Raw genomic sequence first — 57,033 nt, forward strand, 5'->3', positions numbered from 1 at the left:
CGAGGTCGAAGATCTGCGGCTATCCTGCACCTGCCCGGATTCCGCGTATGCCTGCAAGCACATCGTGGCGGTGGGAGATAGGCTCGCCACCCGCGCGGATGCGGATCCCGCCGTGATTTTCAATATGCGCGGGCTGGACTTTGCGCGCTTGGAAAAGGCCGTCATGGAGCAATCGCAGCAGGTCTCTCGAGAAAGCTTTGGAGCTAGCGATTTATCCGCGGAAGAAAAGAACGACGTGTTCTGGAATGGCCGCGAGATGCCTAAACTGCCGCACCCCAAGGTTGCCCCAGCGCTGGAAGATTCCGATCCGGACCTCTTGCGCAAGGCCCTGCGGGCCGTATCGCATACCAATATTGACCTCTTGCGGGCCGTGTCCGATATTGAAGACCTCTACTACCACTTAACGCACTGATTATGATTGCAACGACCTTTATCCACACGTCCGACTTCCAGCTGGGAATGACCCGCTGGTTCTTGAAGGGGGAGGCGCAAGGTCGTTTCAACGATGACCGCGAGTCCGCCATCATGCACCTAGGCCAGCTCGCGGAGGAGGTCGGCGCGCAGTTCATCGTCGTGGCGGGCGATGTATTTGAACACAATGCGCTCTCCCGAGAAATTTTGGCCCGCGCTACCGAGATGTTTAAGCGCTTGCCCGTGCCGGTGTATGTGCTGCCGGGAAACCACGATCCGCTGGTCGCGGACTCGGTATTTTATCGCACCAGCGCGGATAACGTGCACGTCATCGCGGATTCAGAACCCATCGCGGTGGGCAAGGGCGTGGAATTGGTGGGGGCGCCGTACTTGTCCAAACGCGCCAACCACGACTTGGTGCGCCAGGCCTTGGAGCCGCTCGAACCCACGGAGGGAATCCGGATTGCTGTGGGCCATGGACAGGTGGATTCGCGTACTAGCGGGGGAGATGCCGATACCATCGACCTGGAATTCGTAGAGCAGTGCTTGGAGCGTGGGGTGATCAATTACTTGGCGCTGGGCGATACCCACTCGACGGCCAGCCTGGGAAAGACCGGCCGCGTCTGGTTCTCTGGGAGCCCGGAGACCACGGACTTTAAGGAATGCTCCACCGGTGGCGGCGAGGCCGATTCCGGGAACGCGCTGGTGGTAAGGATTGAGGGGGAAGACATAGACATCGATAAGCGCAGCATCGGGCGCTGGACGTTTGAAGCCCTCGATGCCTCCGTCAATTCCACCGAGGATGTCGAGCGCTTCCTGCGCAGCTTGGAAGAGTACCCGGATAAGGTGCGCACGGCGATTAAATACAGCCTGCAAGGGACCCTTGGCATTGCGGCGCACGCCCAGCTGCAGCGCGGGCTGGATGAGTTGGAGGCGGTCTTTGCCTCGCTGCGCCCGCGCGAGCGAACCATGGACCTGTTCTTGGAGCCTAGCGAAGACGAACTAGCCAACCTGGACATTTCCGGCTATGCCGCCGACGCCCTGCAAGAGCTGCTGGAAAACCGCGAGGATCCGGTGGCCCGCGACGCCGCCAACCTGCTATTTCGCTTGGAAGGATAAACCACATGCGCATCCACAGCTTAGAAATTAAAAATGTCCGCGGCATCGAGCATTTAGTGTTGGATGACCTTCCAGAAACCGGGGTGGTGGTCATTCACGGCGAGAACGAGGCCGGTAAATCCACCATCGTGGAGGCCCTCGATGTGGTGCTGACGGAAAAGCACACGGCGCGCCCCAGCGGTATCCGGGATCTGCAGCCGGTGGGCAAGGACGTATCGCCGGAGGTCATTGCGGATATTTCCGTGGGGGAATACCGCTTTCGCATTGCCAAGCGCTGGCTGCAGAAGAAGTACTGTGAGCTGGCCATCTCGTCCCCGCGCCACGCACAATATACAGGCCGCCAGGCCGATGATGAGCTGGAACAGATTTTAAGCGAGAACATGGATCGCCAGCTTCTCGATGTTCTCTTTATGCGCCAGGATGACTCCAATGATGCCATCTCCGCGGTGGGCATTCCCTCGTTAACGCAGGCCCTCGAGCAGAAGTCCGGCCTGGCGGAGGACGAGGTCTCCGGCGATGATTCTCAGCTTTTGGGCAAGGTGGATAAGGAATATAAGCGCTACTACACCGAAAAGACGGGCAAGGCGGCCGGCGAGTATAAGAAGGCCCAAGAAGACGCGGAGCGCACGTCACAGGAGCTGGAGGAGGCGACCGCGGCGGTGCGCGGGCTCGATTCCGTGGTGGAGCGCTATGAGCACCTGGAACGCCAACAAGAAGAGGCCGAAGCGCAGCTTCCCGCGGCCCGCCAGGACCTCGCAGAGAAGCAGTCCGCCGCGGACGAGGCTGTGCAGGCCCAGCACCAGGTGGATGCGCACAAGGCCGAGCTCACCCGTGCCAAGGAAGACTTTCAGCGCGCGAAGGATGCACAAACCCAGCGCCGGGAGATGGTCGAGGCGCTCGAGGCCGCTGGCACCGCAAAGTCGAGCGCCGCGGATAAACTTGCGACCGCCCGCGAGAAGGCCGCGGAGGAAAACGAGAAGAAAGAGGCGGTGGAAAAGAAGCTGGCTACCGCCAAAGAGGACTACGCCACTGCGCGCACAACGCTCAAGCAGGCGCGGGCGTATCAGGACAAGGAGACCTTTAAGCGCCTGGATAAGCGCCTGCTCAAGGTAGAGGAACTGGCACGTGGTGTGGAGAAGGCTCAGGCGGAGATAGCCCAGCGCGGGCGCGAGATGACGGCCGCGGATGTCGAGGAACTCCGCAAGGCGGATGCCGATCTGTCACTGGCCAAGCGCCTACATGATGCCACCGCCGCCAAGGTGGAATTTTCCGGACCCGAGGGCGCGGAGATTGGGGTGGATGGGAAGCTGGTGGACATCGGCAAGCAGCCCGCAATTGAGCTTATCGATGGCCGCGAGATCACCATCGGCGATATCACCGCCCGCTTCGTGGCCGGTGCATATTCTTCCGATAAGACCCAGCGCGAGGTGGATCAGGCTGAGGCGCGTTTGCAGGAGCTTTTCGATGCCACCGGCGTGGAATCCATCGCCGCCGCAGAGAACCTGCACGAGGCGCACAGCGAGCAGAATTCCGGGTTGGATGCGGCCACGCGCAGACTCGAGGGCGAGTTGGGGCCAGATGATTTAGGCGAACTGCGCGCCCAACACGCGGCGCTCAAGGAGAAGGTCGCCGGGCTCGATGATGAACCAGCCATGGACTTATCCGCTGCGGAGGAGACGGAAGAAGAGGCGCGCGAGCTTGTCGATGCCCTCGACCGCGAGCTTATTCCCTTCCGCGATAGCCGCATTGCCCACGACGTGGTGCGCCTAGAAGCCGAGCTCGAGGCCGCCACCGAGAAGGCCGCGCGCGCCGAGCGTGAGCTGGTGGAGGCGCGGGAGAAAACCTCCGATGCCGGCCTGGAAGAAGAGGCAGAGCGCCTAGGTGCGCTGGTGGCCACGCTGCAGGAACAGTTATCTGAGATGGAATCCGTGGATCTGGCTACCGCCCAGGACTTGGTAGAGGGCGCGCAATCGCACCTAGAGTACCTGCAGAATCAGGTACAAGATTCCAAGGTGGAGCTGGGCAAGCTATCGAGCGAGATTAATTATCACTCCGGCGCGGCAGAGCGCGAGCAGCATGCTCAAGCGGAAGCAGAAATGGCGCAGGCGGTGCTAGAGAGCGTGGAAAAGCGCGCGCTGGCGGCGCGCTACCTGCGCGAGCTGCTGCTCAAACACCGCGATGCCGCACGCCAGCGCTATGCCGAGCCCTTCGTGGCGGCGCTCGCCCAACTGGCCCGCCCCATCTACGGCGGGGATATCAGCTTTGAACTGGCAGACGATCTGTCTGTGACCGCCCGCACCCGTGATAATGAAACGGTGGCCATGACCAGCCTGTCTGGCGGCGCGCGCGAGCAGCTGGCCATCCTTACCCGCTTTGCTATCGCGCGCTTGGTGGCAGGGGAGGAAACCGTGCCGGTCATCGTCGATGACGCGCTGGGCTCCACCGACGCCCACCGCCTGCAACTGATGTCCACTTTGTTCTCACAGGTGGGCCGCGAGAACCAGGTTTTGGTCTTTACCTGCATGCCGCAGCGCTATTCCCGAGTGCCTGGGCGCAGCGAGCGCGACATCGCCACGCTGAAGGAGGTAATCTAGTCGTTATGTCTGAACAAACCCGCTGGTTAAACGATGATGAACAGGAGCTATGGCGCCTATTACTGGCCGCGACCCGCAAGATAGATAGGGGCATGGACGAGACACTTAAGGCTGGCGGGGAGATCTCCGTCTCCGAATTCGCGGTCCTGGTATCCCTCTCGGAAGCACCAGATCAGCACCTGCGCCTGCGCGACTTGTGCACGGAGCTCGCCTGGGATCGCTCGCGCGCCTCCCACCAGGTCACCCGCATGGAAAAGCGCGGGCTCTTGGTTAAAGAAAAGACCACCGATGATGGCCGCGGGGTCAACGTGTACATCACGGAGACTGGGCTTCACCATCTCGAGCGCGCGGCCCCCGAACACGTGGAATCCGTCCGCCGCTTGGTCTTCGATCATCTCCACGAGGATGACGTTCCTGCGCTCAAGCGCTTTTTCCATGGGGTATTGCAGGTCAATAATATCCCCGGCTATTCGGGATTCGTCCCGGATTCTTTATTGAATGGAGGAAAATAACACCGCCATGATGGGACAAGAACTTTTCGAGCACCCTAAAAAGCAGCATAAAACGTATGGCTTGACGGCCTTGGGCGAGCTGGGCCAGCGCATTGGTGATCCAGAGGCCTTCGCCGAGGATCGCGCCGATGCCGATCAGATTGCCGCGATGGAAGAAGCCTTGGAAGCCTACCCCGATTCTGCGTTGACCTTTGATGAGGATGCCGATACCTGGATCGTGGGCGCGGAAGAGGACATCGAGAAGATGTTTGCGGACCGCGAGGGATTCCTCGAGGCTCTATTAAATGATGAAGATCCGGGGATCTAATGCCACTGCGGAGACCATAAACTGTTAAGATACTTTTAGTTAATCTTCGGTGAAGCGAGAGGTTTTATCATTATGAACGAGCGCGAGGCTCAAGAACAACGCGAGGCGGCGGCCCGCCAGCAATCCGAGGGCTGGGTTTCCGTTTTTGTCCAGTGGATCCCCTGCATGCTGCTAGCCCTAGTGCTGGTTGGCGCCATGTTCTTTGGCATGTACTACATCGAGCACGGCACCTTGGATATCACCCAGCCGATCACCAACGAATTCATCGTTGAGTAATTCTGCGCAATAGAAAAATCCGGCCTCCCCTTAGAAAGTGGGAGGCCGGATTTATTTTTATTTCTTGAGCACCTGGCGCCAAGTCATCTTCTTGCCATTATTCAAGATGGCGCGGCGGTAGATGTGCGCGACAACGACGAGAATAAGCGCGGTAACTACAGCGAGGACCGCATAGCTTCCCGCCAAGCCCAGCCAGCTCATATTGCCGCCAGCAACTTGGAGGGGAGCGACCAACATGGAGACCGGTGGCACCCAGCCCATGACCTGCATCCACGTGGCATCCAAGTTGGTCCAGCCAAACATGGGGACATACATGGTGGCAAAGACGATGAGCAGGATGGGCATCTGCGTCGATTGCAGATCCTCGGTGCGCTGCACCATGGAGCCAGCTGCGGCATAGAGACTGCCGAAGAACAAGAGACCGAGGATTTCCCCGACGAGCAGGGCAGCGATTAGACCATAGTCGAGCTGGATTTCGCTTGCTGCGCCAGTAAATGCCAGGGAAGCCACGCCGCCGGCCAAGATGAGGAAGGTGCCGAGCAGCCCGATAATGGTATTGCCAATGACCTTGCCTGCCAAGAAATCCACCGGGCGCACCGTGGAAAGGATGATTTCGACCACGCGCGAAGACTTCTCTTCTGTAACGCGGCCACCGATGAGCCCTGCGAAGGTCATGATGGAAAAGACCACCACGATGGCGGCGATAAGGACGATGGCAACATTGCCCATCTGTTCTTCGGAGGCCTCATCTGTTTCCAGATCTACCGCGGTCACTTCGGCTGATGGGGTGGCGGCGGCAAGCTCTTGGGGATCAATATTCAGCGTATCTAGTGCCTCTGCCTGCGCCTGCGCCGCAACCACTTGATTGACCGTGGTGGAGATCGTGGTGGAGACGGTGCCGTTGGCCAAAAGCTCCCACCCCTCGTCGTTGGCGGGCACGAGGGCGGCGTCGACGTCGCCGTCATCGATAAGCTGCACCGCGCTATCCCGGTCATCTGCGGCCTGCGTCTCCAGCCCGGAATCAGCGAATGCGTCTGCCTCCATGCCCACCACGGCGACGGAGTCTGGTTCATCGTCACCACCGGACAGCAAGTCAATGATGATGGGGGTGGCGATGGCACCAATGATAAGCAGCAGCATCATGATGACAACGGATTTGGTCTTGAGGGCAACCGCCATTTCGCGCTTGGCGACGGTCCCTATGGTCTTCATTGCCGAATACTGCATGGGCTAGGCCTCCTCGGTGGTGGTGCTGGTGACGACGTCTTGGAAAAGCTCGGTAAGGTCAGGGACCTTGAGGCCGAAGGAGTGGACGGGGCCAGCGGCCATGGCAGCGCGCAAGATGGCTTGGTCATCGGTGCCGGCATCGGCTTCGAGCACAACGCCCTTATCTGTTTCCTCTACCAAGTGGGTGCCCTCCGGGTACCAACCGCGAGCAGGGGTTTCGACTGCATAGCGCGAGGCGCCTTGGGTGCGCAGCTCATCTACCGTGCCTTCTGCCACCATGCGGCCTTGCGTGACGATGCCCACGTGATCGCACAGGCGCTGCACCAAGTCCAGTTGGTGGGAGGAAAAGATGACCGGCACACCGCGGGCGGCGCGCTCGCGCAGCATGTCAGACATGACATTGACCGCAACGGGGTCCAAGCCGGAAAAGGGCTCATCCAGGATCAACATATCGGGGTCATGGATGAGGGAGGCGGCCAGCTGCACGCGCTGCTGGTTGCCCAAGGACAAGTCATCCAGCTTGTCTTTCTGGCGTTCACCTAGCCCTAGCTGCTCCAGTAGCTCCGTGCCGGATTTCTGGGCGGCCTGCTTGCTCATGCCGTGCAGGGTGCCCAGGAACGTCAGCTGGCTAAGCAGCGGTTCCTTGCCGTAGAGTCCGCGCTCTTCGGGCATATAGCCAATGCGGCGGCGGTTATCGTCATTAATGGGGGAGCCATCGAAATAAACTTCGCCGGAGTCTTTCGCGAGCACTCCCAGCGCGATGCGCATGGTGGTGGACTTGCCCGCACCATTGGAACCGACGAAGCCGAAGATTTCGCCCTCCTGCTCGCTAAAGGTCATATCCCGCAGCGCTCGGACACTGCCAAAGGATTTATTGAGATGGTCGATTTCTAAGGTGGGCAAGGGGGATCCTCCATGGCTCGCCTATACTGCATAACTTTCGTGGTTCTAGATACCTTAGTATTTCATAAACCTAACAGTTTGGCTATGGAATCCATTGAAAGCCAGGTTGCATGGGTCAAGCCCCACCGAGTAGGTAGGAATAGAAAGTGCTCTCCACGTGCTGTAGCGTTTAAAACAAGCAGAAAGGAGGTGCACAATGAAGCAATACACTGCTCATCAAATCGCAGAATGGCTCGTAGCTTGGGCTGAAGAAACCGAAGAAGCCGAGCTCACACCGCTGAAAATTCAAAAGCTTCTTTACTACGCAAAGGGCCTTTACATGCGAGCCTCCGGAGGGGTGCCGCTCTTCAATGAACGGATGGAAGCATGGGCCCACGGACCTGTCGTTGTAGACATCTACCGCGAACTTAAAAAGTACGGTAAGAGCCCGATCGACCCCGATACTTTTATTTCTGATGACTTCAATTGGGATGATTATCGGCCTGTAGAAGATACCCTGATTGACGTATGGAATAAGTATGGCCCCTATTCGGCGTGGGCTTTACGTAATAAAACCCATACGGAGTCACCTTGGAAGAAAAACTTCGTTGAAGAAAAACGGGGGCTTGAGATTTCTGATGCCGACCTTAAAGAGTACTTCGACTAGGTATGGCAAAGAAAAGTAAGAGACGTGGCACGCGCCCGGTTTCGAAGAATCACAGTGGTGCAGATACAGGCGTCTTGAGCGCAATACGAGCGGCATCAAACGAATACCCGCTCCTGTCCACTAGGTTTCTGCAGAGCGGATGGGGATTCGGGCAAATGACCGATAGGATGCGCCGCGAATTCCTCGATAAATGGCACAAACGCTCACTAATTTCTTGGACAGATCTCGTTAATCACCACAGGTACGGGCTCGGCTCGGAATTTATCCCAAAAAACGAAATCAAAGCTCAAATACCTAGGCAGTTCCAAGAGCTAACCAAATTCCGCGTGTTCCGGCACCAAGAAAACCTTCCATTCGTTGGCTGGAAAGACGGTGGAATTTTCTACGTTCTATGGATAGAGACTAAGTATGGGGATCTTTACTCACATTAAAGCGGGGGCCCGCGACACCTGCCACGCGCTGGCCCTAGCCCCGTCTCACAATTTTCGCTCGGCTTTTGCGTCCGTGATTCGCGGGCTTATTTTTTCCACACTTTCTTGTAGGTGGCACAGCCAAGTGTAGCCACCGCAACGCCGGTGAGGATGGTGCTGAAGATAGCGAACCCGTTGATGACGTTGATGATCAAAGATATGGCTAGTAGGGCCAGGGCGATGAAGTAGAGAGTTCGTGTGGTCATGGGTTTATCCTTCCGTTTAGAATTGGAGGGGTAGCCCGGAGGTTCAGGATGGTAAGGGCTTCCTGAACCTCCGGTGGCTACTTAATCCGCAAACGGGGCGTATATTGAAACCCTCTCGCTGGAAAAGCGAGAGGGCTAAAAATTTTGTGTCCCCGACAGGGATCGAACCTGCGACCTTCGGTACCGGAAACCGATGCTCTAATCCGCTGAGCTACGGAGACATCGCTGGGAAAATTCCCAACGATGTGATTCTAGCGCATCGGCTGCTGCGAAACTAAATCAGGCCCGGTGCGTCAGCGGTGGTTACCTCACCGGTGCGCAGATAGTGCACGCCAATCTCATCGACGGCCTTATTACCCAGCGCAAAGTGCCCGTGGCCGGGGCCGTGGACGGTGACGACGTGCGATTGCATGGGCTGGGAGAGGGCCGCGTGGTACTGGTACGGGGTCTGCGGATCGCCCGTGCCTTGGATTTGCAGCGGCTTTGTGGCAAGGTGCGACCCATCGAGTGGCGCCCCGCCGGTAACGGGTCCGCGTCCGCCGCACCCGGCGCCAGATCCGTACATGGAATTAACCAGGGAGAAAATATCGCCGGTGACAAAGTTGGACCACAGGTAGGTGGGGAAGAGCCACGGGTTACCAGCGACGGTGTTCTCGTTGCAGACGATGAGATTCTGCATATTCATCATCTGGATTGTTTGCTGTTGCACCGCGCGGGCAAGCTCCGGATCATCGACGACCTCGAGAGGCTTACTGCCGTTTAAGTACTTGGCAAACTCATCCCAGTGCGCGGGCATGGGAACGACCTCGCGGGTCTTGCCTAAGGTCACAGAGGCGCGCTGATCCGCTTGTGGGTTAAGCGCCTTGTCGGCGAGGAATTCTGCCTGCACGCGCAGCTCACCCGTGGCGGTCATGATGTCCGCGCCCGGCTGGCCGGCGAATTCGAGTCCTGGGGGAAGGTCACCGATTTTCGCATCCGGTGGCAAGACCGTAGGGCGGGCGCCGGCTTCCATGGCGACTTTCTGCGACCACTTTTCATAGACCTGGAGTGCAGTAGTGCCCAAATGGTAGGTGGCGTCATTATCCGCGATGAACTGGAAAAGATCGTGCAGCGCATTTTCGTACCCTTGTTGCTGCGAGGTGAAGATGCCGTTCCATGCCAGCTGCGGGCTCATGCCGGAATCGAGCAGCACCTTGCCGGTGTGCTGCGGATACTGGGTGGCGTAGGCGGAGCCAAGATAGGTGCCGTAGGAAATGCCGGCGATGTCAATGACGTCCTCACCCAGCGCCTGGCGCACCATTTCCCAGTCTTGGGCGGTATTGGAGGTGGTCAAAGAGTTGGTATAGCCAGGGGTATTCTGCTCGCAGGCATCGCGGGTGGCCTTGCCGATCTGCGTAGTGGCCTCGATGGGATTGAAATTCGGGGTGGCGGCGCAGTCTACCGGGGTGGAACCGGGCAGCCCGCGCGGTTGGACGCCGATCAGATCCCATTCGTTGCGAATTTCTTCGGGCCATTCGACGGCATCGTTGCCAGCCCAAGAATAGGCGTCACCGCCAGGGCCACCTGGGTTGGTAAAGAGCGCGCCACGGCGTGCGTCTGGTTGTGCCGCAGGTACGCGGACAAAACCAACGCTAATGGTTCCGGCCTCGGGGTTATCGTAGTAGGTAGGTACCTCTATCCGGCCGCACTCGGCGCCATCCAGATTGACCTGTGCGGGGCAATCCTCCCAGGTGATTTCTGGATCCGCCGCGGCGGCGGTGGGGGCTGCCACGCCCAGTGCGAGGGCGCTAGCGCAGACTACGGTAGAAATTTTTCGAGAAAAAGAAAGCATAAGCTAAAGCTCCGACTCCTATAACGTTCGTCAGAGTTAGCTTATGCTTCTTTCAGGTTCGTGGCAGTAATTGCCACGCGGCGGGTGCCCTAACTCGGCACCCTAGCCTCGTTACTTCACAATAATCACGATGAGATCGCGCGGGCCGTGCACACCCTCAACGCGCGAGAGCTCGATATCGGAGGTCGCGGAAGGGCCAGAAATCCACGTTGCGGGCTTATCTGGGTTCATCCGGGAAATGACCTCAGTGATGCCGTAGACAACCTCGTCGCGGCGGACGATACAGATGTGACGGTCCGGTACCAGCGTCAAGGCGCGGCGGCCGCAGCGGGAATCGGACTGCAATACGATGGTGCCGGTCTGCGCAGAAGACACAAGGGACTCGGTGACGACGGCATCGGCATCGTCAAGCTCGCGCGGATCCGCTTCCTCGTCGTCCGGGCGGGCCGGAAGGCCATCAAAAAGATCGGCATTCATGCCCGGGGCGTAGCGGATGTCCTTACAGTTGCGATCGTTGACGATGGAATCCAGCGTCTTTTTGAGATCGCTTTCCTCCGTGACGTGGACTTCCGCCTTGTAGTCCTCGAGGCGATCGACCAGCATCTCGCGCAGTTCATCATCATTCAGCGTGCCTTCGCGCTGGTATTCGCGGGGCACATCGACGTGATCTGGCAGCCCAGCCTGCTTCTGTGCCGAGCGAATGCGGTTTAGGATGTCTTGCTTTGCGCTCACTTGGAGGCCTCCTTACGGGCATTGGACAGCAGCTCTTTGCCTTCTTCGGAGTCGAACCATTGGCGGAAGGATTTCTTTGGCGGAATCGCGGTATCGCGGCCATCGGACCAACCGGACATGAACAGCGGCAGCGACTCGATGGTGCCGTTGAATCCGCCCATCACGCGGCCAAGTGCCACGAGGTGGGTGACCTTATCCCACATCTTCGGGTTGTCCCAGAGCAGCTGCACCGTCTTGAACAGCTTTGGCTCGATCGGCGAGGCAGCATGGGTGACCTTCTGGTGGCGGTTTTCTAAGATGACATCAGAAAGCGGAATCTTCACCGGGCACACGTCGTCGCAGCGCCCGCACAGCGAGCAGGCGTACGGCAAGCTAGCCGATGGATCGTTGTGGTCCTTCATGCCAGTTAGCTGCGGGGTCAGGGAGATACCGATGGGGCCCGGGTACACGGAGCCGTAGGCGTGTCCGCCGGCGCGCTCGTACACGGGGCAGACATTGAGGCAGGCCGAGCAACGGATGCACTTCAGTGCTTGGTGGCCAACGGGCGAAGACAACGCTGCGGTGCGCCCATTATCCAGCAAGACGATGTGGAAGTTCTGCGGGCCATCGCCCTCTGTCACACCGGACCACATGGAGGTATACGGGTTCATGCGCTCCGCGGTGGAGGAACGGGGGAGCAGCTGCAGGAAGACTTCCAGGTCCTGGAAGGTAGGCACGAGCTTTTCGATGCCCATGACGGTAATCAGCGTTTCCGGCAGCGTCAGGCACATGCGGCCATTGCCCTCAGATTCCACGACGTTGACGGTGCCGGTTTCAGCAACGCCGAAGTTGGCGCCGGAAATGGCGACCTTGGCCTTCATGAACTGCTGGCGCAGGAACTGGCGGGATGCCTCGGCCAACTCGGCGGGCTCGGCCTTCAGCGAGTCATCCGTGTTGGGCATCTTATCGACGAAGATATCGCGAATTTCCGCGCGGTTGCGGTGAATTGCGGGCACCAGAATGTGCGATGGCATATCGTCACCAAGCTGGACGATGAGCTCTGCCAAGTCGGTTTCCTGGGCGTGGATTCCGGCCTCTTCGAGGTGCTCGTTTAAGCCGATTTCTTGGGTAGCCATGGATTTCACCTTGACCACGTCGGTTTCACCCGTTTCGCGGATGAGACCTTCAATGATCTCGTTGGCTTCCTTGGCATCGCGGGCCCAGTGGACGATGCCGCCGCGGTCAGACACTGCCTTTTCAAATTGCTCGAGCAATTCCGGCATGCGGGCGGTGACGTCCTCTTTGAGGGCAGACCCGGCGTTGCGGAGCTGCTGCCAGTCATCTACTTCCTGCACGGTGTTGGCGCGCTTTTGGCGGATGGTGGTGGTCGCGTGCTGCAGGTTGTGACGCTGGGTAGCGTTATTCAGCCCGACGTGCGCGAGCGGGACGAAGGCCTTGCTGCCACGCAGGTTGCCGTAGCCTTCAGGGGCGCGTGGTGGGGTGGTGTCGAGGAAAGAGGTCATTAGAGCATCGTCTCCTTGGAGTAAGCGGCGGAGTCTGGCTGCCACGGGTGTTCCTTCGTGGAGGCCAAAATCTCTGCCATATGTAGGGCGCGAATGCCGGAGCGCTGGCGGTGCAGGGCGCCGCCGATATTCATCAGGCAGGAGGAGTCACCGGCGGTCACGTACTCAGCCTTGGTGTCTTTAATGTGGCGAGTCTTATCGGAGACCATGGCCTGTGAGACCTCCGCATTCTTCAGGGCAAAGGTGCCACCGAAGCCGCAGCACTCTTCGCTATTGGCTAGCGGTGCCAAGTCGATGCCCTCGACTTCTTGCAAAAGCTTGTAGGGGCGGTCTTCCAGCTTGAGGAAGCGCAGGCCGTGGCAAGCGGAGTGGTAAGTCACGCGGTGTGGGAAGAAAGCGCCGACGTTGGTCACGCCTTCAATATCGACCAAAAATTCGGTGAGATCGTAGGTCTTTTGTGCGGTCTTTTGCGCGCCATCGACATCGGCGGACGTGCCGAAGCGGTCAGCAATGCTTTCGTGGCGGTCGCGAACCGCTGCCACGCAGGAACCGGAGGCTGCCACGACGTAGTCAATGGAAGGATCTGCGAAGGCATCCGCATAAGAGCGGATCATCCCCAGCGTTTCCTTTTGATAGCCGGTGTTGATGTGCATCTGGCCGCAGCAGGTTTGCTCCTCCGGAAGGACAACTTCGTGACCTAACCGGGAGAGAACCAATGCCGTCGCCTTTTGGACGTCCGGGAAAAGGGTGTCACCAATGCAAGTAGAAAAAAGCGCAATGCGCATACGGTGCTCCTTATTAGTTTTTAAGTCATGGAGGTGTAACTAACCCTACACATTCATCACGTGAAATGTAGTGTGAATCACGTTCTACCAGCATATATTTTGTAATATATATCGCAATATAGGTTTGCCTAAGAGGTCTAGAAAATGAGTAAATTTTGCCCTCTGAAATGTTAGCCAGTGCTTCTTTTCGCACGTGTCGGGGCAGTGAACTAGACTCTTGCCACATGACTCCAGCTGATTTGGCCACCTTAGTTAAAGAATCCGCCACCGAGGTCATGGCAGAACATGACCTAGACGCGTCCGTATTGCCGGAATCTGTCACGGTAGAGCGACCCCGCAACCCAGAACACGGTGACTACGCCACCAACCTTGCACTGCAGGTGGCCAAGAAGGCCGGCGCGAATCCGCGCGAATTTGGTGGCTGGTTAGCACAAAAATTGGCCCAGCACGATGCTATCGCGGAGGCCGATATTGCCGGTCCTGGCTTTATTAATATCCGCTTGGCCGCCGCTGCCCAGGGCGAGATTGTTGCCCAGATTCTGCAGGCAGGCGCGGACTACGGTTCCAATGATTCCTTTGCGGGCAAGAAGATTAACCTGGAATTCGTATCTGCCAATCCCACCGGCCCGATTCACTTGGGCGGTACGCGCTGGGCCGCGGTCGGCGATTCGCTGGGTAGGGTGCTCACGGCTTCCGGTGCAGAGGTCACCCGCGAGTACTACTTCAACGACCACGGCGGCCAGATTGACCGCTTCTCCCGCTCCCTTGTTGCTGCGGCAAAGGGCGAGCCCACGCCGGAGGACGGCTACGGCGGAGATTATATCCACGACATCGCAAACGCGGTTGTGGAAAAGAATCCAAGCGCGCTCGAGGGCGATGCTGCGCAGGTACAAGAGGCCTTCCGCGCCGATGGCGTGGAGATGATGTTTGCGCAGATTAAGCAGTCCCTGCATGAATTCGGCGTGGATTTTGATGTCTACTTCCACGAAAATTCGCTTTTTGAATCTGGGGCGGTAGACAAGGCGCTTGAGACCCTGAAGTCTGAAGGCCACCTCTATGAGGCGGACAATGCGTGGTGGCTAAAGTCCACCGATTATGGCGATTCTAAGGATCGCGTCGTGGTGAAATCGGACGGTAATGCGGCCTATATCGCCGGCGATATCGCCTACGTGGCCGATAAATTCGACCGCGGTCACGATCTCAATATCTACATGCTGGGCGCTGACCACCACGGTTATGTCCCGCGCCTGAAGGCTGCGGCAGCCGCCTTGGGCTATGACGCCGATGGCGTCGAAGTGCTCATTGGCCAGATGGTCAACCTGCTGCGCGATGGCAAGCCGGTGCGCATGTCCAAGCGCGCGGGCACCGTGATCACCATCGAGGATTTGGTTGCCGCCATCGGTGTTGATGCATCGCGGTATTCGCTGGTGCGCTCGTCGGTGGATCAGTCCATCGATATCGACTTGGGCCTGTGGGAGTCGCAGTCCTCGGATAATCCTGTCTACTACGTGCAATACGGCCATGCGCGGCTGTGCTCGATCGGGCGCAAGGCGGCGGAGTTGGGGGTTAGCTCCGAAGGTGCAGACCTCTCCCTGCTGGAGCATGAGCGCGAAGGCGACCTCATCCGCACCCTGGGCGAGTTCCCCGCAGTGGTGGCAGATGCCGCGGAACTGCGCGAGCCGCACCGCGTGGCGCGCTATGCCGAAGAGTTGGCTGGCGTATTCCACCGTTTCTATGACACCTGCCAGGTTTTGCCCAAGGCAGGGGAGGAAGAGCAGCCCATTCACAGCGCACGCCTCGCGTTGGCGGAAGCATCCCGCGTCGTCCTGTCCAATGCCTTGACCATGGTGGGCGTGAGCGCACCGGAGAAGATGTAAATGACTGATTTCAATGAGCTTCCCGCCCACGTGTGGCCGCGAAATGCGAGCCGCCAGGAAGACGGCGTAGTTACCGTAGCGGAAGTCCCCTTGCCGGATTTGGCAGAGGAATTTCAGACCCCGCTGTACGTCTTCGATGAAGATGACTTCCGCTCGCGCTGCCAAGACATGGCTCGCGCTTTCGGTGGACCCGATCACGTGCACTATGCCTCCAAGGCATTCATTTCCAAAAAGGTCGTGCAGTGGGTCAACGAAGAAGGCCTGTGCCTCGATGCTGCCGCGCTCAATGAGCTAAAGATTGCGCTCGCCGCAGAGTTCCCGGCAGCGCGCATTACGGCGCACGGCAATAATAAAGACGAGGAATACCTGCGCCTGTGCGTGGATGCGGGCGTGGGCCACGTGGTCATCGATAATGAGCAGGAGCTCGAAGAGCTCAACCGCATCGCCGGCGAGGCAGGCGTGGTGCAGCCGGTAATGATTCGCGTCAAGCCGGGTGTGGATGCGCATACCCACGAATTCATTGCTACCTCGCACGAGGACCAGAAATTCGGTATTTCCCTGGCCACGGGCGCGGCTTTCGCCGCCGCGAAGCGCTGCCTTGAGGTGAACAACCTCCACTTGAGCGGCCTGCACTGCCATGTAGGCTCCCAGGTTTTCAATGCCGAGGGTTTCAAACTCGCCGCCGAGCGCGTGCTGGAGCTCTACCGTCAAATCCACACCGAGCTGGGCGTTGACTTAGCCGAGCTGGACTTGGGCGGCGGCTTTGGTATTCCGTATATGCCCTATGAGGAAGCCCTGAATATTGACCGCGTGGCCCAGGACATGCTGCGGGCCGTTGACCAGACTGCGGAAGAACTCGACATTAAGGCGCCGTTCCTCCTCGTGGAGCCGGGGCGCTCCTTGGTGGCCGGGTCTGCCGTGACTGTCTACCGCGTGGGTACGGTCAAGGACGTGGAAACCGGCAAGGCCGATTTGCCGGTGCGCCGGTATATCTCCATCGATGGGGGAATGTCCGATAATATTCGCCCCGCCCTCTACGGTTCCGAATACGATGTGCGCCTGGTTAACCGCTTTAGCGACGGCGAGATGGTGCCCTCGCGCATCGTGGGTTTCCACTGCGAATCCGGCGATATTCTGTTGGAGGAAGGCGAATTGCCCGATGATATCCAGCCGGGGGACTTGCTCGCTTTCGCGGCCACCGGCGGGTATCAGTACATGATGTCCTCTCGGTACAACGGCGCGGTGCGCCCAGCCGTGGTTGCCACGCGCGTGGGAAATACCAAGCCCATGTTGCGGCGCGAAACCATCGAGGATCTTTTGTCCTTGGAAGTGGATTAAGCCAGTACTACCCCCGCAACGCAGGGGCCACATTCGGCCCGTGCGGCGGGGGTTTTCTGTAGCTAAACGAATATTATCCCCCGCATGTCGCAATATAGACAGCTCGTTCTGTATAGTGACCTGTAGCCGCATACAGCGGGAGACATTTTCCACCACTAAATCGACATGGAGACGGACTATGGATGCTTCAAACAGTGAGCTACAGCTACATTCGCGTACCGGCAAGGGTGAAGGCGAAACCGTTGGCATCGCGCTGCTTGGATTCGGCACCGTGGGCGCGGAAGTTTTCCGCCTCTTAGATGAGAATGCGGATGCCTTTGCTCATCGCATCGGTGGGCCAGCAGAGATCCGTGGCATCGCCATCCAGAACAAGAATAAGCTGCGCCCGGGCGTGCCCAGCGAATTGTTGACCGATGATGCCAAGGCCCTGATCTCCCGCGATGATATTGACTTGGTGGTGGAGGTCATCGGTGGGATAGATTTCCCGCGCGAGTTGGTGTTGACCGCGCTTAATTCCGGCAAGTCCGTGGTGACGGCGAATAAGGCGCTCGTTGCTGCGCATGCTGATGAATTGGCCCAGGCAGCGGAACGCTCCGGCGTTGACCTCTACTTTGAGGCCGCCGTGGCCGCCGCCATCCCCGTCGTGGGTATGCTGCGTCGCTCCCTGGCAGGTGACCAGATTGAGCGCATCTCCGGCATCGTCAACGGCACGACCAACTACATCTTGGATGCCATGGAATCCACCGGCGCCACTTATGACGAGGCCCTGGCAGAAGCCACCCGCTTGGGCTATGCCGAGGCGGATCCCACCGCGGACGTGGAGGGGCATGACGCGGCGTCCAAGGCCGCCATCATGGCCTCCATCGGTTTCCACACCCGCGTGAAGTTCGAGGACGTGCACTGCGAGGGAATTACCGATATCACGGCAGACGATATTGCCGCGGCAAACGATGCCGGCTATTCCATCAAGCTGCTGGCCATTTGTGAGCGCCTGCGCCGCGAGGATGGATCCGAAGTGGTCAACGCGCGCGTGCACCCGACCCTGGTGGCCAAGGAGCACCCGCTGGCTACCGTCAGCGAGTCCTATAACGCCATCTTCGTCGAGGCTGAGGCCGCCGGCTCGCTTATGTTCTACGGCAATGGTGCTGGCGGCAACCCCACCGCTTCGGCCGTGCTTGGCGATGTCGTCGGTGCCGCCCGCAATATCGTCCACGGCGGCCGCGCGCCTGGCGAGAATACCTACGCTAACTTGCCGATTGCGGACTTCGGCGAGGTCGATACCCGCTTCCACATCGATATGGAAGTCCAGGATCGCGCCGGCGTCTTGGAGGCTATTTCCGCGCTTTTCGCACAGCATGGGGTATCCCTGCGCACCGTGCGCCAAGAAGACGGCGAGGATACCGCGCGCCTTATTGTGGTCACCCACGCTGCCAAGGAAGCGACCCTGGAAAACATCGTCTCCGCCTTGGGCGAGCTCGATGAGGTCAAGGCCGTTCACTCGGTCATCCGCCTGGGCAGCTAAACCGGTTCGATATATTAGACACCATGAGCATCGAAGTTGAAGTCGGCACCAAAGCGATAGTCACCGTCCCCGCCTCTACGGCGAACCTGGGGCCGGGCTATGACACCTTAGGCATGTCATTGAGCATGTACGACACCGCCGAGGTGGAGGTTATTCCCTCTGGCCTTGAGGTGGAGATTTTTGGCGAGGGGGCAGACGACCTCCCGCGCGATGGCTCGCACCTGATGGTCAAGGCCATCCGCTCCGCGCTATCTGCCGCCGAAGCTACGGTGCCAGGGCTGCGCGTGGTCTCGCATAATACGATCCCCCAATCGCGCGGCTTGGGTTCTTCGGCGTCTACAGCGGTCGCCGGCGTGGCCGCGGGCAATGCCTTGGCCGGCAGCCCGCTGACCCAAGATCAGCTCGTGCAATTGTCTTCGGCGTTTGAGGGCCACCCGGATAATGCCGCGGCCTCGGTACTGGGCAGTGCCGTGGTCTCGTGGACGACGGTTCCTGTCGATGGCCGATCCTTACCGGAATACAAGGCCGCTACCATCAACGTGCATCCCGATATTCGGGCGACCGCGCTGGTGCCGGATTCCCACGCCTCCACCCAGGCGGTGCGTCGCGTTCTGCCTTCGCACGTGACGCATTCCGATGCCGCCTTTAACGTCTCCCGCACCGCCGTCCAGGTAGCCGCATTGCAGAACTACCCGGAGTTACTGTGGGAAGGCACCCGCGACCGCTTACACCAGCCGTATCGCGCCGACGTGCTTCCCGTGACCGCGGAGTGGGTGAACCGCCTGCGCAACCGCGGGTACGCCGCCTATCTTTCCGGAGCGGGGCCAACGGTGATGGTGCTGCACACGGAGGACATCGACGAGAGTATTCTCGATGATGCCCGCGAGCAGGGCCTGCGCGTCTTCGATCTCAAGGTCGCGGGCCCGGTTCGCGTGGAAGTTACACAGGCTTAATCTCGATCTGGCACACTTCGGGGCGCTGCATCGGCGTTAAGGCGATGTCCGCGTCCGTACCGCTGGCTTCCTGCAAAAAGCCAGCGTGTATGGCGCAGACAAAGGGGCTTGGGGTGGTTCCGGAGGAGACGAACGGGCAGGCATTCAACTCGATTTCGGAAGGATCCGCGCCCTGCGAAGGATCAAAACCCATATCGCGCAATGTGGCAAAAAGGGTATCGAGCGCGCCGCTCTGGATATCCGCGCCCGTAGCGCGCGCCCACTGCCGTCCCAGCTCACGAGCCTGTGGGGAAGAGAAATCATCGAGCTCTTCTTTGCCCGCGAGCATGGTGGTCAGCACGCTAATGAGGCTGACATATTCGTCTGCGATGGCGCGGTTATCTGGCACGCGTGCCTGGAAAATCAGGGACGGGCGCCCGCGCCCGGTGCTGCGTTCTGGAACGGCGGTCACAGCGCCGACATGAATGAGCTCATCGATATGCCCGCGCGCGGTATTGACGTGCATGCCTAAATCTTTTGCTACCTCCGCCGCACGGGCTCCTCGCGGGTAGTGCTGGAGCTGCGTGAGCACCTCGCGCTGCTTAGGGGAAAGCTTGAGCGCTTCTGGGAAAAGTTCGGTACTGGGGCGGGGGAGCGAATTAGGCATGCGATTAACTTCGTATCTCTGAGTGCTGTTGAGGGGCTTGATTAACAGAAATCTTATCTTTAGCCACGCAATAGGATACGGTATCGCCCGTATCAATACCTAAAGCTACCTGCCTACTCACCGGCACAGTGATGGATTGCCCGTCCATATCTAGGCTTAATCGAGCATCCGCCATGCTGGCAGCTTCTACCGCGATGACCTTGGTGGACCAGTGATTGACCCCGGTACAGGCTACAGCCGTAAGGTGCACGTCGCTGGGCCGAAACGTGACCGCTACCTTATCGCCGGCGCGGAGATCGCTCGCGTCGCCGGTGATGGTGGTATTCCCGCAGGTAACGACAGTCTCGGTAGCGGTGGACTCTGTAACGGTGCCTTCCACGCGGTTGAGACCTGCGATATTAGCCACAAAGCCGGTGGGTGGGACATCGAGGAGGTCTGCGGCAGGTCCGTGGGCGGTGACGCGGCCGGAATTCATGACCACCATGTCATCGGCAAGCCCGGCAATATCCAACGCATTGTGGGTCACCAGCAAGGTGGTGCGGTCGCGGCGGGTAGCGCGCAGGAAGCGGCGCCACTTGCTGGCGGATTCCACGTCGATGGCCGCCAAGGGCTCATCCAGAATCAGGATGGTGGGCCGTGCGGCAAGCGCGCGGACGAGGGCCACTTGGGCGGCCTGGCCGCCAGAGAGGGCGGGCACGGGGACATCGTTAAGCTCCCGTAATCCTGCTGCCTCCAGTAATTCCGTGGCGCGGTGCTTATCGCGGGTGACCATCGCAATGGCCTGGTTGGCGGTGGCCCGCGGCGGCAGGCCGGGGCGCTGGGTAAGCAGGACGATCTCATCTGGGTCGGCGGTAATCTCTGCGCCGGTCAGCCGCCCGGCGATGCGCCCCATGAGTGTGGTCTTGCCCGAGCCATTGGAACCGACGATGGCCGTGATCGCGCGCGGGGTAAATTCCGTGGTTTCCCCGTCCGCCGTGACGTTTAGGGTGGGGGCCTTTTCTGGGGCCGTCAGGGCGCTGAGCTTCTCGTAGTCCATGCTGTGCAGCTCGCGGGCCTGCGCCTGGTAGGAACGCTGGAGGAGAGAGGGAAGCCCGGCGAGGGCGAGACAGAGGATGGCCATCGCAATGAGGATGGCGGAGAGCACATAGGCACCATCGGTATCGACCTCGCGCTCCAGGTAAATGCCGAGCGGCATCGTGCGGGTCACGCCCGGCTGGGAGCCCGCAAAGGTCAGCGTGGTACCGAACTCGCCAAGGGAGCGCGCAAACGCAAGGCCGGCGCCGGTAGCCAGGGCGGGGGCGATGGAGGGGATGGTGACTTTGCGCAGTACCTCCCAGCGGGAAAGTCCCACGCTGGCGGCAGAGGCCAAAATCTCTTGATCCAATTGGCGCAGGGCGGAATCGACCGCCACCACGACGAAGGGCAAGGCGACGAAGCACTGCGCGGCAATGACGCCGGGAAAAGCAAAAGCAAAGTGGAAGTCTATGGCGTCAAGAAACGGAGCCAAGTAGCCCCTGCGGCCAATGGCGGCGGTCAGCGCCAAACCGCCCACCACGGGTGGCATGGCCAAGGGCAAATAGATGAACAGGCGGATAACGCCGCTACCCCGTCCGAGCTGTTGGACCCACAGGGCAAGGCCGGTCCCCAGCACCATCGCCAGCAGCATTGATTGGAATGCCGCGGTAAGGGACAGCTTGAGCATGTCCCAAATCTCCGGTTTGGCGAGGTATTCGCCGATGCGGTTCCACGGTACGCGCAGCCCCAGGGAGGCTACGGGGACGAGGATGACAACGACCGCGATAAGGCCGATAAGGCCGATAACGAGCGGAGATTTAAGGCGTATGGGCTGGGGAGGGGTCATTGATTAATCTGCTGGGTTAAAGCCGTACTCTTCCCAGGTCTTATCAAAGTCATCGGCCAGCAGGTCAAGGACCTTCTGTGCCTCTTCTGGGTGCTCAGCCTCGGCGGAGACTGCGCCTAGGATTTGGTTGGCAAACTTATCAGCATCCGGAATCTCGATAACCTCTACATCATCGCCAGCGGCCGCGGCGTCGGTGGAGTAGACCCAGCCGGCATTGGCCTCACCGGAGACGACCTTGCCCAAAACGTCAGCGACCTGCTGCTCTTGGGAGGCGGGCTTTACGTCCAGGTTGTTTTCTTCGATGATCTGGGAAGAGATATCTCCGCAGGGAACCTGCGGGTCACAGATGACGAAGCGGTCTTCGTTCTGCAGATCCTCGATGGAGTGGATATTGCCCGGGTTGCCCTTCAGCACGACCATCACCATGACGTTGGTGGCAAGCACCTTCGGGTCCTTGACGGTTCCGTCATTGATTGCCTTGTCCATGGTCTTTTTGGACGCGGTAAGCAGCAAGTCCGCAGGAGCGCCCTCGCTGAGCTTATTGACCAAGTCGGAAGAGCCGCCATTTTGGAACTCGAGGTTTACCGGGGCGTCGAACTCGGAAGCGCGCTTTTCCAGTTCATCGTTGATGACGCGGGTGGACGATGCAGCCAGTAGGTTCAAGCTGGTCTCCTCCGCATCGGAGGTAGTGGAGGTATCGGGAGAGCAGGCGGAGAGCGCCAGCCCGGTCGCAGCCACGGCGGCTGCGGCAAATTTCTTATTCATAGTGAATGTTCCGTGTTATGTAGGCAACTTAGTATGAGAGATGAAGTTATCAGCACATAGCCTATCGATTGGCACGGAAATACACTACGAAATTCGCGTGAACTTGATGTGATAGTCGTTTTCTTCTTCCTTGAGGTACGACAGCTCAAATTTCTCCGCGCGCTCTTCTACTTCCTTGAGTAGGGGGAGGGGGTTGTGTGGGGCGATGAGGATCATGGCTTGGCCCACGTTCAGGGTGCCCAAAGCGCCGTGGATGGCACCGTGACGCACGGCGTGGGGGATTTCGGTCGCGTTGAGCGTGGGGATGGAGTTCTGCTGGGAAGAATCGGTGATGGGAAGTTCCATGGTGAGGATCATCCTTTCGGAGGTGGGGTGAGGTTTTACCTTGCCACCAATATTAGTACGATTAAAACCGTGATAAATAATAGGCTCGCGCACCGCTTCTTCTTCCTCGCCTGCGCCGGGCTGTCCTTGCTGGTTGGGCTCGCCGCCGGGGCATCCCTGCTCGGCGTGGGTTTCTCGCCGGCTGCCTCCGTCGCCGCCGATCATGGCCCCTTGATGGTCTTTGGCTTTGTCGGCGGCGCTATCGGGCTGGAGCGCGCCGTCGCCGTGAGCACGCGGTGGGCCTGGACAGGACCCATCTTCCACGTCGCCGGTTTTGTGGGCATCGTGGCGGGCCTGCCGCGGCAGGTTCCGGCGTTGTGTTTTGCCGCCGGCTTCATCGTGCTGGGGTTTATCTATGCCACCATCCACCGGCGCCAGCCCGCCCTGTCCATCATTGTGCAGGCCACCGGCGTCATCGGCGGGGTAGCGGCGGCACTGCTGTGGGCCATGGAGCCAGCGTTTTCTACCGCGATGCCGCTGTGCGTGCTCTACGTGGTAGCGACGATCATCGGCGAGCGCATGGAGCTGGCCCGCATCACCATGGCCGGCACGCAGGCGGAAAAGCGGATTACGCTGTGGGTTTTGGGGTTGGCGGCGCTCAGCGTGGTCTATATCCTCTCCCCGGCAGTGGGCTATCGCGCGATGGGCGCGGCGCTTATCGGCGTTGCGGTTTCTACCGTGCGCGTGGACGTGGCGAAGAACCTAGTGCGCTCGCGCGGGCTGCCGCGCTATTCCGCCGCGTGCATGCTCGCCGGGTATTTTTGGTTGGCCCTCGGCGGCTATTTCTGGCTGCTCTATGGCGAAAGCTCCGGCTTTGCCTACGACGCCTCGGTGCACGCCATCTTTTTGGGCTTTGTCATGTCCATGATTTTCGCCCATGCCCCCATCATTATTACCTCTGTCATCCGCCGCCACTTGCCCTACCATCCGGTGCTGTTCCTCCCCGTAGCGGTCCTGCACGGCGGGCTGGCGCTGCGCATTCTTGCCGATGTCGCCCGCCACACCGTCGCCTACCAAGTAGGCGGGCTGACTACCATCGCCGCCATCTTGGTTTTCCTCGCCTGCGGCATTACTTTGTCGGTGAAGGAGGCCCACCGTGCACATTAATGACATTTCCCTGGCCGCCCGCAGCCGCTGGCACATCGTGACCGCAGCCCTTATCGGCGCGTGGGTGCTTATCGGCATCGGCATCAACGTGGCGGGTCACCTGGGCGCGCCCGTGGTGTGGTGGGACCTCATCCACCCGCTGACCATCGGCGCGCTGACCACGGCCATCGTTGTATTTTCCACCCACTTCACCGAGGCGCTTACACGCACCGCCAATAACGGATACCGGGGCGTGGGCGCACGCGTGGTACTCATCCAGGTGGGCCTTGTCCTGCTCATTATCGATCGCGCCGGATATGACTGGGGCCTGCTTGCCGATGCCGCCTCCCTCCTCATCATCGCCGCCCTTGCCTGGCAGCTCGTCTTTATCTGCACGCGCTTGCGCGGCTCGCTTTCCGGATCGTTTGCGGTGACGGTGCCGTTTTATGCGGCCGCATCCATCTTCATGATTGCCTCCGTGGTGCTGGTGATCTTAAGCGGCAATGGCGTAGGCAACTATTCCTTCCTGGTGGCCGCCCACTCGCGCGGCATGGTGTGGGGGTTTGCGTGGCTGACCATCGTGGGCACCATCGTGACGCTCCTTCCCACCTTGTCCAGCACCGCGATTTCGCCCACCGCGCGCACCAGGTGTACGCGCGGGCTCATCGTCCACTGCACCGGGCTAGCCCTGACCATGGTCTGCGGCGCGGTGGGGTGGACGCGCGCGGCGGGCATCGCCCAGCTGCTCGTCGTGCTCGCCGCCATCATGATCATCCAACCCGTCCTGGCCACCGTGCTGGGGCGCAACCCTCGGCTCACCACAGCATCGGTATCCGTTATCGCAGGACTGCTGTGGATGGTGGCCCTGTGCGCCGGCGATGCCGTCGCCGCAGCGCTCGGCGCTTACCCGCGCGTCATCACGCTGTTTTTGGTTCCGGCCTTCATCGGCGGCGGCATTTTGCAGCTGGTCACCGGCGTCTTGCACCACCTCTTGCCCACGCTGGTGGGAGGCGGTCCTGCCAAGGTGCACCACGGCCGGGATACCGCGGACCGCGCCGGTTTTGCCCGACTCGTTCTCATCAACCTCGGCGCCCTGCTGAGCCTTGTCAACGCCCTGCCTGCTGGGCTTATCCTCATGGGGATGGGCTTAGCATTAAACGTGCTTGCCGTGGGCCGCGCCGTCTACCAACAACAGAATCTGGAGAATTAAATGCTTAGTGTTTCTTCCCCACAGCCACAGGATAAGCCGCCGGAGTCCGGCAACTCCCAATGGGCCTCGTGGTTACTTATCGGTATCGCGCTGGCCGCGGTAATCGCGCTCGCCCTAGTCAATACCACCTCTAAGGACTCCCAGCCATCAAGCTCTGTTGCCGAAGGTGAAACCCACACCATTGACGTAGAAGTCGATGGTATGGCCTTCGTCCCCAACCACGTTGATATCGATCCCGGCACCCACTTGGTGGTTAACTTCACCAATACCGGGGACCAAGTCCACGATCTAAAGATTGGTGATGCCGAAACCGGCCGCGTCGATCCCGGCGATACCGTGCAGCTCGATGCCGGTGTCATCGAATCCAGCATCGAAGGCTACTGCACCATTGCCGGTCACCGCCTGCAAGGTATGACCTTTGACGTCAACGTGGACGATTCCGCGCCAAGCACCGGCGGGCACGATCACCACCATGCCGTGGCAGGGGCATCCAACCCGCACGTTGATGTTCCGAGCGCCGCCGAACTCGGTGCCTCCCGCGAAGGTTTTAGCGCCTATGACGCCTCCCTGGCGCCGGCGGCTAATACCACCACGCATGAAGAAACCTGGTCGATGACCGAGGAAATCGTTGAGGTAGCCCCAGGAGTTAAGCAGATGCAATGGCTTTTTAATGGCCAGGCGCCAGGGCCGACGCTGCGCGGCAAGGTGGGCGATAAGTTCAAGATCACCATCAAGAACGAGGGCAGCATGGCCCATTCCATCGACTTCCACGCCGGTGAGGTCAACCCGGATGAAAACATGAAGTCCATCCAGCCCGGGGAAGAACTAACCTACGAATTCACCGCGAATCGCTCCGGCATTTGGATGTACCACTGCTCAACCGCCCCGATGTCCCTGCACATCGCCAACGGCATGGCCGGCAACGTCATCATCGATCCACCAGATCTCAAGGACGTGGATGCCGAGTACAACTTCATCGCCAACGATGTATTCCTCGGTGAGGAAAAGACCGGCGCTGACGCCCAGCGCGTGGCCGACGGCGACTTCGACCTCATGGCCTTTAATTACTACCCCAGCCAGTACGACGTCGACCCCATCAAGGCCAAGGTAGGCGATACCGTGCGCCTGTGGATCCTGAACGTGGGCCCCGATCAGCCGCTTAGCTTCCACGTGGTGGGCGAGCAATTTGATACCGCCTATAAGGAAGGTGCTTACCTCATCAAGGACGAGGATAAGACCGGTTCGCAGGCCTTCGACCTACTTCCCGCGCAAGGCGGGTTTGTGGAAATGACCTTCAACGAGCCCGGAACCTATTCCTTTGTCAACCACATCATGACCAACGCGGAAAAGGGACAGCACGGCAAGTTCGTCGTTACCGAATAAAGCGTTGCCAACCCCACCCCGTCCTTCGCGCTCACCAGGGCACTGCCGATAGGTAGTTCCACCTCTCCCCGTGAGCGCGAAGGGGCGGGGTTCTTTATTGCTAGCCTCTCCTTGGCGCTCACTGGGTGGAAGTATCTACGGGCGCACCGCCTTGCCGGTGAGCGCGAAGGGCGCGTGGGAGGCGAGTGGTGGGTGCATGGGGAGCGCCGGAGTAAACGTAGACATAAGGAAACCGCCGCGGGCCATCCAAATATTGGACAGCGCGCAGCGGTGAAAGGACCGAGGAACTACCTAGGCACCGTGGCCCGGGGTTTCTCCTTCCAATTGCTTCCGGTTGGAGCGGATAGGCTCCCACGCGGTATTGGAGCGCATCGGGGTGGTGCGCTCATCGCGGGAACGGTAGACCACGTACGGGCGGGTAACGTAGCCGACCGGCGCCGAGAACGCGTGGACAAGGCGGGTAAAGGGCCACACGGCGATGATGGTGAATCCGCAGAGGACGTGGACCTTAAATTGCCACGGGGCACTGGCCATGAGGTCTGGCTGGATGTTGAAGATCAACAGCTGGCGCAGCCACGGGGAAATGGTTTCGCGGTAGTCGTACCCGCCGGTGCCGGCGAGGTCAAAAAGCTGCAGGGTAAAGGTGGCAAAAGAACCCGATACCAGTGCGAGACCGAGCAGCGCGTACATGACCTTATCCGAGGTGGAGGTGGACAAGAATACGGAGCGGTTCTTTAGCCTGCGGTACAGCAAACCGGCAAAGCCCAGCAGGACCGCCAGAGCGGCGATGGAGCCGGGGATGGTGGCCAAGAGATGGTAGGCGTGGTCGCTGATGCCAACGGCCTGGGTCCAAGATTTGGGGAATGCCAAGCCCATTAGGTGGCCAATGACCACGAAGACCATGCCCCAGTGGAAAAGCGGCGAGGATAAACGCAGCAGCTTGGATTCATAGATTTGGGAGGAGTGGGTGGTCCAGCCGAATTGGTCGGAACGCCACCGCCAGAAGATGCCCACAAAGAACGCCGCGATGGCTAACCACGGGAAGGCACCCCAGAGGAAGTTATCAAACATGATGTGGCTCCTAGACGAGGTCTGGTTGGGTAGTGGGGAAGGGAAGGTCTGCAATGCCGACCATCTCGGCGGGTGGGCCGGTGCGGATGAGATCGACGTACTTTTGCGCGGTATCAGAATCGACTTCTGGAAGGGCCTTGCACAGCGCGACGATCAAGCTGACATACGGCGAACGCTCGCGGGCGAGGGCCGCGCGCAGCACCTCGATTCCTTCGCGGTAGCTGGCCACTAATTCGACGGCGCGCTCGTGCGTATCCCCCTCGCTCATGGCGAGGGCTTCGAGGACGACGCAGAGGTGATCAGGTAGCTCTGCATCCGAAATCTCGAAGCCGAGCGATTCTAATTGCTGGCGGAAGGACAAAATGGCCATTCCACGCTGGCGGGTATCGCCAACAGCAAAGTAGGACAGGTACAGCGCGCAGCGTCGGCGCTGGTCAAAGGTCTCGACGTAGTGTTCTTCCAAGCCGCGGGGGCCGATGCTGCGGGCCCATTCGGCGAAGTTGATGAAGTCGGTGGCAATGGCCAGCGGCAGGTCATCTACTTGGTCTTCGACCGCGGAGAGGCGGTCAAAGATATCTTCGCCGGGGTAATTCAGCAGCACGGACACGGCCATGGCGACGATTCGCCGCTGGTCTTCAGTGACCTCGACCGGCGTGACAAATTCATTGGGGACTTGACCTGTGTGGGTGCGCAGCGTCTTTTCGACGTCCTTGGCACCGCCCATGGAACCGATGCCAGCGGGTGTTCCGAATCCTGCCACGGGGGCATCGCCACCCTGCTGGGCCGATTGCCGCTGCAGGGATTCCTGGCGTTTGCGGAGTTTATCGAAGATATTCACGGCTTCACCTACTTCCGCGGCGGGAACATGGCATCGGGGCGGTCGCCGCTCCAGGAGAGCAGCGAGACCTTACCTTGCGGTTCGGCGCCGTGGGTGCAGGCCTCGGGCGCGCCCATGCCAAGGTCGTGGAAGACGTCTTCGGAGGCCTTGGCTGGGTCCACATCGCCAAACGGATCCAAATCGGTAATGCCGCGCGGGGATTCCGGCGAGGCGGTGGGAATGACGTAGCGGTCATCGTATTTAGCGATGGACAACAGGCGGTACATGCCTTCCATGTCCCTGCCCGTCATACCGACTGCCTGGGCGATCTCCTCTTGCGGTTCGTTGCCCAGGTTGATATCGCGCATATACGAGCGCATAGCGACGAGCCGGCGCAGCGACTTTTCTACCGGGACGGTATCGCCGACGGTAAATAGGCCTGCCAAGTATTCCAGCGGAATGCGCATATTCGATAGCGCCGAGAAAAGGATCTTGTGGTCCTCGCCGTCGTTGCCGGTCGCGGTCACCTTGTCAACGATGGGCGACAGCGGCGGGATGTACCAGACCATCGGCAGCGTGCGGTACTCCGGGTGCAGCGGCAGAGCGACGCCGTACTTGAAGATGAGGTCGTAGATCGGCGACTGCTGCGCGGCATCGATCCAGGAGTGCGGGATGCCCTCTGCCTGGGCCGCGCGGACAACCTCCGGATCGTGGGGGTCGAGCATGATCGACTTTTGGGCCTCGAAAAGGTCCTGCTCATTTTCGGTGGAGGCGGCCTCGGCGACGCGGTCGGCATCGTAGAGGATGACGCCCAAGTAGCGCAGGCGGCCTACACAGGTCTCGGAGCACACAGTGGGTTGGCCAACCTCGAGGCGCGGGTAGCACAGCGTGCACTTTTCGGCCTTGCCAGTCTTGTGGTTGAAGTAGACCTTCTTATACGGGCAGCCGGATACGCACATGCGCCAGCCGCGGCAGCGGTCTTGGTCCACCAAGACGATGCCGTCTTCGGTGCGCTTATACATCGCGCCAGAGGGGCAGGAGGAGACGCAGGTTGGGTTCATGCAGTGCTCGCAAATGCGCGGCAGGTAGAACATGAACGAGTCCTCGATTTCCTTCTTGACCTCGAGGTTCATGTTGTGGAGTACGGGGTCATCGTCAAGCGTGGCAGTAGAGCCACCCAGGTTATCGTCCCAGTTGGAGGACCATTCGATCTTGCCGATGTCCCGGCCGTCGATCTGAGAGACCGGCTTGGCGGTGGGCTGGGTCTTCTGACCCGCCTCGGCGCCCATCAGGTCCTCGTACTGGTAGGTCCAGGGCTCGTAGTAATCCTGGATGGTGGGCAGGTTGGGGTTGTGGAAGAGGGTGGCCAGCTTTTTGAGGCGCCCGCCTGCCTTGGGCTTGATCTTGCCGGATGCCGTGCGCTCCCAGCCGCCCTTCCACTTTTCCTGGTCCTCCCAGGTGCGCGGGTAGCCGAGGCCGGGGCGGGTTTCGACGTTATTGAACCAGATGTACTCGGTGCCTTCGCGGTTGGTCCATGCCTGCTTACAGGTAACTGAACACGTGTGGCAACCAATGCACTTGTCCAGGTTCATGATCATGGAGATTTGGGCCATGACTTTCATTAGTAGGATACCTCCTGGGAACGGCGGCGTACGCGGGTGACTTCATCGCGGTTATTGCCGGTAGGGCCGATGTAGTTGAAGTGGTAGGTCAGCTGGCCATAGCCGCCAGCGATGTGCACCGGTTTGATGGAAATGCGGGTCAGCGAGTTGTGCGTGCCGCCGCGGCGGCCGGTGTGCTCGTTGATCGGCGTGCCCACCGTGCGCTCCTGTGCGTGGTTGCACAGCATGGTTCCCTCCGGAATGCGGTGGGAGACAATGGCGCGGGCGGAGACGACGCCGTTGCGGTTATATACTTCGACCCAGTCATTGTCCGTCACGCCGATTTTCTCGGCGTCCTTATTGGACATCCAGACCACCTGGCCACCGCGCGAGATGGAGAGCACGTGCAGGTTGTCGAAGTACTGCGAGTGGATGGACCACTTATTGTGCGTGGTCAAGTAACGCAGGGTGACCTCGGCCTCGCCCCGGTCATTGGTCAATTCCGTGCCCGGCGCGAATTCACCGTGCATGTGGACGTGATCTAGCGGTGGGCGGAAGATCGGCAGCGATTCGCCGTAGTCCATAAACCAGTCGTGGTCGATGTAGTACTGCATGCGGCCGGTCAGCGTGTGCCAGGGCTTATCGAACTCGACGTTGATGGAAAAGGCGGTGTAGCGGCGCTTATTACGCTTATCGGCGGTCCACTCGGGAGAGGTGATGACCTCCTTCGGGCGTTCCTTGATGTCATCCCAGGTGATGTGTACGTCTTCATCGGGAGTGCCCAGTGGCGTCAGATCCTTGCCGGTGCGTGAGGACAGGAACTCAAAACCTTGCTTGGCTAGCTCACCGTTGGAGACACCAGACAGGTGCAAGATGGCGTCGATGACCTTGGTGTCCTTGGACAGATCCACCAGCTCGCCCATCGAGGTCTCCGTGGTGCCACAGATGAGCTCGAGCTCCTTGACCTGCTTTTCCACGTTGAACTTGGTGCCGTGCACGCCGGTGCCGGCCTTGGCGGGAAGCGGGCCTAAGTGCGCCCACTTTTCGTAGACCTTGGTGTAATCGCGCTCGACAACGTGCAGCTTTGGCATCGTGACCCCAGGGATAAGGCCCTGTTCTTCGGGGTCGGGGACGATGCCGTTGGGCATGCCAAGCTCGTCCGGGCTGTCGTGGTGGCTCGGCTGGGTAATGACATCGCGTTGCACGCCCAGCCACTTGGTGGCTTTATCAGAGAGGGCTGCGGCCAAGTCCCGGAAGACCTCGTAGTCCGAGCGGGCCTCCCACGGCGGGTTAATCGCCGCGTTAAACGAGTGCAGGTACGGGTGCATGTCGGTAGAGGACATATCGTGCTTTTCGTACCAGGTTGCGGCCGGGAAGATGAGGTCCGAGACCAGCGTGGTGGAGGTATTGCGGAAGTCCGTGGTCATCATCAGATCCAACTTGCCCTCCGGTGCCTTATCCACCCACTTGATGCTGCGCGGGCGGTCTTCGGGGGCTAGTTCTTCCGCGGTGGCATCCGAGTCGATGCCCAAGAGGTGGCGCAGGAAGAACTCGGTGCCTTTGGCGGACGAGCCGAGCAGGTTGGTGCGCCAGTTGAGCAGGATGCGTGGCCAGTTCTCCTCGGCGGACGGGTTGTCATAGGAGAATTCCAGGCGGCCGCTTTCTAGCTCTTGGACCACGTAGTCGTTGATGTCCATGCCGGCCTCATCGGCTTCATCGGCAAGGAAGAGGGAGTTGCGGTTGAACTGCGGGTAGGCCGGCATCCAGCCGCGGCGCATGGATTCCGCCATGGTATCGGAGACCATCTTGTCCCCAATGGAACCGTGGCTAGCCAGCGGCGAGCCCAAGTGGGAGGCGCGCGAATTATCGTAGCGATACTGTTCGGTGGCGAAGTAGTAGAAGCCGGTGGAAATCATGTGGCGCGGCGGGCGCTGCCAGTCGGCGGCCATAGCCCACTGGGTCCAGCCATTGATCGGGCGCAGTTTTTCCTGGCCCACGTAGTGCGCCCAACCGCCGCCGTTAACGCCCTGGGTGCCGCACATGGAGGTCAGCGCCAAGAAGGTGCGGTAGATATTATCGGCGTGGAAGTAGTGGTTGACGCCAGCGCCCATGATGATCTGTGAGCGGCCCTTAGAATCCGCGGCGTTTTGCGCGAATTCGCGGCCGATGCGGATGGCGGTATCGGCGGCCACGCCCGTGAGCTCTTCCTGCCAAGCGGGGGTGCCGACTTCGCTGGAATCGTGGAAGTCCTTCGGCCAGCTACCCGGCAGGTGGAGGTCCTCGCGGTTGACGCCGTAGTGGGCGAGCATGATGTCGAAGACGGTGGTAACGAGCTTGCCGTCGACCTCGCGGACGGGGACGCCGCGGTGGACGATGCCCGCGCCAATCGGCTTATCGGTTCCCACGTCCTCTGGGTTGGTATCGAGGTCAAAGCGGGGGAAGAGCACCTCGGCGGTGTCAAAGCTATCGGTTTCTGCGATGGACATGACCGGATCGGCGTTGTCCAGCGCCAGGTTCCACTTGGCGCTTTCGTTATCCCAGCGGTCTGCCACGGTGCCGCCTGGGTCAACGATGCGCCCGTCTTCCTCCATTACCAGGCCACGGTGGGTGGCGTTGGGGGAGGAATTCAAGGTGGCATCGGCAAGCTGCGAGGCGGTGAGGAACTTGCCCGGTGTGTAGGTACCGTCGCCGCGGTCTTCCAGGGACACCAGGAAGGGCGAGTCGGTGTATTTGCGCATGTAGTTCAGGAAGTACGGTTCCTGGCGGTCCACGTGGAAGGTCTTCAAAATGACGTGGCCCATGGCAAAGGCGAGCGCGGCGTCGGTGCCGGGCTCGATGCGGGCCCATTCATCGGCGAACTTGGTGTTATCGGCAAAGTCGGGCGAGACCACGACGACCTTGGTGCCCTTGTAGCGCGACTCCACCATGAAGTGGGCGTCCGGGGTGCGGGTAACCGGGATATTCGAGCCCCACATCATGAGGTAGGAAGAGTTGTACCAGTCACCGGATTCCGGGACGTCGGTCTGGTCGCCGAAGGTCTGCGGCGATGCCGGGGGAAGGTCGGCGTACCAGTCATAGAAGGAGAGCGCGACGCCGCCGATGGTCTGCAAGAAGCGCATGCCCGCGCCATAGGAAATCTGCGACATGGCCGGGATCACGGTAAAGCCGTTGATGCGGTCAGGACCGTACTTGCGGATGGTGTAGACGTGCGCGGCCGAGGCGATGTCGATGGCCTCTTCATAAGAGATGCGGATGAGCCCGCCCTTGCCGCGCTGGGAGATATACGCCTTGCGCTTTTCGGGGTCCTCTTGGATGGCGCGCCAAGCCAGGACGGAATCGCCGTGCTTAGCCTTTTCCTCGCGGAACATATCTACCAGCACGCCGCGGGCGTACGGGTAGCGCACGCGGGTAGGAGAGTAGGTGTACCAGGAAAAGGAGGCTCCACGCGGGCAGCCGCGGGGCTCGTATTCTGGCATGTCATTGCCAGTGGTGGGGTAATCCACCGCCTGGGATTCCCAGGTGATGACGCCGTCTTTGACGTAGACCTTCCACGAGCACGAACCGGTGCAGTTCACGCCGTGGGTGGAGCGCACCATCTTGTCGAAGGCCCAGCGGTTGCGGTAAAAGACGTCCGCCTGGCGGCCGCCCTTTAAGAAAAGCTGCTGACCAGAATCGGTAGCTTCGCCTTTGCGCAGGTAGGCACCGAACTTAAAGAGCGGATTTGAAGAGCCCTTTTCGGGCGCGAAGTATGCAGTCATGGGGGCTGAAAGCTCCTAATTATCCGGGAAATGGGGCGTTGGGGCGGGCGTAGTAGATCCACACCAACACGGTGGTAATGGCAAAGTACACGGCGCAGCCCCAGAAGAACGTCGGTGCAGACATCATGGAAAGCAAGACACCTGCGACAAACGGGCCGAAGGCGCCGATGGCACCGGTCCAACCGATAACGCCGCCTGCTTGGCGCTTGGGCAAAATCATGGGCATTTGCTTAAACGTGCCGGCGTTGCCCAAGCCCGTGAAGAAGAAGAAAATGAGCATGGTGCCCAGGAACCACCAGACCTCATCCGGCTCGTCCGGGGTGAGGAAGAAGGTAGCCACGACGGTAAAGATGGTCATGCCCAGGCAGCCAATGAAGGTCCAGATGGCGCCGCCGAACTTATCGCACAGCGGGCCCCACAGGGCGCGGACGAGCGCACCGATAAGTGGTCCGAGGAAGGCGTAGCTCGCGCCGGCGGGCAGGTTCTCGTAGGTGCCGGCAAATTCGGAGCCTTCGCCGAAGATCTGGTTAATAAGCAGCGCGGTTTGCGCGGCGAAGCCTGAAAATGCGCCGAAGGTCATGAAGTAGACGACGGTAAGAATCCAGGTGTTCTTATTGCCAAAGATGTCCATCTGCTGGCGGAAATTCGCCTTCACGGGAACATCCTTGAGCAGGGTCCATGCCAGGAATGCGCCGACGATGGCCCACGGCACCAAGAAGATGGCGGGGTTGTGGACAAAGATTTCGCCGTCATCGGTGCGCTGCGGGGCAACAAAACCTACGCCCAGCAGGGTAAAGCCCATGAGCCATGGGGCGACCAGCTGGATAAAGGAGATGCCGAAGTTACCGATGCCGGCCTGGATACCCAGCGCGGTACCGGACAGGCGCTTGGGGAAGAAGTAGCCGGTCGAGGGCATGAATCCGGAGAACACGCCGCCACCGATGCCGGAGAGGAAGGCGAGGGTCATCAGCCACCAGTACGGGGTGGAGGAGTCCTGTACCGCGAAGAACCAGCCCAGCATGGGGATGATAAACAGCAGCGAGGAGCTGAAGACGAGCTTGCGCGTGCCGAGGATAGGCGGCAAGAACATGAAAATGAGGCGGAAGATACCGCACGCCAATCCGGGAATGGCGGTCAGCCAGTAGAGCTGGCTGCGGGTTAAGTCGAAACCAATCTGGTTCAACTGCGGGGCAATTGCCGATACGAGGTACCAAGTGGCAAAGCCAATGATAAGAACAAATGTGGAGATCCACAGCGTGCGCCAGGCAATTTTGGAATCCCAGTGGTCGGAATCTTCTGGATCCCAACCTTGGATGACTTTGCCTGAGGTATCAAGAGCGGTCATGATTTCCTCACAGGTAGTAGGTCGTTCAACTCCTTAATCTACCGGCGACTATGCTCGAAAAGGTAAATAAAAACGGTAAAATCCGTATCTAATTACGGCATACAAATGTTGCGTAATTCTTGATCGATTCCGATGCCGCAGGTTAGCCCCGTGCCCCAAATGTGTTGGTGTCGAAAACTGAATGATGTGATATTAACCACACTCCACAGTGGGAAAGGAATGAGACTTATGTCCCAAAGAAAGGCACAGATAATCGTCAGCTCGGACCGCATTTTGGCCGGGGAAAAACCGAACCGCGCCGGGGAGAAAGCGGCAGAAATCCTGCGCACCCACGACATCGATGTCGCGCCACCGAGCATCGTGCCGGAGGGCCTTAAGCCAGTCGACGACGCGCTGCGGACCGCCGTGGATACCGGCACCGATATAGTCGTGGTAATCGGCGGCACCGGCATCGGGGCGACGAACCTGACCCCAGAGGTCACCGAGCGCTATATCAAGGCCCGCCTCTACGGCCTGGAGACCCAGGTGCTCCTGCGCGGGCTCGAGTCCTCGCCCAAGGCGGGTCTGTCCCGCGGGATCATCGGCATGACCGACCACGGCGGCGGCAGCCTCATCATCAATTGCGCCTCGTCTACCGGCGCCGTGGCAGATGCTCTTGGGGTTATTGCGCCGCTGCTTGCCGATGTCTTCCGCTCCCGCGGCGAATAATGCCTCCCTCACCATCCCTTCGCGCTCACGGGGAGGGCGGCGTGTACTTGCCTTAGCCGCGCCGGTGAGCGCGAAGGGCGGGGTGCGGTGGAATGTCCTGCAATTCGGCAGGGGTATCGTAATCGCGCTCGGCACCGGTGCCGGCCACCTCGACGAAATCGGCGCCGCGGATAAGCCTTTTTACGGAGACATTGCGGGTCGACTCCAGCGCGCCCAAGCGTTCGAAGATCGCATCGGTATGCCACAGCGAACACAGGGGCTGTAAGTACCCATCCGCGGCGCGGGTAATCGCGGCATCGGCGCTGGGCGCGGCCTGCAACGCGTAGTTAAGGTGCGGGAGGAGCTGCGGGGAATCGGGAGCATCCACAGCGAAGAGTGCCAGGCGGTCGCAATGCGACAAAGCGCGCGCACCAGCTTCGATGCCGGCGACAGGGCCGCCGAAAAGCGGCGACTCGCACACCTGCGGCAGGCTGAGGTAATGCGGGGAAATAACGATAGACGGCATGCCATAGGGAAGCTGGCGCAGCAGGCGGTCCACCAAGCGCAGGCCAAAGGCGCGCACCTGTGCCTTATCCGCCCCGCCCATGCGGCGCGATTGCCCGCCGGCCAGAATGATCGCGCCGTCCATTAAGCCTCCGAGAGGGTCCTAGACCAATCGCCGGAGCGCCCGCCCGATTTCGCCACGATGCCACAGCGGCGAATAAAAGCAGAGCGATCGACGCCCTTGACCATGTCAATGAGCGCCAAGGCAGCAACGTTGACCGCGGTCAGTGCCTCCATTTCCACGCCGGTGCGGTCGGCGGTGCGCACGGTGGCGGTGATCTTCACGTGGGCATCGGCAAGCTCGAGATCCACTGCGCAGCCATGCACGCCGATGGTGTGCGCGAGCGGCAGGAGCTCTGGGACCTTCTTCGCTGCGGAAATGCCGGCAATGCGCGCGACCGCCAGCACGTCGCCCTTGGGCACGGTGCCCTCGCGCAGCGCGGTCATGACCTCTCGGGAGCAGACGACCTCGCCCTCGGCGGTGGCGGTGCGCACGGTCGGCTGCTTCTCGGTCACATCGACCATGTAGGCGGTGCCGGCGGAATTGAGGTGGGTAAACTCCATGAAAAATTCTCCTCTTTAATAAAGATAGACGGTGGTCTCTTTGCCCGTGGCGGGGGCGGGTCCATCAATGATGCAATACCCATTCGTACCGGCCAGCGAGACCACCCGGTGGCTGCCACGGCTTAACGCGCCAGTAATCCTGGGCTTTCCCGCAAAGCTTACGGTCACCGGAACGATGACGGGGCGCGTGCTTGCCGGTGGCAGCGGGACCTCCACCTTCGCACTCAGCTGCACGGTCTCCCGCGGGTGCGGCTGGCCCGATAAGGCGGCGATAAGCGGGCGGGCATAAAGCTGGTAACCGACGAAAGCCGCCACCGGATTGCCTGGCAGCGCAAGCACCGGAACACCCCGCCACCTGCCGATGCCCTGCGGCGCACCGGGCCGCTGGTGAACGTGCCCGAACCACGAATTATCGCCCGTGCCCAGCACCCCGTGCACCACATCGAAAGCGCCGGCCGATACCCCGCCGGAGGTAATGATGAGGTCGTGGGATGCGCTGAGCTCATCGAACAATCTGGATAACTCCGCAGGATCGTCGCCCACGTGCGAGTAGGACTCCGTGTGGGCGAGGGAGGCGAGCATCGGCCCATTGGAATCCGGCAGGCGCCCTGGGGCGAGTTCATCCGGATAGGCGGATAGCTCATTGCCGGAAGAAATCACCGCGATGCGCGGGCGCCGGTAAGCCTTTACAGAATAGATGCCGGTGGATATAAGCGCCGCGATAACGGCGGCATTGGCGGTAGTGCCGGCAGTAGCAACGACGGTGCCGGGTTGTATATCTTCTCCAGCGGGGCGGATATGGGTTTTTGCAGGCGCGGCGGTGACGGTGACCTCGCGCGGCAACTCCGTGGGACCAGGCGGAACGGTGGTTTTTTCTACTGGGACGACGATTAAGCCAGTGGCATCGCCCACCGGGGCCCCGGTCATGATGCGCACCGCCTGACCGACGGGAACTGCCTGAGCGGCAGCGCCGGCGGGAACATCGCCTGCTACCGGCAGCGTCCACGGTCCCGGGCCCGAAATATCAGCGGCGCGGACGAGGAATCCATCCATGGCGGAATTGGCAAACGGTGGGACGGGAAAGCGCGCGGTCGCATCCTCCGCTAATACCCGTCCGCACAGCGCGGGGCCAACGGGTACGGACTCTGCGCGCGGTGTCGGCGCCAGTGCCAAAACCGCGGAAAGGTGCTCAGAAATGGAACGCGATGCGGACATAAATAATTAGATTAGCCGCCTATGGCAGACATGGGACGATCCGGCTGCAAAAAGCCCTCATCATCAATGCCATGGCCCGGTTTCTTCGTCCACATTTCCCCGGCCCACGCCTCCATTAATTCCTCGTCGCTGGCGCCAGAGCGCATGAGATCCCGCAACTGGGTTTCGGAATTGCCAAACAGGCAGTTGCGCACGGCACCATCGGTGGTAAGCCGGGTGCGGTCGCAGTCGCCGCAGAAGGGATGGGTTACGGAGGCGATGATGCCGAGCTTGCCGGCGGTGCCATCGGGGGCGATAACATCCCATAAAGCGGCCGGGGCTGATCCGCGCGGCTCGCGCGCCGGGCGCATGGAAAAGTGGCATTGTAGCCGGTGCAAGATGTCATCTGCGGTGACCATGTCTTCGCGGCGCCACTTTTCCCGCGGTCCGAGCGGCATCTGCTCAATAAAGCGCAGCTGGGCTCCCTGATGCAGCGCATAGTCCGCCAGTGGGACGATATCAGCTTCATTGACGCCGGGCATGACCACGGCATTGATCTTGACGGGATTCAATCCGGCATCGGCCGCAGCGGCGATAGCCTCGAGTACGTGGGCTAGCCGATCGCGCCGGGTGAGTGCGGCATAGCGCTGTGGATCGATGGTATCTAGCGAGATATTAATGCGGTCGAGGCCTGCTGCGGCAAGCTTTGCGGCGCGCTTTTCCAAGCCCAACCCATTAGTAGTCAGCGCCGTCGATGGCGCAATGCCTTCATCCGTGGTGAGTTCCTTGGTAGCGGCGATGATTTTTTCCAAGGATTTGCGCAATAGCGGCTCGCCGCCGGTAAAGCGCACCTGGCGGATTCCGAGCTTTTCCACGCCGAGGCGGATGAGCCGGATGGTCTCTTCATCGGACAGCGTTTGCTGCGTGGGCATCCACTCTAAGCCTTCGGCCGGCATGCAGTACGTGCAGCGCAGGTTGCAGCGGTCCGTGAGGGACACACGCAGGTCGCGTGCCCTGCGGCCGTAGCGATCAACCAAGGCGCGGGTGCCGTCGCTTGCCGCGGCAGGTAAATCCTCCGGCGGCTGCGTCCGGCCCACGGTGGGCAGGGGCAGGGACACCGCTGAAGAAGAAGGCGTTGGTGAAGTCATTGCTGCCAGTCTAAGAGTGGGAAACAAGGTACACCAAGCTACAACGCAACCTGGCTGATGATTATTCCTCGTTTTCCCGGTTAAAATCGCTTTCGTTGATTTCGTCAAGGCGCTGGGCTTCACCTGGGCCCTTGAGGCGGATGATATTGTAATCGCCTTCCGCCAAGTGGGTGCGCAGATCCTTCTTATCAAACTTGCCCACTGAGGTCTTATCGATCGACTTTACGAAGGCCCAGTACTCCGGCAGCATCCAGCTAGGCAATTCCTTGCGCAGGCTCTGGCGCAATTTTTCGGCCGTTTCGATGGTGGGAGAGGCTTGTTCATCCAAGACGGTCACGGCGAGGGGGCGTTCCACCCACTGCTTATCTGGGTAGCCAATTACCGCGGCTTCCACCACATCTGAATTGGCCATGATGAGGTTTTCCAACTGCACCGAATAGATCCACTCGCCACCCGAGCGGATGACATCGCGGGCGCGGTCTTCCACGGTGAGGAAGCCGTCCTTCGTTACGGAGCCGACATCGCCTGTGCGCAACCAGCCATCTGCGGTGAACTTGGACTCCGCGGCCTCGACCGGCTTGCCGCGGAACTCGGAAGCCACTTCACCCGGCTCAGCGGTGGGGGAATGATAATAAGAACCGGTCACGAGGTTGCCACGCACCTGGAGCTCACCGGCATTGCGGTCGGTCTTCGATACCACTTGGCCGTCATTGACCACGCGGTATTGCAGCGAAGCGGCGATCTTTCCCTGGGAGATGCGATAAGCCCAGCGGGTATCGCCGGACGCTCCCTGCGGCGGGCGGGCGACGCTGCCGACCGTCGAAGTTTCCACCATGCCCCAGACGTGCACGACGTCGACGCCGTAATGCTCCTCCCACATCTTGATAAGCTGCGGCGGCACAGGGGAGCCGCCGGCGAAAATTTCCGTCAGCGTCATGCGCTCTGGCGGATTGTGCATGTAGTGCACGAAGAGCTGGATCCAGATGGTGGGCACGCCGTGGGCCACGCGCGGCGACGTGGCTGCAATGACCTTGGCGAGGGTGGGGGCGGAGACATCGGCATCGGGAAGCACGAGCGGGGTGCCCGTCATGAAACACGTAAAGGGAACGCCCCAGCTCAGCACGTGGTAGATGGGAATGCAGCACAGGAAGGTCTCGCCGTGGGTAATGCACAGCGAATCCGAGGAACGCAGCTGCATGGCCTCGAGGTAAAGCGAGCGATGGGAATATAAAACACCCTTCGGTGCGCCGGTGGTGCCGGTGGAATAACACAATGCGGCGGCGGTGCGCTCATCGAGCTCGGGCCAATCGTAGATGGTAGAGCGGCCATCCAGCAGCGCCTCGTAGGAATAAAACTCGATGCCGCGCGGGAAATGGTGGGCAAAGCGCTGCGGCGATTGGGAACCGGTAAAAATCACCGAATGCACAGATGGCGCGCCGTTTAAAACCGTGCCCAACTGCGGGGCGAGCCGGGGATCGCACACGATGACGGAGACCTCGGCGTGGCTGATGATGTGGCGAATCTGGTCATTCATCAGCTGCTTATTCAGCGGAGTGAAAACCGCACCCTTGCAGGCAGAGCCAAACATGACCTCGAGGTGCTCAGCGCAATTCCACATGAAGCTACCCACGCGCTGATCACCGGTGATGCCAAGGTCATCGTGTAAAACATGGGCAAAGGCTGCTGCGCGTGCAGCGATATCGCGGAAGGTAACCTTTTCTGCGGGGCCAAACTCGGACCCGGTTCCCTCGCCGTGCCAAGTGGTAACAGTGGTATTGCCGTGCACTGACGCGCCGTATTCCAAAATACGGGTTAAAGACAGGGGAATATCCATCATCGTGGAAAGCATGCTTCCACTGTAGCGGTGTCCAAGTACTCACCGCGAAGCGAATGCGCTATAATTGCTTTCGACTGATAGGAAAGCGGGAAAACCTTCCCAATCCTATGCAATCGGGCCCAGTGACAGGTCCCATCGTTATACATTGCCCACAGTCGTTTCTTGAATTCTTCCGCCCCCGCGTACTGGCTACAAGGGGGATTTCCCTTAAGGTAACCGGAAGAGGCCTCATGCTTATTGCCCCGGCAAGGCGCGCTAGCGCCTTGGCACGAGGGCGAAAAGATAAGAAAAATACACATCGGCTTCCAGTGCACCCGCCCAAGCTTCCCTGAAGTGGGGGAGGGCGGATCCCAACTATGGACCTGGTCAAGCAACGAAAGGATATCCGTGAGCGATACGGACAACACCGCGGCACAGGATCTCGCATCCCTGAAGCTGCCGGAATTGCGCAAAATGGCCGCCGAGCGCGGCCTTCGCGGCGTTTCTGCCCTGCGCAAAGGGGATCTCATTACCGCCATTAAGACCGGTCAGGTTCCCGCAAAGGCGAAGGCAAAAATAGAGCAGGCAGAAAAGGCCGAGAAGGCCGAGAAACCCGCGAAGGATGCGGCGCCTGCCAAGCAGAAAGATAAGCCGTCCAAGAAGGATGACCGCGGCGAGAGCGATAACGGCAAGTCCGGCGAACAGCAGGACAACCGCGGCAAAGACCGCAAGGACAACGGCGACGACCAGCGCTATGAGTCGCGGTCGCAGGCCCGCCGCGCGCGCCGCAATCGCGCCCGCCGTCAAGAGCGCCAAGAGCAGGGGGACAATAACCGGGGTGATGCGCAGGAGCAGAACCAGAATCGCCACCAGGACCGCCGCGAGGACTCCCAGGACGGCTCCGATAACCAGGGAGACAAGCAGGGCGAGAAGAACGGCGATAATAATCACCGCAATAATCGCAATGACGATAATAATTTTGACCGCGGTAACCGCCGTGGCCGTCGCAACCGCCGGAACCGCCGGGGTGGCCGGGGCAATAATGATAACCACGGCGGCGGCAATGACCTGCAGGTACGCGAGGGCGATGAGCTGCAGGCTGTCGGCGGCATCTTAGATGTCGTAGACAATAACGTCTCGTTCCTGCGCACCACTGGGTACCGCGCGGGCGATGCGGATGTCTTTGTTAATAAGAACATCGTGCGCCGTTTGGGTCTGCGCTCTGGTGACGCCATTACCGGTCAGGTCAAGGTGGCTGGGCCTACCCACACGCACGGCAATGGCCGCAACCGCCGCAAGTACAACCAGTTGGTGCAGGTCGATACCGTCAATGGGATCGATCCCGAAGAGGCAAAGCAGCGCCCGCACTTTAATAAGCTCACGCCGCTGTATCCCAATCAGCGCCTGCGCTTGGAAACGGACCCGAAGATCCTGACCACCCGCGTCATCGACCTGATTATGCCGATTGGTAAGGGTCAACGCGCGCTCATCGTCTCGCCGCCGAAGGCCGGTAAGACCACGATCTTGCAAAACATCGCGAATGCGATTGCTACCAATAACCCCGAGTGCTACCTCATGGTGGTGCTGGTGGATGAGCGCCCTGAAGAGGTCACGGACATGCAGCGCTCCGTGAAGGGTGAGGTCATTTCTTCTACCTTTGATCGTCCGCCATCAGAGCACACCTCCGTCTCCGAGCTGGCCATCGAGCGCGCAAAGCGCCTGGTGGAGCAGGGCAAGGATGTCGTGGTGCTGCTGGATTCCATCACCCGCTTGGGCCGCGCGTACAACAACTCCTCCCCGGCATCGGGCCGCATCCTGTCTGGTGGTGTGGATTCCAATGCGCTCTACCCACCAAAGCGCTTCTTGGGCGCTGCCCGCAATATTGAAGAGGGCGGTTCGCTCACCATTATCGCCACCGCGATGGTGGAGACCGGTTCTACCGGCGATACCGTCATCTTCGAAGAATTCAAGGGGACGGGTAACGCAGAGCTGAAGCTGGACCGCGGGATCTCGGAGCGCCGCGTATTCCCGGCTGTGGACGTCAACCCCTCCGGTACCCGCAAGGACGAGCTCCTGCTAGTGCCTGAAGAGGCGCGCATCATGACCAAACTGCGCCGCATCCTGTCGGCTCTGGATTCCCACCAGGCAATTGACCTGTTGATCAAGCAGCTTAAGAAGACCCGCTCGAATGGCGAGTTCCTCATGCAGGTAGCTTCTTCTGCACCGATGGCAGCGGATAAGGACGAGGAAGACTATGTCTAATCAAGTTTCCATGGTTGATGACATTGTGTCGGAATACCAGGGCATTGAAATGCAGATGGGCGACCCAGAAATCGCCGGCGATCAGCAGGCTTTTCGCAAGCTGTCCAAGCGGTACGCGGAGTTACGCCCCATCATCATGGTCAACGATGAGCTGACCCAGGCGCGCGAGGATCTCGCGGACGCCAAAGAGATGGCTTATGAAGACCACGACTTCCAGGAAGAAGCGGACCGCCTAGCCGAGTCTGTGGAAGAGCTGGAAGAAAAGCTGGCTGACCTGCTCGCCCCGCGCGATGAGCAGGACTCGGAAGACATCATCATGGAGATCAAGGCCGGTGCCGGCGGCGAAGAGGCCGCGCTCTTTGCCGGCGACTTAGCCCGCATGTACGAGCGTTTTGCCGATAAGATCGACTTTAAGTGGGAGGTCTTGGGCCTTAACGAATCCGACTTGGGTGGCGTGAAGGACATGACTATCTCCTTCCGCGCTAAGTCTCCGACGCGCGATGGCGCATGGTCCGTCTTCAAATTCGAAGGCGGCGTGCACCGCGTGCAGCGCGTGCCGGTCACGGAATCGCAGGGGCGCATCCAGACTTCTGCCGCCGGCGTGCTGGTGTACCCAGAGCCCGAAGAGGTCGAATCGGTCAATATCGATGACAAGGATATCCGCGTCGACGTGTACCGCTCCTCCGGTAAGGGCGGTCAGGGCGTGAACACCACCGACTCGGCGGTGCGCATTACCCACCTGCCCACGGGGTTGATTGTTACCTGCCAAAAGGAACGCTCGCAGATCCAGAACAAGGCCCGTGCCCTGCAGGTGCTGCAGGCTCGCCTGGACCAGATGGAACGCGATGCTCGCGAGGCCGAGGCTGGCGAGCAGCGCGCCTCCCAGGTGCGCACCATGGATCGCTCCGAGCGCGTGCGCACCTATAACTGGCCGGAAAACCGCATTACGGATCACCGCATTGGCTACAAGGCCAATAACCTGGATTCCGTATTGAACGGCGATATGCAGGATCTCATCAAGGCTCTGCAGGACCAGGAGCGCGCCGAGCGCCTTGAGGCCGAGGGATAATAGCGGTCGATGGATTCGTACGGTGAGGCGCTGCGCCAAGGGGTGCAGCGCCTTCGCGTTGCTGGAGCAGGAAGCCCCGAATGGGATGCGCGCATCCTCATCTCACACCTCATTCACTGCGGGCATTTGGATATTCCGCTGCATGAGCCACCCATGCCCGGCTTTGACGTGGCCTTTGAGGCGCTTTTGCGTAGACGAGAACAGCGCGAGCCGCTGCAATACGTGCTGGGAACGGCGTGGTTTGGGCCCCTAGACCTAAAGGTGGGGCCAGGCGTGTTCATTCCGCGCCCGGAAACGGAGGTGATGGCGGATTGGGCGGTCCACCACGCACCCGGCCCGCGCATGGTGGATTTGTGCTCGGGTTCGGGCGCGCTGGCGCTCTACCTGCAGCATTACCTACCGCAGGCGGAGGTGAGGGCGGTCGAGCTTTCCGATGCCGCCCTCGAGTTCACCCGCGCCAATACCAACGGCACCGGGGTAGAGGTGGTGCAGGCGGACGCGACCGACAGCCAGATTCTGGCGGACTGGAATGGCACGGTCGATCTCGTAGTGAGCAACCCGCCTTATGTACCGGAAGATCCGAACTTGCAACCGGAGGTGTATCACGATCCGCACGTGGCTGTCTTCGGTGGCGATGACGGCATGGGAGTAATCCGCGGGTTGATCCCCACCATCGCCAGGCTTTTGCGGCCTGGTGGGGTCATGGCGATTGAACACGACGATACGACTGGCGATGTCGTGCGCGATGCGGTGCGTGACCACGGTGGCTTTTCCCATATCGCGCCGCTTAGGGACTTAACAGGCACGCCGCGCTTTATTACCGCGCAGCGCGCGGTAAACTAAGGCATCACCGTCGGGCAAGAAGGGGATTATTGATGCAAGGAAAAATTTATAATTGCGCCGATGACACCGAGCGTGAGGAAGGCGTGAGCATCGCCACCAAGGCCGCCAAGTCTGGGCGGCTTGTGGTCATGCCCACCGATACGCTTTACGGTTTGGGCTGCGATGCCTTCGATAATGACGCGGTAGCCAATCTGCTTGCCACCAAGCAGCGTGGGCCGGATATGCCGGTTCCCGTGCTCGTCGGCTCCTGGAACACCGTTCGCGGCCTCGTCGCCTCGTACCCCGATTCCACCCGCGACCTCGTCGAAGCCTTTTGGCCAGGCGGACTATCCATCGTCGTGCCTCAGGCCCCGTCCCTGCCGTGGAACTTAGGTGATACCCGCGGTACCGTCATGCTGCGGATGCCCCTTCACCCGATTGCCATCGAGCTGTTGCGCGAGGTGGGGCCGATGGCGGTTTCTTCTGCCAATATTTCTGGCCACCAACCGCCGACGACCGCGCAAATGGCCAAGGCTCAATTGGGCAAGGCCGTCACTGTGTATTTGGACGGGGGAGAAACGGACATCGGCAAGCCCTCGACCATCATCGATCTCTCCGGTGATCATCCATTTCTACTGCGCGAGGGTGCATTATCCGCGGAGGAGATTGGTGAGGTGCTCGGCGTCTCCGCTGACTCGTTGCGCACCCGGCCCCAAGGATAGAAGGAGCATTTCGCGTGAGCGGCACTGGCGTACCGCTGCGCGAGTTGGCCTTGGTCATCCTCGTTGCAGCGACATTTACCTACCTGACCACCGGAGTGGTGCGGTCTTTTTTGGTCCGCACGGGCCGGGTGGCAGAAATTCGCCTGCGCGATTCCCACTCGCAGCCGACGCCCCGCATGGGCGGGCTCGCCATGTTTACCGGCTTTGGGGCAGCGATATTCCTCGCAGCCCAGCTCCCAGCCTTGACTCGCGGGTTTATGCCCGTGACCCCAGAGATGAGTGCGGTGTTGTGGGCGGCGCTGGCCATTGTGCTTTTGGGGATTGCCGATGACTACCTGGAACTCGGGGCCCTCATTAAACTTTTTGGGCAGCTCTTTGCCGCCGCCCTGATGAGTGGTCTGGGCCTAACCTGGACGCTGCTTTTCATTCCCTTCGGCGGCGGCACCACGGTAGTACTCGACCAGATTCAAAGCACCCTCCTTACCGCTTTTTTCACGGTCCTGCTCATCAACGCCATCAACTTCGTTGACGGCCTCGATGGCTTAGCTGCTGGCCTTGGGCTCATCGCAGGCGGCGCCATCTTGGTCTTCTCGCTGACCGTCCTGCATGACCAGGGTGGGGCGGTATCGGCGTATCCACCCGCAATTATTAGCGCCGCTTTGGTGGGGATGTGTGCAGGCTTTTTGCCCCATAACTTTGAGCCCTCCCGAATTTTTATGGGCGATTCCGGCTCCATGCTTATCGGCCTCTTGCTCGCTGCGGCCTCCACCTCCGCCTCCGGCAAGATCAACATGTCCCTCTACGGCACCGTGGACATCGTGGCGCTTATGTCACCCATCCTCGTGGTGATCGCTGCGGTGTTTATTCCAGTCTTAGACCTTGTCTGGGCGGTAATTCGCCGCCTATCCCAGGGGCGCTCGCCGTTTTCTGCGGATAAGGCACACATCCACCACCGCCTTTTGTCTCTGGGGCATACGCACCGACGCACCGTGCTCGTGTTGTACCTCTGGGTGTCCGCGGTGGCCTTTGGTGCGGTGTCGTTTTCCATCGTGCCAGCGCCAGTTGCAATCGGCCTGTCCATCATGGCGTTGTTGATTGCCTTTGGCGCGACGCTGATTCCACTGCGGCAGGGTAAGATTGGGCTCAGGTCGTCGGATGATTGCGTATTGCGTGACTCGCCGAGTGCGTGAGGTAGGGTGAATGTCCGTGAGTGACACAACGGAAAATCCTAATTTCGATGACCCGCGCCTGCCGCTGCAGCGCGCCGTAAAGAAGGGGTCTACGGCCCTCGGCATCTTTACCATCATTTCTCTCGCCGTCTGGGGCGGGGCACAAGGTGTCGCCGGGCTTTGGGGCGTTCTCGTCGGCGCTGCCCTCGGCGGCGGCTTTGTCCTATTTACCGCGCTGTCGGTGCTCTTTACCGCCCACTCGACGCCCTCCACTACCATCGCGGTGGTATTGGGCGGTTGGCTTATCAAGTTGATCGTCCTCATCGGAGTTCTGGCCATTATCCGGGACATGGATTTCTATGACACGTGGGCGCTGTTTCTCACCGTCGTCGTAGCACTCATCGTTACCTTAGGCTCTGAGGTCTGGGCCGTGGTCACCTCCAGGATCACCTACGTGTCCTGAGTAGGGCAAAAAGAGTTAAGCCGTCGCGCACCAGGCTTGCGCGGCGGCCTTTTTATGCCTGCATGCTGGCATTAATGGAAGTTGGTCACCCCCGAGGAGGTGTGTTGACCTGAGGGTGTGATCAAATGCACGTTTGTGAATTGGGCAGGAATAGCGCGGTTTTGTATGGCAAAAGGCGGAAATGGCGCTATCGGGTGTGGCTTATGGGGCCCCCACGTGCGAAAACTGTTGATCCAGCTGATACGATTTGCAACGGGTTACCGCGGGGTTAAGTGTTGCGCTTGAATCCTGCACGGTAAATCCCTGTCTTGTTCACGCTGATGTGCGACGGAGTCCGTGTTCAAGGCAGAGAGTTTGAGACGTCCATCGCACCACAGAGGCCAGCTATTGGCTGTGTGGCCCGAACACGGGAGAGAACGCTGAGCGTTACAACATTGGCTATGAAAGGGCACTTCCATACGCCCGATCTAGGTGAAGAATTCTTCCCGGGGCAAATTGATGCCGACCATCTATTTTTCGGCGACTTCGCCGATGGATGGTTCGCGCTTGATCGCCTGATGCTGATTCGCATTTTGATGACGCTAATTGTGGTGATCCTTTTCTGGGCTGCCTTTAAGAACCCTAAGTTGGTTCCTTCTGGCATTCAGAATGTAGGCGAGAACGCGGTCGACTTCGTCCGCGTCCATATCGCCGAGGACATTTTGGGTAAGAAGGAGGGAAAGCGATTCCTGCCAATTATCGCTAGCATCTTCTTCGCGGTTCTGTTTATGAACGTCGCGACCGTTATTCCGGGACTTAACGTCTCGCCCAACGGTCGTATTGGTATGCCAATTGTGTTGGCAGCCGTTTCGTACATCGTCATGATTTACGCCGGCGCCAAGCGCTACGGCTTGGGCAAGTTCATTCGCTCCTCCGTAGTGATTCCGAACTTGCCACCGGCATTGCACCTTTTGGTGGTACCGATTGAGTTCTTCTCTACGTTCATTCTGCGACCGGTTACCCTTGCAATTCGTCTCATGGCGAACTTCCTTGCTGGACACATCATCCTGGTTCTTCTCTTCTCTGCTACGAACTTCTTCTTCTGGCAGCTAAATGGTTGGACCGTCCTGTCTGGACTGACCGTGGTCTTGGGCTTGGCTATGAGCCTGTTCGAGATTCTGGTTATCTTCTTGCAGGCGTACATCTTCGCCTTGTTGACGGCGGTGTACATTGAGTTGTCCTTGCACGCTGATTCGCACTAAGGACGAGGTCGACGAGCGCGACCGAGTAATCCACCTAATTACACAACACTGACATTCGGTCCGATACGGACTGAAGATTTTTTACGAAAGGGAACGACTTTCACCATGAACGAAATCATTCTGGCACAGGATGCTGCTACGACGTTCGAAGGCTTCGGCACCATCGGCTACGGCCTGGCTGCTATCGGCCCTGGTATCGGTATCGGCATCGTCGCCGGCAAGACCGTTGAGGCTATGGCTCGCCAGCCGGAGATGGCCGGCCAGCTGCGTACCACCATGTTCCTGGGTATCGCCTTCACCGAGGCCCTGGCCCTTATCGGCCTCGTTGCCGGCTTCCTGTTCTAAAAGTACGAGTTTTCCAAACCGAAACTTTTAAGACGGGAGACCTATGAATAACGTCGTTTATTTGCTTGCAGCAGAGGGCGAGGAGAACCCAGGTTCGGGTAGCTTCTCCGTTCTTCTGCCCAAGAACTATGACATTTTCTGGTCTTTGCTGTGCTTCATCGTAATTCTCTGGTTGTTCTGGAAGTTCGTACTTCCTCGTTACACCAAGTTGCTCGAAGAGCGTGAAGACCGGATTGAGGGCGGCATGAAGCGCGCTGAGGCTCAACAGGCCGAGGCTAAAGCTGCTCTAGAAAAGTACAATGCTCAGCTGGCTGATGCCCGCGCAGAGGCAGCCGAGATCCGCGAGCAGGCGCGCGAGCGCGGCAAGCAGATCGAGGCTGACGCGAAGAGCCAAGCGGAAGAGGAATCCCGCCGCATCGTCGCCAATGGCGAAAAGCAGTTGGAAGCTTCTCGTGCGCAGGTTGTTACTGAGCTGCGTTCCGAAATGGGACAGAACTCCATCAACTTGGCAGAAAAGATTCTGGGCGGCGAGCTTTCTGACGCCTCCAAGAAGTCCTCTACTATCGATGGCTTTTTGTCCGAGCTCGACTCTGTGGCACCGGCCGGAAAGTAGGCAACTATGAAGGCAGCTAGCCGCGAAGCACTCGCGAACTCACAGTCCCGTGTGGATGAAATCCTCGCTGGCGATAAGAACGTCGCTAGTGCAGTCCAAGCGGGCCTAGACATTTTCGAGGTCGTCGACGTTTTGGATGGTGACCGCGAATTGCGCGTGTCCTTCATTGACGTCGCCGCCCCGGCTGAAGCGCGCAAGTCCTTGGCCGAGAATCTCTTTGGGTCCAAGGTTTCTGCCGGTGCCCTGAGCATCCTGCAGGAAGCTGCGGCGAACCAATGGTCTTCGCCGAAGGACTTCGTCAACGGGCTTGTATCCTTGGGTCGCCGCGCATTGCTGCGCGCCGCCGAGGCGCAGGGCCAGTTGGGCCAGGTCGAAGACGAGCTTTTCCGCTTGGCACAGATTCTGGACCGCGAGGGCGAGCTTACCCAGCTGCTTTCCGATCGAACTGCTGAATCCGCACGCAAGCGCGGATTGCTGGCAAATGTGCTCTACGGCAAGGTGACGATGTTTACTGAAGCGCTCGCGCTGCAGGCCATCAGCCGCCCAGAGCAGAACCCCATTGATGACGTTGCCGGATTGGCCGATACTGCAGCAGCGCTGCAGGGTCGCACCATCGCGCGCGTAGTCGCTGCGGGTGAATTGAATGAAGGCCAGCAGGCAGTACTCGCTGAGAAGCTGGGCAAAATTTATGGTCGTGCGATGTCCATTCACTCTGAGGTTGACACCAGCCTCCTCGGTGGCATGCGCATCCGCGTCGGCGATGAAATCATTGACGGCTCGACGGCAGGCAAGATTGCCCGCTTCCGTGCCCAGATGGTGTAGCCGAAACGACAGAAACGATTTAAGTAAGTGCTGGAAGATACTACCGAGAGCAGGAAGAACATGGCGGAGCTGACGATCTCCTCCGACGAGATCCGTAGTGCGATTGCGAACTACACCTCGAGCTACTCCGCGGAGGCCTCCCGTGAGGAGGTCGGCGTGGTCATTTCGGCAGCTGACGGTATTGCGCAGGTTTCTGGCCTGCCATCCGTTATGGCGAATGAGCTGCTCGAGTTCCCCGGCGGCGTTATTGGCGTCGCACAGAACCTTGACACTAACTCCATTGGTGTCGTGGTCTTGGGTAACTACGAGTCCCTCAGGGAGGGCGACGAGGTTAAGAGGACCGGCGAGGTCCTTTCCATTCCCGTGGGCGAGGACTTCCTCGGCCGCGTTATTAACCCACTGGGCCAGCCCATCGACGGCTTGGGCCCAATCGAAAGCGAAGAGGAGCGCGTCCTCGAGTTGCAGGCACCTTCCGTGCTGCAGCGCCAGCCGGTTGAAGAGCCAATGCAGACCGGCATCAAGGCTATCGATGCGATGACCCCGATCGGCCGTGGTCAGCGTCAGCTGATTATTGGTGACCGTAAGACCGGTAAGACTGCGGTGACCATCGATACCATTTTGAACCAGAAGGCGAACTGGGAGTCCGGCGACAAGGACAAGCAGGTCCGTTGTATTTACGTCGCCATCGGCCAGAAGGGCTCGACCATCGCCAGCGTGCGCCGCACCCTTGAGGAGCACGGCGCGCTGGATTACACCACCATCGTGGCAGCCCCAGCTTCTGATTCCGCCGGCTACAAGTGGCTGGCACCATTCTCCGGTGCTGCGTTGGGTCAGCAGTGGATGTACCAGGGCAACCACGTCTTGGTCATTTACGATGACTTGACTAAGCAGGCTGAGGCATACCGTGCAATTTCGCTGTTGCTACGCCGCCCGCCGGGACGCGAGGCCTACCCAGGTGACGTCTTCTACCTGCACTCCCGCTTGCTGGAGCGCGCTGCCAAGCTTTCCGATGACATGGGTGCCGGTTCTATGACCGCACTACCCATCATCGAGACGAAGGCTAATGACGTTAGTGCCTTCATTCCGACCAACGTCATTTCCATTACTGACGGTCAGGTCTTCTTGGAGTCCGACCTCTTCAACCAGGGTGTGCGCCCGGCTATTAACGTCGGTGTATCCGTTTCCCGTGTTGGTGGTGCGGCACAGACCAAGGGTATGAAGAAGGTTGCTGGTAACCTCCGTCTTGACTTGGCTGCATACCGTGACCTGCAGGCATTCGCTGCTTTCGCATCTGACCTTGACTCTGCGTCCAAGGCGCAGCTGGAGCGCGGTTCCCGCTTGGTTGAGCTGCTGAAGCAGTCCGAGTCCTCGCCACAGCCGGTGGAATACCAGATGGTATCCATTTACCTCGCCGAGGCAGGCATCTTCGACGTCGTTCCCGTCGAAGACGTTCGCCGCTTCGAGGCCGAGGTGCACGAGTACCTCAACGCCAATACTCCAGAGGTCTTTGAGCAGATCGCCGGCGGCAAGGCGCTTAGCGATGAGTCCAAGGAAGCACTCGAGGCTGCAGCCAAGGAGTTCGCTCCTACGTTCCGCACCTCCGAGGGCAACAACTTGGGCACCGAAGAGCCTGTAGATCCTTTGGACGAAAATGACGTGAAAAGCACCGAGCTCAACGTCTCCCGGAAGACGGCTAAGTAGAGTTCAGCTCTCGTAATTAACCGTCTATATGAAAGAAGGGAGGAGAAACGATGGCTAATCTTCGCGAATTACGCGACCGCATCCGGTCCGTGAACTCGACTAAGAAGATCACTAAAGCCCAGGAGCTCATTGCTACCTCGCGCATTACCAAAGCGCAGGCTCGGGTGGAAGCCTCTCAGCCGTACGCGATTGAGCTGACCAACGTCATGAACAGGTTGGCTGCAGCGTCGACGCTAGAGCACCCTATGCTGCGTGAGCGTGAAGACGGCAATGTCGCCGCGATTCTCGTAATCACCTCTGACCGAGGCATGTGCGGTGGCTACAACAACAACGTCTTCAAGAAGGCAGCCCAGCTCAAGGCCCTCCTCGAAAGCAAGGGCTACGAGGTAGTTCGCTACGTCGCCGGCAGCAAGGGCATCGGCCACTACAACTTCCGTGAGGAAGAGGTAGCGGGCAGCTGGGATGGTTTCTCTCAGGACCCAACCTGGGAGGGCACCCACGATGTGCGTCGCCACATGATCGATGGCTTCGTTGCTGGTTCTAAGGGCACTACCAAGGGCCGCGAGGGCCTGCACGCGGAAGGTGAAGGTGCAGGTGTTACCGGCTTTGACCAGGTGCATGTGGTCTACACCGAGTTTGAGTCCATGCTGACCCAAACCGCGCGTGCACAGCAGCTTTTGCCCGTTGAGCCGGTAGTGCAGGGCGAGGAGTACGAGATGGGTGACTCCGCACTGGAGGATCCGGAGCCAGTGGATAACATTTCCGCGGACTTCGAGTTCGAGCCGGACGCGGATACCCTGATGGACGCGCTGCTTCCGCAGTACGTCTCGCGTATCCTGTTTGCTATGTTCTTGGAGGCTTCGGCTTCCGAGTCCGCTGCACGCCGTACAGCTATGAAATCTGCTACTGACAACGCAACCGAGATGGTCAATGACCTGTCTCGTGTGGCCAACCAGGCCCGTCAGGCGCAGATTACCCAGGAAATTTCAGAGATCGTCGGTGGCGCTGGCGCGCTATCTGACAGCGCAGAAAGTGACTAGATTATGACTACAGCTCTGCAAGAGCAGAATGCACAGTCTTCGGCAGTCGCCGGTCGTGTCGTGCGCGTCATCGGTCCGGTGGTGGACGTGGAATTCCCACGCGAGGCACTTCCGGCCCTGTACAACGCACTCCACGTCGAGATTAAGCTCGAAGCTGTGGCAAAGACCGTCACCCTCGAGGTCGCTCAGCACCTCGGTGACAACCTCGTTCGTACCGTGTCCATGGCACCTACCGACGGCCTTGTCCGTGGCGCCGAGGTAGTCGACTCCGGAGAGCCTATTTCCGTACCCGTCGGCGACGTCGTCAAGGGCCACGTCTTCAACGCCCTCGGTGACTGCCTCGATGAGCCGGGCCTCGGCCGCGATGGCGAGCAGTGGGGCATCCACCGCGAGCCACCAGCGTTCGACCAGCTCGAGGGCAAGACCGAGATCCTCGAAACTGGTATCAAGGTCATTGACCTGCTGACCCCTTACGTTAAGGGTGGCAAGATTGGCCTCTTCGGTGGTGCAGGTGTGGGTAAGACCGTCCTGATCCAGGAAATGATTACCCGTATTGCCCGCGAGTTCTCCGGTACGTCGGTTTTCGCTGGCGTCGGCGAGCGCACCCGTGAGGGCACCGACCTCTTCCTGGAAATGGAAGAGATGGGCGTTCTGCAAGATACTGCACTTGTCTTCGGCCAGATGGACGAGCCACCAGGAGTCCGTATGCGCGTGGCTCTGTCCGGCCTGACCATGGCGGAGTACTTCCGCGATGTGCAGAACCAGGATGTGCTGCTGTTCATTGACAACATCTTCCGTTTCACCCAGGCCGGCTCCGAGGTATCCACCCTGCTGGGTCGTATGCCTTCCGCCGTGGGTTACCAGCCAACTTTGGCTGATGAGATGGGTGTGTTGCAGGAGCGCATTACCTCCACCAAGGGTCGTTCCATTACCTCTCTGCAGGCCGTTTACGTGCCTGCCGATGACTACACTGACCCGGCCCCAGCTACGACCTTCGCCCACTTGGATGCGACGACCGAGCTGGACCGTGCCATTGCTTCCAAGGGTATTTACCCAGCAGTGAACCCGCTGACCTCTACCTCTCGTATTCTCGAGCCAGGCATTGTGGGCGAGAAGCACTATGAGGTAGCACAGCGCGTCATCGGTATTCTGCAGAAAAACAAGGAACTGCAGGACATCATCGCCATCCTTGGTATGGACGAGCTGTCTGAAGAAGACAAGGTGACCGTGCAGCGTGCCCGCCGTATTGAGCGCTTCTTGGGCCAGAACTTCTTCGTTGCGCAGAAGTTCACTGGCCTGGAGGGTTCTTACGTGCCGCTGCAGGACACCATCGATGCCTTCGAGCGCATCTGCAACGGTGAGTTTGACCACTACCCAGAGCAGGCCTTCAACGGCTTGGGTGGCTTGGACGACGTCGAAGCCGCATACAAGAAGTTGAACGAGAAGTAGGGAGAGGCACATGGCTGACATCACCGCCGAATTGGTTTCCGTCGAGCGCTCATTGTGGTCTGGTCAGGCCTCCATAGTGACGGCTGAGACCACCGAGGGTGAGATCGGCGTGCTTCCCGGTCACGAGCCTGTGATCGGTCAGTTGATCGACAATGGCGTAGTGACCATCCACCCAGTTGATGGCGCGCGGCGCGTTGCCGCCGTCCAGGGTGGCTTCCTCTCCGTTACCCAGGACAAGATTACCGTCCTCGCTGATTGGGCCATCTGGTCCGATGAGGTGGATGAGGCCAAGGCGGAAGAGGATTCCTCTTCGGCTCATGAGCTCACCAAGTCCCGCGGTGAGGCTGCATTGCGTGCACTTCGCCGCGCAGCAAAGGCTGAATAAACCTTGGATTGGTAGGAGAGGGCAGCAATAGCCGCCCTTCCTGCTCTCAGAAAAGCGCACTGGAATTTATCCGGTGCGCTTTTTCACGTTTTCTTTGTCTTTGCCTATTGGCGCAGAAGCGGAATCAGGCGCTACAATCCAAATAAATGTTCTTTCACTAACCAAGGATGGCGTGTGGAGCCCATGAATTCGACGGTTATCTCGGTGGTCCTGTGGGCCTTAGCGTTGGTGGTATTGCTAGTACTTCTGCTGGCGGCCCTGCGATTTTTTACTCTGCGCTCGCGCGGAACCGCGGTGTTGTTGCGCTCAATGCCGGCGAAAGATAGCTTTTCTTGGCGCCATGGCGTGCTGCGCTATACCGGGGAAGTCGTGGAATATTTCAAACTGCGCTCGGTATTTCCGCGCTATAACCTGTGGTTTAACCGCCTCGACATCACCATTTTGAACTCCCGTTCTTTGGATGATGACGAGGCTTCTTTCATGTCTGATGCCACCGAGGTAGTGCACTTTAGCACCGGGGATGCGGAATACGAGCTGGCTTCCGATGCCCGCGGGATCATGGCCTTCGAAGCTTGGGTCGAGGCGGCGCCGTCCAAGCGGCAACAGCGCTTTGATTACAAGCAGTTGCGGGAGCGAGCCACCCGGCAGTCCAAGCGCCAATAGCAACAGGCTAGGGTAGTAGCCATGCGCTTAGTAATCGCCCGTTGTTCAGTTGATTACGTGGGACGGCTCGACGCCCACCTGCCCTTGGCGGACCGCCTGCTCATTGTCAAGGCAGACGGCTCGGTATCGGTGCATGCCGATGACCGCGCGTACAAGCCCCTGAATTGGATGACACCGCCGTGTACGGTGAGTGAATCCGTCATCGAGGACGTGGATGGCAATGACACCGGCGAGGTCTTGTGGCTAGTGGAAAACCCGAAGGGTGAGCAATTGCGCATCACTATCGCGGAAATCCACGAGGATATCTCCTACGAGATGGGCGAAGACCCCGGCCTAGTAAAGGATGGCGTGGAGGCGCACCTACAGGAGCTTTTGGCCGAAAAGATCGACACGCTGGGTTCTAATTTCACCCTCGTGCGCCGCGAGTACCCCACGGCTATTGGCCCAGTGGACATCATGGCTAAAGATGCTGATAACCGGAATGTTGCCGTGGAGGTCAAGCGCCGCGGCGGGATCGACGGAGTAGAGCAATTGACCCGCTACCTCGAGCTATTGAACCGCGATGAACTAATCGCTCCGGTATCTGGCATTTTTGCTGCGCAAGAGATTAAGCCGCAAGCTCGAACGCTTGCCGAAGACCGCGGCATCCGCTGCGTGGTTCTGGACTATCAGGAGCTGCGCGGACTCGAGTCGAAAGAATTGCGGTTGTTTTAATGCCCCGGCGAAATAGGCGAAAACCACAGGAATTCCGGCCACTGCCCAAGGACGGCTCTACCTTCTTTGGTTCGCAGACGGTCGAGGGACCAAGCTGGACCCACGGGGAGCCTTATATAATGCGGCATATTGGCTCCGCGCGGGCGCAAAAATTCTATATTTGCCCGGGGTGTAATCAAAATATTCCGCCTGGGGTTGCCCACATCGTCGCCTGGCCGCGCGATACCGGCAGGCAGGGCGATGACCGCCGTCATTGGCACCGGCACTGCTGGGAGCGAAGGTAGACTTGCGGGCATGATTGTTGCATTTTCAGTAGCACCCGCAGTGGTGGATAATGATTCCGGCGAGATGGCCGATGCCGTGGCGGAGGCGGTCCGCGTGGTGCGGGAATCAGGTCTGCCTAATGAAACCAACGCCATGTTCACCCTTGTAGAAGGCGAGT

The 57,033-nt window shown here is 59.8% G+C and carries 54 protein-coding genes and 1 tRNA gene (2 of these 55 cut by a window edge); 33 read left to right on the top strand and 22 right to left on the bottom strand.

Features of this window, described 5'->3' with window-relative positions; translation table 11 throughout:
* The 6 genes from QP891_RS03155 to QP891_RS03180 form a co-directional block, all read left to right on the top strand.
* A protein-coding gene (locus QP891_RS03155; protein ID WP_284769870.1) for an SWIM zinc finger family protein crosses the window boundary here: on the top strand, positions 1-412 show its 3' portion. Its footprint begins 410 nt before the window's first position; only the last 412 of its 822 coding nucleotides appear in the window; the start codon falls outside the window, past its left edge; the stop codon is at positions 410-412.
* Between the two features lie 2 nt (positions 413-414).
* A complete protein-coding gene (locus tag QP891_RS03160) occupies positions 415-1,530 on the top strand; it encodes a metallophosphoesterase family protein (protein ID WP_284769869.1) in 1,116 nt (371 codons plus the stop codon).
* A gap of 5 nt (positions 1,531-1,535) precedes the next feature.
* Positions 1,536-4,124, top strand: coding sequence for an AAA family ATPase (locus QP891_RS03165; protein WP_284769868.1), 2,589 nt, complete (start codon positions 1,536-1,538; stop codon positions 4,122-4,124).
* Between the two features lie 5 nt (positions 4,125-4,129).
* Positions 4,130-4,636 carry a MarR family winged helix-turn-helix transcriptional regulator gene (locus QP891_RS03170; RefSeq protein WP_023030972.1) on the top strand — a complete coding sequence of 169 codons (507 nt, stop codon included), beginning with the start codon at positions 4,130-4,132 and terminating at the stop codon, positions 4,634-4,636.
* A complete protein-coding gene (locus QP891_RS03175; RefSeq protein WP_284769867.1) occupies positions 4,623-4,943 on the top strand; it encodes a molecular chaperone GrpE in 321 nt (106 codons plus the stop codon). The genes QP891_RS03170 and QP891_RS03175 overlap by 14 nt, the downstream gene beginning before the upstream one ends.
* Positions 4,944-5,015: 72 nt before the next feature.
* Positions 5,016-5,219 (top strand): hypothetical protein, encoded by a 204-nt coding sequence (locus tag QP891_RS03180; RefSeq protein WP_005282344.1) that lies wholly within the window; start codon positions 5,016-5,018, stop codon positions 5,217-5,219.
* A 57-nt stretch (positions 5,220-5,276) separates the two neighbouring features.
* Here QP891_RS03180 and QP891_RS03185 read toward each other — a convergent pair whose 3' ends face one another.
* Both QP891_RS03185 and QP891_RS03190 read right to left on the bottom strand, forming a co-directional pair.
* A complete protein-coding gene (locus tag QP891_RS03185) occupies positions 5,277-6,431 on the bottom strand; it encodes an ABC transporter permease (RefSeq protein ID WP_284769866.1) in 1,155 nt (384 codons plus the stop codon).
* A gap of 18 nt (positions 6,432-6,449) precedes the next feature.
* Positions 6,450-7,349 carry an ABC transporter ATP-binding protein gene (locus QP891_RS03190; protein WP_284816945.1) on the bottom strand — a complete coding sequence of 300 codons (900 nt, stop codon included), beginning with the start codon at positions 7,347-7,349 and terminating at the stop codon, positions 6,450-6,452.
* 196 nt (positions 7,350-7,545) lie between these two features.
* Here QP891_RS03190 and QP891_RS03195 point away from each other — a divergent pair, with 196 nt between their 5' ends.
* Positions 7,546-7,995 carry a Panacea domain-containing protein gene (locus tag QP891_RS03195; protein ID WP_284769864.1) on the top strand — a complete coding sequence of 150 codons (450 nt, stop codon included), beginning with the start codon at positions 7,546-7,548 and terminating at the stop codon, positions 7,993-7,995.
* Positions 7,996-8,512: 517 nt separating this feature from the next.
* On the opposite strand, the gene QP891_RS03200 is transcribed toward QP891_RS03195, so the two are convergent.
* The 6 genes from QP891_RS03200 to QP891_RS03225 all read right to left on the bottom strand — a co-directional run bounded on the left by QP891_RS03200 (position 8,513) and on the right by QP891_RS03225 (position 13,521).
* Positions 8,513-8,671 (bottom strand): hypothetical protein, encoded by a 159-nt coding sequence (locus tag QP891_RS03200; RefSeq protein WP_005282354.1) that lies wholly within the window; start codon positions 8,669-8,671, stop codon positions 8,513-8,515.
* 147 nt (positions 8,672-8,818) lie between these two features.
* Positions 8,819-8,892, bottom strand: a tRNA-Arg gene (locus tag QP891_RS03205).
* Positions 8,893-8,945: 53 nt separating this feature from the next.
* Complete coding sequence (locus tag QP891_RS03210) at positions 8,946-10,502, bottom strand: alpha/beta fold hydrolase (protein WP_284769863.1); 1,557 nt, start codon at positions 10,500-10,502, stop codon at positions 8,946-8,948.
* A 111-nt stretch (positions 10,503-10,613) separates the two neighbouring features.
* Entirely contained in the window at positions 10,614-11,234 is a 621-nt protein-coding gene (locus QP891_RS03215) for a LutC/YkgG family protein (protein WP_284769862.1), read from the bottom strand.
* Positions 11,231-12,736 carry a lactate utilization protein B gene (locus QP891_RS03220; RefSeq protein WP_284784698.1) on the bottom strand — a complete coding sequence of 502 codons (1,506 nt, stop codon included), beginning with the start codon at positions 12,734-12,736 and terminating at the stop codon, positions 11,231-11,233. Before QP891_RS03220 ends, QP891_RS03215 begins: the two co-directional genes overlap by 4 nt.
* Positions 12,736-13,521, bottom strand: coding sequence for a (Fe-S)-binding protein (locus tag QP891_RS03225; protein WP_023026328.1), 786 nt, complete (start codon positions 13,519-13,521; stop codon positions 12,736-12,738). The genes QP891_RS03220 and QP891_RS03225 overlap by 1 nt, the downstream gene beginning before the upstream one ends.
* 224 nt (positions 13,522-13,745) lie before the next feature.
* Between QP891_RS03225 and argS the strand changes: the two genes are divergently transcribed.
* From argS to thrB, 4 genes are all read left to right on the top strand, one after another.
* The gene (argS, locus tag QP891_RS03230) at positions 13,746-15,398 is read left to right on the top strand and encodes an arginine--tRNA ligase (RefSeq protein WP_284769860.1); all 1,653 of its coding nucleotides are present in this window, start codon (positions 13,746-13,748) and stop codon (positions 15,396-15,398) included.
* A complete protein-coding gene (gene lysA, locus QP891_RS03235) occupies positions 15,399-16,736 on the top strand; it encodes a diaminopimelate decarboxylase (RefSeq protein WP_284769859.1) in 1,338 nt (445 codons plus the stop codon).
* Between the two features lie 178 nt (positions 16,737-16,914).
* Positions 16,915-18,258: a homoserine dehydrogenase gene (locus QP891_RS03240; RefSeq protein WP_284769858.1), complete on the top strand. Its 1,344-nt coding sequence runs from the start codon at positions 16,915-16,917 to the stop codon at positions 18,256-18,258.
* 23 nt (positions 18,259-18,281) lie between these two features.
* Complete coding sequence (gene thrB, locus QP891_RS03245; RefSeq protein WP_005280170.1) at positions 18,282-19,211, top strand: homoserine kinase; 930 nt, start codon at positions 18,282-18,284, stop codon at positions 19,209-19,211.
* Here thrB and QP891_RS03250 read toward each other — a convergent pair.
* From QP891_RS03250 to QP891_RS03265, 4 genes are all read right to left on the bottom strand, one after another.
* The gene (locus QP891_RS03250) at positions 19,198-19,857 is read right to left on the bottom strand and encodes a helix-turn-helix transcriptional regulator (RefSeq protein ID WP_284769857.1); all 660 of its coding nucleotides are present in this window, start codon (positions 19,855-19,857) and stop codon (positions 19,198-19,200) included. The genes thrB and QP891_RS03250 overlap by 14 nt on opposite strands.
* Positions 19,858-19,861: 4 nt before the next feature.
* Positions 19,862-21,718, bottom strand: coding sequence for an ATP-binding cassette domain-containing protein (locus QP891_RS03255; protein WP_284769856.1), 1,857 nt, complete (start codon positions 21,716-21,718; stop codon positions 19,862-19,864).
* A gap of 3 nt (positions 21,719-21,721) precedes the next feature.
* Positions 21,722-22,483 (bottom strand): molybdate ABC transporter substrate-binding protein, encoded by a 762-nt coding sequence (gene modA / locus QP891_RS03260; protein ID WP_284769855.1) that lies wholly within the window; start codon positions 22,481-22,483, stop codon positions 21,722-21,724.
* Positions 22,484-22,567: 84 nt separating this feature from the next.
* Complete coding sequence (locus QP891_RS03265) at positions 22,568-22,828, bottom strand: DUF2249 domain-containing protein (RefSeq protein ID WP_284769854.1); 261 nt, start codon at positions 22,826-22,828, stop codon at positions 22,568-22,570.
* Positions 22,829-22,897: 69 nt separating this feature from the next.
* Here QP891_RS03265 and QP891_RS03270 point away from each other — a divergent pair, with 69 nt between their 5' ends.
* The 3 genes from QP891_RS03270 to QP891_RS03280 are packed head-to-tail and all read left to right on the top strand — an operon-like array spanning position 22,898 to position 26,546.
* The gene (locus tag QP891_RS03270; protein WP_284769853.1) at positions 22,898-23,974 is read left to right on the top strand and encodes a DUF8744 domain-containing protein; all 1,077 of its coding nucleotides are present in this window, start codon (positions 22,898-22,900) and stop codon (positions 23,972-23,974) included.
* Positions 23,964-25,163, top strand: a complete 1,200-nt coding sequence (locus QP891_RS03275) for a beta-carotene 15,15'-monooxygenase (protein ID WP_284769852.1) — start codon at positions 23,964-23,966, stop codon at positions 25,161-25,163. The genes QP891_RS03270 and QP891_RS03275 overlap by 11 nt, the downstream gene beginning before the upstream one ends.
* The gene (locus QP891_RS03280; RefSeq protein ID WP_284782555.1) at positions 25,164-26,546 is read left to right on the top strand and encodes a multicopper oxidase domain-containing protein; all 1,383 of its coding nucleotides are present in this window, start codon (positions 25,164-25,166) and stop codon (positions 26,544-26,546) included. It abuts the gene before it with no gap.
* 291 nt (positions 26,547-26,837) lie between these two features.
* On the opposite strand, the gene narI is transcribed toward QP891_RS03280, so the two are convergent.
* Genes narI through QP891_RS03305 form a run of 5 tightly spaced genes read right to left on the bottom strand, consistent with a single transcriptional unit; the run spans position 26,838 to position 35,138 of the window.
* The gene (gene narI, locus QP891_RS03285; RefSeq protein ID WP_005280178.1) at positions 26,838-27,617 is read right to left on the bottom strand and encodes a respiratory nitrate reductase subunit gamma; all 780 of its coding nucleotides are present in this window, start codon (positions 27,615-27,617) and stop codon (positions 26,838-26,840) included.
* Between the two features lie 10 nt (positions 27,618-27,627).
* Positions 27,628-28,455: a nitrate reductase molybdenum cofactor assembly chaperone gene (gene narJ / locus QP891_RS03290; protein WP_284769850.1), complete on the bottom strand. Its 828-nt coding sequence runs from the start codon at positions 28,453-28,455 to the stop codon at positions 27,628-27,630.
* Between the two features lie 8 nt (positions 28,456-28,463).
* Entirely contained in the window at positions 28,464-30,056 is a 1,593-nt protein-coding gene (gene narH, locus QP891_RS03295; RefSeq protein WP_023017776.1) for a nitrate reductase subunit beta, read from the bottom strand.
* Positions 30,056-33,793, bottom strand: a complete 3,738-nt coding sequence (locus QP891_RS03300; RefSeq protein WP_284769849.1) for a nitrate reductase subunit alpha — start codon at positions 33,791-33,793, stop codon at positions 30,056-30,058. The genes narH and QP891_RS03300 overlap by 1 nt, the downstream gene beginning before the upstream one ends.
* A gap of 19 nt (positions 33,794-33,812) precedes the next feature.
* Positions 33,813-35,138: a nitrate/nitrite transporter gene (locus QP891_RS03305; protein ID WP_284769848.1), complete on the bottom strand. Its 1,326-nt coding sequence runs from the start codon at positions 35,136-35,138 to the stop codon at positions 33,813-33,815.
* 228 nt (positions 35,139-35,366) lie between these two features.
* Here QP891_RS03305 and QP891_RS03310 point away from each other — a divergent pair, with 228 nt between their 5' ends.
* Positions 35,367-35,846: a molybdopterin-binding protein gene (locus QP891_RS03310; protein ID WP_284782557.1), complete on the top strand. Its 480-nt coding sequence runs from the start codon at positions 35,367-35,369 to the stop codon at positions 35,844-35,846.
* Positions 35,847-35,898: 52 nt separating this feature from the next.
* Here the strand turns inward: QP891_RS03310 and mobA are convergent, their stop codons facing one another.
* The 5 genes from mobA to QP891_RS03335 form a co-directional block, all read right to left on the bottom strand.
* The gene (gene mobA / locus QP891_RS03315) at positions 35,899-36,474 is read right to left on the bottom strand and encodes a molybdenum cofactor guanylyltransferase (RefSeq protein ID WP_284769846.1); all 576 of its coding nucleotides are present in this window, start codon (positions 36,472-36,474) and stop codon (positions 35,899-35,901) included.
* The gene (gene moaC / locus QP891_RS03320; RefSeq protein WP_284769845.1) at positions 36,474-36,953 is read right to left on the bottom strand and encodes a cyclic pyranopterin monophosphate synthase MoaC; all 480 of its coding nucleotides are present in this window, start codon (positions 36,951-36,953) and stop codon (positions 36,474-36,476) included. Before moaC ends, mobA begins: the two co-directional genes overlap by 1 nt.
* Before the next feature lie 15 nt (positions 36,954-36,968).
* The gene (locus QP891_RS03325) at positions 36,969-38,168 is read right to left on the bottom strand and encodes a molybdopterin molybdotransferase MoeA (RefSeq protein WP_284769844.1); all 1,200 of its coding nucleotides are present in this window, start codon (positions 38,166-38,168) and stop codon (positions 36,969-36,971) included.
* 11 nt (positions 38,169-38,179) lie between these two features.
* On the bottom strand, positions 38,180-39,295 hold the full coding sequence (gene moaA / locus QP891_RS03330; protein ID WP_284769843.1) for a GTP 3',8-cyclase MoaA: 1,116 nt from the start codon (positions 39,293-39,295) through the stop codon (positions 38,180-38,182).
* Between the two features lie 61 nt (positions 39,296-39,356).
* On the bottom strand, positions 39,357-41,144 hold the full coding sequence (locus QP891_RS03335) for a long-chain fatty-acid--CoA ligase (RefSeq protein ID WP_284769842.1): 1,788 nt from the start codon (positions 41,142-41,144) through the stop codon (positions 39,357-39,359).
* A 375-nt stretch (positions 41,145-41,519) separates the two neighbouring features.
* Between QP891_RS03335 and rho the strand changes: the two genes are divergently transcribed.
* From rho to QP891_RS03425, 18 genes are all read left to right on the top strand, one after another.
* Positions 41,520-43,373 carry a transcription termination factor Rho gene (gene rho, locus QP891_RS03340; protein ID WP_284769841.1) on the top strand — a complete coding sequence of 618 codons (1,854 nt, stop codon included), beginning with the start codon at positions 41,520-41,522 and terminating at the stop codon, positions 43,371-43,373.
* A complete protein-coding gene (gene prfA / locus QP891_RS03345) occupies positions 43,366-44,442 on the top strand; it encodes a peptide chain release factor 1 (RefSeq protein WP_284769840.1) in 1,077 nt (358 codons plus the stop codon). Before rho ends, prfA begins: the two co-directional genes overlap by 8 nt.
* 9 nt (positions 44,443-44,451) lie before the next feature.
* On the top strand, positions 44,452-45,285 hold the full coding sequence (prmC, locus tag QP891_RS03350; RefSeq protein WP_284769839.1) for a peptide chain release factor N(5)-glutamine methyltransferase: 834 nt from the start codon (positions 44,452-44,454) through the stop codon (positions 45,283-45,285).
* A gap of 32 nt (positions 45,286-45,317) precedes the next feature.
* Positions 45,318-45,986 carry an L-threonylcarbamoyladenylate synthase gene (locus tag QP891_RS03355; RefSeq protein ID WP_023026353.1) on the top strand — a complete coding sequence of 223 codons (669 nt, stop codon included), beginning with the start codon at positions 45,318-45,320 and terminating at the stop codon, positions 45,984-45,986.
* Between the two features lie 14 nt (positions 45,987-46,000).
* Positions 46,001-47,176, top strand: a complete 1,176-nt coding sequence (locus QP891_RS03360) for an MraY family glycosyltransferase (protein ID WP_284769838.1) — start codon at positions 46,001-46,003, stop codon at positions 47,174-47,176.
* A gap of 10 nt (positions 47,177-47,186) precedes the next feature.
* Positions 47,187-47,618, top strand: coding sequence for a Cg1360 family ATP-synthase-associated protein (locus tag QP891_RS03365; protein ID WP_284769837.1), 432 nt, complete (start codon positions 47,187-47,189; stop codon positions 47,616-47,618).
* A 440-nt stretch (positions 47,619-48,058) separates the two neighbouring features.
* Positions 48,059-48,859, top strand: coding sequence for a F0F1 ATP synthase subunit A (gene atpB, locus QP891_RS03370; RefSeq protein ID WP_023026356.1), 801 nt, complete (start codon positions 48,059-48,061; stop codon positions 48,857-48,859).
* A gap of 105 nt (positions 48,860-48,964) precedes the next feature.
* Positions 48,965-49,204, top strand: coding sequence for an ATP synthase F0 subunit C (locus QP891_RS03375; protein WP_005280196.1), 240 nt, complete (start codon positions 48,965-48,967; stop codon positions 49,202-49,204).
* A gap of 43 nt (positions 49,205-49,247) precedes the next feature.
* Positions 49,248-49,817 (top strand): F0F1 ATP synthase subunit B, encoded by a 570-nt coding sequence (locus QP891_RS03380; RefSeq protein WP_023026357.1) that lies wholly within the window; start codon positions 49,248-49,250, stop codon positions 49,815-49,817.
* Positions 49,818-49,823: 6 nt separating this feature from the next.
* Positions 49,824-50,639 (top strand): F0F1 ATP synthase subunit delta, encoded by an 816-nt coding sequence (locus tag QP891_RS03385; RefSeq protein WP_284769836.1) that lies wholly within the window; start codon positions 49,824-49,826, stop codon positions 50,637-50,639.
* Positions 50,640-50,699: 60 nt separating this feature from the next.
* Positions 50,700-52,340, top strand: a complete 1,641-nt coding sequence (gene atpA, locus QP891_RS03390) for a F0F1 ATP synthase subunit alpha (RefSeq protein ID WP_284769971.1) — start codon at positions 50,700-50,702, stop codon at positions 52,338-52,340.
* A 50-nt stretch (positions 52,341-52,390) separates the two neighbouring features.
* Positions 52,391-53,380, top strand: coding sequence for a F0F1 ATP synthase subunit gamma (locus QP891_RS03395; protein ID WP_284782567.1), 990 nt, complete (start codon positions 52,391-52,393; stop codon positions 53,378-53,380).
* 3 nt (positions 53,381-53,383) lie between these two features.
* Positions 53,384-54,829 (top strand): F0F1 ATP synthase subunit beta, encoded by a 1,446-nt coding sequence (atpD, locus tag QP891_RS03400; protein WP_005280201.1) that lies wholly within the window; start codon positions 53,384-53,386, stop codon positions 54,827-54,829.
* Positions 54,830-54,839: 10 nt separating this feature from the next.
* Complete coding sequence (locus QP891_RS03405) at positions 54,840-55,214, top strand: F0F1 ATP synthase subunit epsilon (protein ID WP_023026361.1); 375 nt, start codon at positions 54,840-54,842, stop codon at positions 55,212-55,214.
* A gap of 183 nt (positions 55,215-55,397) precedes the next feature.
* Complete coding sequence (locus QP891_RS03410; protein WP_284769833.1) at positions 55,398-55,877, top strand: DUF2550 domain-containing protein; 480 nt, start codon at positions 55,398-55,400, stop codon at positions 55,875-55,877.
* Positions 55,878-55,898: 21 nt separating this feature from the next.
* Positions 55,899-56,591 (top strand): endonuclease NucS, encoded by a 693-nt coding sequence (gene nucS, locus QP891_RS03415; RefSeq protein WP_005280206.1) that lies wholly within the window; start codon positions 55,899-55,901, stop codon positions 56,589-56,591.
* On the top strand, positions 56,591-56,875 hold the full coding sequence (locus QP891_RS03420) for an Rv1322 family protein (RefSeq protein WP_237791990.1): 285 nt from the start codon (positions 56,591-56,593) through the stop codon (positions 56,873-56,875). The genes nucS and QP891_RS03420 overlap by 1 nt, the downstream gene beginning before the upstream one ends.
* Before the next feature lie 10 nt (positions 56,876-56,885).
* A protein-coding gene (locus QP891_RS03425) for a thiamine-binding protein (protein WP_284769832.1) crosses the window boundary here: on the top strand, positions 56,886-57,033 show its 5' end (the start). Its footprint extends 161 nt past the window's final position; 148 of the gene's 309 nt are visible here — the first part of the coding sequence; the start codon lies at positions 56,886-56,888; its stop codon lies beyond the right edge, outside the window.

The sequence above is a fragment of the Corynebacterium sp. MSK310 genome (genome assembly GCF_030227355.1).
Classification (GTDB): domain Bacteria; phylum Actinomycetota; class Actinomycetes; order Mycobacteriales; family Mycobacteriaceae; genus Corynebacterium; species Corynebacterium rhinophilum.

Bases quoted from the DNA above. Each gene is read 5' to 3' on its own strand.
- QP891_RS03160 (WP_284769869.1), top strand. From the start codon at position 415: ATGATTGCAACGACCTTTATCCACACGTCCGACTTCCAGCTGGGAATG.
- QP891_RS03165 (WP_284769868.1), top strand. From the start codon at position 1,536: ATGCGCATCCACAGCTTAGAAATTAAAAATGTCCGCGGCATCGAGCAT.
- QP891_RS03170 (WP_023030972.1), top strand. From the start codon at position 4,130: ATGTCTGAACAAACCCGCTGGTTAAACGATGATGAACAGGAGCTATGG.
- QP891_RS03175 (WP_284769867.1), top strand. From the start codon at position 4,623: ATGGAGGAAAATAACACCGCCATGATGGGACAAGAACTTTTCGAGCAC.
- QP891_RS03180 (WP_005282344.1), top strand. From the start codon at position 5,016: ATGAACGAGCGCGAGGCTCAAGAACAACGCGAGGCGGCGGCCCGCCAG.
- QP891_RS03185 (WP_284769866.1), bottom strand. From the start codon at position 6,431: ATGAAGACCATAGGGACCGTCGCCAAGCGCGAAATGGCGGTTGCCCTC.
- QP891_RS03195 (WP_284769864.1), top strand. From the start codon at position 7,546: ATGAAGCAATACACTGCTCATCAAATCGCAGAATGGCTCGTAGCTTGG.
- QP891_RS03200 (WP_005282354.1), bottom strand. From the start codon at position 8,671: ATGACCACACGAACTCTCTACTTCATCGCCCTGGCCCTACTAGCCATA.
- QP891_RS03210 (WP_284769863.1), bottom strand. From the start codon at position 10,502: ATGCTTTCTTTTTCTCGAAAAATTTCTACCGTAGTCTGCGCTAGCGCC.
- QP891_RS03220 (WP_284784698.1), bottom strand. From the start codon at position 12,736: ATGACCTCTTTCCTCGACACCACCCCACCACGCGCCCCTGAAGGCTAC.
- QP891_RS03225 (WP_023026328.1), bottom strand. From the start codon at position 13,521: ATGCGCATTGCGCTTTTTTCTACTTGCATTGGTGACACCCTTTTCCCG.
- argS (WP_284769860.1), top strand. From the start codon at position 13,746: ATGACTCCAGCTGATTTGGCCACCTTAGTTAAAGAATCCGCCACCGAG.
- lysA (WP_284769859.1), top strand. From the start codon at position 15,399: ATGACTGATTTCAATGAGCTTCCCGCCCACGTGTGGCCGCGAAATGCG.
- QP891_RS03240 (WP_284769858.1), top strand. From the start codon at position 16,915: ATGGATGCTTCAAACAGTGAGCTACAGCTACATTCGCGTACCGGCAAG.
- thrB (WP_005280170.1), top strand. From the start codon at position 18,282: ATGAGCATCGAAGTTGAAGTCGGCACCAAAGCGATAGTCACCGTCCCC.
- QP891_RS03250 (WP_284769857.1), bottom strand. From the start codon at position 19,857: ATGCCTAATTCGCTCCCCCGCCCCAGTACCGAACTTTTCCCAGAAGCG.
- QP891_RS03255 (WP_284769856.1), bottom strand. From the start codon at position 21,718: ATGACCCCTCCCCAGCCCATACGCCTTAAATCTCCGCTCGTTATCGGC.
- modA (WP_284769855.1), bottom strand. From the start codon at position 22,483: ATGAATAAGAAATTTGCCGCAGCCGCCGTGGCTGCGACCGGGCTGGCG.
- QP891_RS03265 (WP_284769854.1), bottom strand. From the start codon at position 22,828: ATGGAACTTCCCATCACCGATTCTTCCCAGCAGAACTCCATCCCCACG.
- QP891_RS03280 (WP_284782555.1), top strand. From the start codon at position 25,164: ATGCTTAGTGTTTCTTCCCCACAGCCACAGGATAAGCCGCCGGAGTCC.
- narI (WP_005280178.1), bottom strand. From the start codon at position 27,617: ATGTTTGATAACTTCCTCTGGGGTGCCTTCCCGTGGTTAGCCATCGCG.
- narH (WP_023017776.1), bottom strand. From the start codon at position 30,056: ATGAAAGTCATGGCCCAAATCTCCATGATCATGAACCTGGACAAGTGC.
- QP891_RS03300 (WP_284769849.1), bottom strand. From the start codon at position 33,793: ATGACTGCATACTTCGCGCCCGAAAAGGGCTCTTCAAATCCGCTCTTT.
- QP891_RS03305 (WP_284769848.1), bottom strand. From the start codon at position 35,138: ATGACCGCTCTTGATACCTCAGGCAAAGTCATCCAAGGTTGGGATCCA.
- QP891_RS03310 (WP_284782557.1), top strand. From the start codon at position 35,367: ATGTCCCAAAGAAAGGCACAGATAATCGTCAGCTCGGACCGCATTTTG.
- mobA (WP_284769846.1), bottom strand. From the start codon at position 36,474: ATGGACGGCGCGATCATTCTGGCCGGCGGGCAATCGCGCCGCATGGGC.
- moaC (WP_284769845.1), bottom strand. From the start codon at position 36,953: ATGGAGTTTACCCACCTCAATTCCGCCGGCACCGCCTACATGGTCGAT.
- QP891_RS03325 (WP_284769844.1), bottom strand. From the start codon at position 38,168: ATGTCCGCATCGCGTTCCATTTCTGAGCACCTTTCCGCGGTTTTGGCA.
- moaA (WP_284769843.1), bottom strand. From the start codon at position 39,295: ATGACTTCACCAACGCCTTCTTCTTCAGCGGTGTCCCTGCCCCTGCCC.
- QP891_RS03335 (WP_284769842.1), bottom strand. From the start codon at position 41,144: ATGCTTTCCACGATGATGGATATTCCCCTGTCTTTAACCCGTATTTTG.
- prfA (WP_284769840.1), top strand. From the start codon at position 43,366: ATGTCTAATCAAGTTTCCATGGTTGATGACATTGTGTCGGAATACCAG.
- prmC (WP_284769839.1), top strand. From the start codon at position 44,452: ATGGATTCGTACGGTGAGGCGCTGCGCCAAGGGGTGCAGCGCCTTCGC.
- QP891_RS03355 (WP_023026353.1), top strand. From the start codon at position 45,318: ATGCAAGGAAAAATTTATAATTGCGCCGATGACACCGAGCGTGAGGAA.
- QP891_RS03365 (WP_284769837.1), top strand. From the start codon at position 47,187: ATGTCCGTGAGTGACACAACGGAAAATCCTAATTTCGATGACCCGCGC.
- atpB (WP_023026356.1), top strand. From the start codon at position 48,059: ATGAAAGGGCACTTCCATACGCCCGATCTAGGTGAAGAATTCTTCCCG.
- QP891_RS03375 (WP_005280196.1), top strand. From the start codon at position 48,965: ATGAACGAAATCATTCTGGCACAGGATGCTGCTACGACGTTCGAAGGC.
- QP891_RS03380 (WP_023026357.1), top strand. From the start codon at position 49,248: ATGAATAACGTCGTTTATTTGCTTGCAGCAGAGGGCGAGGAGAACCCA.
- QP891_RS03385 (WP_284769836.1), top strand. From the start codon at position 49,824: ATGAAGGCAGCTAGCCGCGAAGCACTCGCGAACTCACAGTCCCGTGTG.
- atpA (WP_284769971.1), top strand. From the start codon at position 50,700: ATGGCGGAGCTGACGATCTCCTCCGACGAGATCCGTAGTGCGATTGCG.
- QP891_RS03395 (WP_284782567.1), top strand. From the start codon at position 52,391: ATGGCTAATCTTCGCGAATTACGCGACCGCATCCGGTCCGTGAACTCG.
- atpD (WP_005280201.1), top strand. From the start codon at position 53,384: ATGACTACAGCTCTGCAAGAGCAGAATGCACAGTCTTCGGCAGTCGCC.
- QP891_RS03405 (WP_023026361.1), top strand. From the start codon at position 54,840: ATGGCTGACATCACCGCCGAATTGGTTTCCGTCGAGCGCTCATTGTGG.
- QP891_RS03410 (WP_284769833.1), top strand. From the start codon at position 55,398: ATGAATTCGACGGTTATCTCGGTGGTCCTGTGGGCCTTAGCGTTGGTG.
- nucS (WP_005280206.1), top strand. From the start codon at position 55,899: ATGCGCTTAGTAATCGCCCGTTGTTCAGTTGATTACGTGGGACGGCTC.
- QP891_RS03420 (WP_237791990.1), top strand. From the start codon at position 56,591: ATGCCCCGGCGAAATAGGCGAAAACCACAGGAATTCCGGCCACTGCCC.